This is a genomic window from Candidatus Accumulibacter meliphilus, assembly GCF_036625345.1.
GTDB classification, from domain to species: domain Bacteria; phylum Pseudomonadota; class Gammaproteobacteria; order Burkholderiales; family Rhodocyclaceae; genus Accumulibacter; species Accumulibacter meliphilus.
This window is the reverse complement of the sequence record NZ_JAZKTZ010000004.1, coordinates 225,838-283,508: the sequence shown is the minus strand read 5'-3', so window position 1 is coordinate 283,508 and position 57,671 is coordinate 225,838. Positions and strand designations below refer to the sequence as shown.

Annotated in this window: 46 protein-coding genes and 1 tRNA gene (2 of these 47 only partly in view); 25 read left to right on the top strand and 22 right to left on the bottom strand. The window is 62.9% G+C overall.

All coding sequences use genetic code 11. The annotated features are described in order from the left end of the window. On the top strand, window positions 1-1,401 hold the 3' portion of the coding sequence (locus V5B40_RS10205; RefSeq protein ID WP_332354551.1) for an LTA synthase family protein. The gene continues 588 nt to the left of window position 1, outside the view; only the last 1,401 of its 1,989 coding nucleotides appear in the window; the start codon falls outside the window, past its left edge; its stop codon occupies window positions 1,399-1,401. A 137-nt stretch (window positions 1,402-1,538) separates the two neighbouring features. Here V5B40_RS10205 and V5B40_RS10200 read toward each other — a convergent pair whose 3' ends face one another. Continuing rightward, window positions 1,539-3,068, bottom strand: a complete 1,530-nt coding sequence (locus V5B40_RS10200; protein WP_332354400.1) for a class I adenylate-forming enzyme family protein — start codon at window positions 3,066-3,068, stop codon at window positions 1,539-1,541. A gap of 702 nt (window positions 3,069-3,770) precedes the next feature. On the opposite strand from V5B40_RS10200, the gene V5B40_RS10195 reads away from it, so the two are divergent. Both V5B40_RS10195 and V5B40_RS10190 read left to right on the top strand, forming a co-directional pair. After that, complete coding sequence (locus V5B40_RS10195) at window positions 3,771-5,237, top strand: metal transporter (protein ID WP_332354399.1); 1,467 nt, start codon at window positions 3,771-3,773, stop codon at window positions 5,235-5,237. 288 nt (window positions 5,238-5,525) lie between these two features. Next, window positions 5,526-6,302, top strand: coding sequence for an enoyl-CoA hydratase (locus V5B40_RS10190; protein WP_332354398.1), 777 nt, complete (start codon window positions 5,526-5,528; stop codon window positions 6,300-6,302). Between the two features lie 54 nt (window positions 6,303-6,356). On the opposite strand, the gene V5B40_RS10185 is transcribed toward V5B40_RS10190, so the two are convergent. Together V5B40_RS10185 and V5B40_RS10180 are read right to left on the bottom strand one after the other, a co-directional pair. After that, entirely contained in the window at window positions 6,357-6,737 is a 381-nt protein-coding gene (locus tag V5B40_RS10185; protein WP_332354397.1) for a hypothetical protein, read from the bottom strand. 384 nt (window positions 6,738-7,121) lie between these two features. Further along, window positions 7,122-8,987 (bottom strand): extracellular catalytic domain type 1 short-chain-length polyhydroxyalkanoate depolymerase, encoded by a 1,866-nt coding sequence (locus tag V5B40_RS10180; RefSeq protein WP_332354396.1) that lies wholly within the window; start codon window positions 8,985-8,987, stop codon window positions 7,122-7,124. A gap of 213 nt (window positions 8,988-9,200) precedes the next feature. Between V5B40_RS10180 and fumC the strand changes: the two genes are divergently transcribed. Beyond that, the gene (gene fumC / locus V5B40_RS10175; RefSeq protein WP_332354395.1) at window positions 9,201-10,589 is read left to right on the top strand and encodes a class II fumarate hydratase; all 1,389 of its coding nucleotides are present in this window, start codon (window positions 9,201-9,203) and stop codon (window positions 10,587-10,589) included. Between the two features lie 5 nt (window positions 10,590-10,594). On the opposite strand, the gene V5B40_RS10170 is transcribed toward fumC, so the two are convergent. Further along, window positions 10,595-12,001, bottom strand: a complete 1,407-nt coding sequence (locus V5B40_RS10170) for a sensor histidine kinase (RefSeq protein ID WP_332354394.1) — start codon at window positions 11,999-12,001, stop codon at window positions 10,595-10,597. Between the two features lie 314 nt (window positions 12,002-12,315). On the opposite strand from V5B40_RS10170, the gene V5B40_RS10165 reads away from it, so the two are divergent. From V5B40_RS10165 to V5B40_RS10125, 9 genes are all read left to right on the top strand, one after another. Further along, window positions 12,316-13,488 (top strand): hydrogenase small subunit, encoded by a 1,173-nt coding sequence (locus V5B40_RS10165; RefSeq protein WP_332354393.1) that lies wholly within the window; start codon window positions 12,316-12,318, stop codon window positions 13,486-13,488. A gap of 1 nt (window position 13,489) precedes the next feature. After that, window positions 13,490-14,548 (top strand): hydrogenase 2 operon protein HybA, encoded by a 1,059-nt coding sequence (hybA, locus tag V5B40_RS10160; RefSeq protein ID WP_332354392.1) that lies wholly within the window; start codon window positions 13,490-13,492, stop codon window positions 14,546-14,548. Continuing rightward, a complete protein-coding gene (gene hybB / locus V5B40_RS10155; protein WP_332354391.1) occupies window positions 14,545-15,714 on the top strand; it encodes a Ni/Fe-hydrogenase cytochrome b subunit in 1,170 nt (389 codons plus the stop codon). The genes hybA and hybB overlap by 4 nt, the downstream gene beginning before the upstream one ends. A gap of 23 nt (window positions 15,715-15,737) precedes the next feature. Next, window positions 15,738-17,441, top strand: a complete 1,704-nt coding sequence (locus V5B40_RS10150; protein ID WP_332354390.1) for a nickel-dependent hydrogenase large subunit — start codon at window positions 15,738-15,740, stop codon at window positions 17,439-17,441. Window positions 17,442-17,487: 46 nt separating this feature from the next. Next, entirely contained in the window at window positions 17,488-17,979 is a 492-nt protein-coding gene (locus V5B40_RS10145) for a HyaD/HybD family hydrogenase maturation endopeptidase (RefSeq protein ID WP_332354389.1), read from the top strand. Further along, entirely contained in the window at window positions 17,979-18,290 is a 312-nt protein-coding gene (locus tag V5B40_RS10140) for a HypC/HybG/HupF family hydrogenase formation chaperone (RefSeq protein WP_332354388.1), read from the top strand. The genes V5B40_RS10145 and V5B40_RS10140 overlap by 1 nt, the downstream gene beginning before the upstream one ends. Further along, window positions 18,287-18,961, top strand: a complete 675-nt coding sequence (hybE, locus tag V5B40_RS10135; protein ID WP_332354387.1) for a [NiFe]-hydrogenase assembly chaperone HybE — start codon at window positions 18,287-18,289, stop codon at window positions 18,959-18,961. Before V5B40_RS10140 ends, hybE begins: the two co-directional genes overlap by 4 nt. A gap of 178 nt (window positions 18,962-19,139) precedes the next feature. Beyond that, window positions 19,140-19,973 (top strand): alpha/beta fold hydrolase, encoded by an 834-nt coding sequence (locus tag V5B40_RS10130; RefSeq protein WP_332354386.1) that lies wholly within the window; start codon window positions 19,140-19,142, stop codon window positions 19,971-19,973. Window positions 19,974-20,039: 66 nt separating this feature from the next. Continuing rightward, window positions 20,040-20,771: a 2-phosphosulfolactate phosphatase gene (locus V5B40_RS10125; protein WP_332354385.1), complete on the top strand. Its 732-nt coding sequence runs from the start codon at window positions 20,040-20,042 to the stop codon at window positions 20,769-20,771. A gap of 84 nt (window positions 20,772-20,855) precedes the next feature. Here the strand turns inward: V5B40_RS10125 and V5B40_RS10120 are convergent, their stop codons facing one another. Further along, window positions 20,856-21,443 carry a TlpA family protein disulfide reductase gene (locus V5B40_RS10120; RefSeq protein ID WP_332354384.1) on the bottom strand — a complete coding sequence of 196 codons (588 nt, stop codon included), beginning with the start codon at window positions 21,441-21,443 and terminating at the stop codon, window positions 20,856-20,858. Beyond that, window positions 21,440-22,822, bottom strand: a complete 1,383-nt coding sequence (locus V5B40_RS10115; RefSeq protein WP_332354383.1) for a cytochrome C oxidase subunit I — start codon at window positions 22,820-22,822, stop codon at window positions 21,440-21,442. The genes V5B40_RS10120 and V5B40_RS10115 overlap by 4 nt, the downstream gene beginning before the upstream one ends. A 234-nt stretch (window positions 22,823-23,056) precedes the next feature. Between V5B40_RS10115 and V5B40_RS10110 the strand changes: the two genes are divergently transcribed. From V5B40_RS10110 to dacB, 3 genes are read left to right on the top strand one after another with little or no spacing between them, the layout of a single operon-like run. Next, window positions 23,057-23,749 carry a Crp/Fnr family transcriptional regulator gene (locus tag V5B40_RS10110; protein ID WP_332354382.1) on the top strand — a complete coding sequence of 231 codons (693 nt, stop codon included), beginning with the start codon at window positions 23,057-23,059 and terminating at the stop codon, window positions 23,747-23,749. 42 nt (window positions 23,750-23,791) lie between these two features. Next, a complete protein-coding gene (locus V5B40_RS10105; RefSeq protein WP_332354381.1) occupies window positions 23,792-25,279 on the top strand; it encodes a CHAD domain-containing protein in 1,488 nt (495 codons plus the stop codon). A 46-nt stretch (window positions 25,280-25,325) separates the two neighbouring features. Further along, entirely contained in the window at window positions 25,326-26,750 is a 1,425-nt protein-coding gene (dacB, locus tag V5B40_RS10100) for a D-alanyl-D-alanine carboxypeptidase/D-alanyl-D-alanine endopeptidase (RefSeq protein ID WP_332354380.1), read from the top strand. 7 nt (window positions 26,751-26,757) lie between these two features. On the opposite strand, the gene V5B40_RS10095 is transcribed toward dacB, so the two are convergent. Next, window positions 26,758-27,159 carry a DUF4870 family protein gene (locus V5B40_RS10095; protein WP_332354379.1) on the bottom strand — a complete coding sequence of 134 codons (402 nt, stop codon included), beginning with the start codon at window positions 27,157-27,159 and terminating at the stop codon, window positions 26,758-26,760. A gap of 98 nt (window positions 27,160-27,257) precedes the next feature. Next, window positions 27,258-28,721 (bottom strand): 4-hydroxy-3-polyprenylbenzoate decarboxylase, encoded by a 1,464-nt coding sequence (gene ubiD / locus V5B40_RS10090; protein WP_332354378.1) that lies wholly within the window; start codon window positions 28,719-28,721, stop codon window positions 27,258-27,260. 268 nt (window positions 28,722-28,989) lie between these two features. Here ubiD and V5B40_RS10085 point away from each other — a divergent pair, with 268 nt between their 5' ends. Together V5B40_RS10085 and V5B40_RS10080 are read left to right on the top strand one after the other, a co-directional pair. Next, window positions 28,990-31,416, top strand: a complete 2,427-nt coding sequence (locus tag V5B40_RS10085; protein ID WP_332354377.1) for an SUMF1/EgtB/PvdO family nonheme iron enzyme — start codon at window positions 28,990-28,992, stop codon at window positions 31,414-31,416. Between the two features lie 74 nt (window positions 31,417-31,490). Next, on the top strand, window positions 31,491-32,156 hold the full coding sequence (locus V5B40_RS10080; RefSeq protein WP_332354376.1) for a DUF4399 domain-containing protein: 666 nt from the start codon (window positions 31,491-31,493) through the stop codon (window positions 32,154-32,156). A 43-nt stretch (window positions 32,157-32,199) separates the two neighbouring features. Here the strand turns inward: V5B40_RS10080 and V5B40_RS10075 are convergent, their stop codons facing one another. The 7 genes from V5B40_RS10075 to rnr all read right to left on the bottom strand — a co-directional run bounded on the left by V5B40_RS10075 (window position 32,200) and on the right by rnr (window position 43,190). Continuing rightward, window positions 32,200-35,850, bottom strand: a complete 3,651-nt coding sequence (locus tag V5B40_RS10075) for a hypothetical protein (protein WP_332354375.1) — start codon at window positions 35,848-35,850, stop codon at window positions 32,200-32,202. A 4-nt stretch (window positions 35,851-35,854) separates the two neighbouring features. Continuing rightward, window positions 35,855-36,916, bottom strand: coding sequence for a toll/interleukin-1 receptor domain-containing protein (locus V5B40_RS10070; RefSeq protein ID WP_332354374.1), 1,062 nt, complete (start codon window positions 36,914-36,916; stop codon window positions 35,855-35,857). A gap of 264 nt (window positions 36,917-37,180) precedes the next feature. Further along, a complete protein-coding gene (locus tag V5B40_RS10065; RefSeq protein ID WP_332354373.1) occupies window positions 37,181-37,381 on the bottom strand; it encodes a hypothetical protein in 201 nt (66 codons plus the stop codon). Window positions 37,382-37,524: 143 nt separating this feature from the next. Continuing rightward, complete coding sequence (locus tag V5B40_RS10060) at window positions 37,525-37,959, bottom strand: cytochrome C (RefSeq protein WP_332354372.1); 435 nt, start codon at window positions 37,957-37,959, stop codon at window positions 37,525-37,527. Continuing rightward, window positions 37,956-38,861: a 4-hydroxybenzoate octaprenyltransferase gene (gene ubiA, locus V5B40_RS10055; RefSeq protein WP_332354371.1), complete on the bottom strand. Its 906-nt coding sequence runs from the start codon at window positions 38,859-38,861 to the stop codon at window positions 37,956-37,958. Before ubiA ends, V5B40_RS10060 begins: the two co-directional genes overlap by 4 nt. A gap of 146 nt (window positions 38,862-39,007) precedes the next feature. After that, a complete protein-coding gene (locus tag V5B40_RS10050; RefSeq protein ID WP_332354370.1) occupies window positions 39,008-40,891 on the bottom strand; it encodes an MFS transporter in 1,884 nt (627 codons plus the stop codon). A gap of 130 nt (window positions 40,892-41,021) precedes the next feature. Next, complete coding sequence (gene rnr / locus V5B40_RS10045; protein WP_332354369.1) at window positions 41,022-43,190, bottom strand: ribonuclease R; 2,169 nt, start codon at window positions 43,188-43,190, stop codon at window positions 41,022-41,024. Between the two features lie 38 nt (window positions 43,191-43,228). Between rnr and V5B40_RS10040 the strand changes: the two genes are divergently transcribed. From V5B40_RS10040 to V5B40_RS10020, 5 genes are all read left to right on the top strand, one after another. Next, a tRNA-Leu gene (locus V5B40_RS10040) sits at window positions 43,229-43,315 on the top strand. 418 nt (window positions 43,316-43,733) lie between these two features. Further along, window positions 43,734-45,287, top strand: coding sequence for an acyl-CoA carboxylase subunit beta (locus tag V5B40_RS10035; RefSeq protein WP_332354368.1), 1,554 nt, complete (start codon window positions 43,734-43,736; stop codon window positions 45,285-45,287). 22 nt (window positions 45,288-45,309) lie between these two features. Next, window positions 45,310-45,645 carry a hypothetical protein gene (locus V5B40_RS10030; RefSeq protein WP_332354367.1) on the top strand — a complete coding sequence of 112 codons (336 nt, stop codon included), beginning with the start codon at window positions 45,310-45,312 and terminating at the stop codon, window positions 45,643-45,645. Between the two features lie 12 nt (window positions 45,646-45,657). Next, the gene (locus V5B40_RS10025; protein WP_332354366.1) at window positions 45,658-46,059 is read left to right on the top strand and encodes a biotin/lipoyl-containing protein; all 402 of its coding nucleotides are present in this window, start codon (window positions 45,658-45,660) and stop codon (window positions 46,057-46,059) included. Window positions 46,060-46,163: 104 nt separating this feature from the next. Beyond that, a complete protein-coding gene (locus V5B40_RS10020; RefSeq protein ID WP_332354365.1) occupies window positions 46,164-47,369 on the top strand; it encodes a sodium ion-translocating decarboxylase subunit beta in 1,206 nt (401 codons plus the stop codon). Window positions 47,370-47,488: 119 nt separating this feature from the next. Here the strand turns inward: V5B40_RS10020 and phaR are convergent, their stop codons facing one another. Together phaR and phbB are read right to left on the bottom strand one after the other, a co-directional pair. Then, the gene (gene phaR / locus V5B40_RS10015; RefSeq protein ID WP_332354364.1) at window positions 47,489-48,067 is read right to left on the bottom strand and encodes a polyhydroxyalkanoate synthesis repressor PhaR; all 579 of its coding nucleotides are present in this window, start codon (window positions 48,065-48,067) and stop codon (window positions 47,489-47,491) included. 155 nt (window positions 48,068-48,222) lie between these two features. After that, complete coding sequence (gene phbB, locus V5B40_RS10010) at window positions 48,223-48,966, bottom strand: acetoacetyl-CoA reductase (RefSeq protein ID WP_332354363.1); 744 nt, start codon at window positions 48,964-48,966, stop codon at window positions 48,223-48,225. 542 nt (window positions 48,967-49,508) lie between these two features. Between phbB and V5B40_RS10005 the strand changes: the two genes are divergently transcribed. Further along, window positions 49,509-49,751, top strand: coding sequence for a hypothetical protein (locus V5B40_RS10005; RefSeq protein ID WP_332354362.1), 243 nt, complete (start codon window positions 49,509-49,511; stop codon window positions 49,749-49,751). 10 nt (window positions 49,752-49,761) lie between these two features. On the opposite strand, the gene pgeF is transcribed toward V5B40_RS10005, so the two are convergent. Together pgeF and rluD are read right to left on the bottom strand one after the other, a co-directional pair. Then, the gene (gene pgeF / locus V5B40_RS10000; RefSeq protein ID WP_332354361.1) at window positions 49,762-50,526 is read right to left on the bottom strand and encodes a peptidoglycan editing factor PgeF; all 765 of its coding nucleotides are present in this window, start codon (window positions 50,524-50,526) and stop codon (window positions 49,762-49,764) included. Beyond that, on the bottom strand, window positions 50,504-51,673 hold the full coding sequence (gene rluD, locus V5B40_RS09995) for a 23S rRNA pseudouridine(1911/1915/1917) synthase RluD (protein WP_332354550.1): 1,170 nt from the start codon (window positions 51,671-51,673) through the stop codon (window positions 50,504-50,506). Before rluD ends, pgeF begins: the two co-directional genes overlap by 23 nt. Window position 51,674: 1 nt before the next feature. Between rluD and V5B40_RS09990 the strand changes: the two genes are divergently transcribed. After that, window positions 51,675-52,469 (top strand): outer membrane protein assembly factor BamD, encoded by a 795-nt coding sequence (locus V5B40_RS09990; protein ID WP_332354360.1) that lies wholly within the window; start codon window positions 51,675-51,677, stop codon window positions 52,467-52,469. A gap of 133 nt (window positions 52,470-52,602) precedes the next feature. Here V5B40_RS09990 and V5B40_RS09985 read toward each other — a convergent pair whose 3' ends face one another. The 3 genes in view from V5B40_RS09985 to V5B40_RS09975 are tightly spaced (at most 54 nt apart) and all read right to left on the bottom strand, a layout consistent with a single transcriptional unit that may run on beyond the window. Further along, window positions 52,603-53,058: a DUF3293 domain-containing protein gene (locus V5B40_RS09985; protein WP_332354549.1), complete on the bottom strand. Its 456-nt coding sequence runs from the start codon at window positions 53,056-53,058 to the stop codon at window positions 52,603-52,605. A 17-nt stretch (window positions 53,059-53,075) separates the two neighbouring features. Then, window positions 53,076-54,422, bottom strand: a complete 1,347-nt coding sequence (gene rmuC / locus V5B40_RS09980) for a DNA recombination protein RmuC (protein ID WP_332354359.1) — start codon at window positions 54,420-54,422, stop codon at window positions 53,076-53,078. Window positions 54,423-54,476: 54 nt separating this feature from the next. Further along, a protein-coding gene (locus tag V5B40_RS09975) for a DUF748 domain-containing protein (protein ID WP_332354358.1) crosses the window boundary here: on the bottom strand, window positions 54,477-57,671 show its 3' portion. It continues 186 nt past the right edge of the window; the window shows 3,195 of its 3,381 coding nt (coding positions 187-3,381); its start codon lies off the right edge, out of view; its stop codon occupies window positions 54,477-54,479.

The window sequence follows — 57,671 nt, the reverse complement described above, 5'->3', positions numbered from 1 at the left end:
GCTTATACCACCAATTCGATGTTCGCCAATCAGCTGGGCCTGAACGGTTCGCTGACGCTGCTTTCCGCAGCCGAGGCCAGCATGTCCTCGCAGCGTAGCAATACCTGGCAAGCGACCATGCCCGACGAACAGGCGCTGCAGACCGTACGCCAACTGCTGCTCACGCCGCACGACCAGTTGGTCGACGCCGACAGCGCGGCGATCCGCCGTGACTTCACTCCACCCGCCGAGCGTACGCTGCCGATTCGCAACGTGGTGGTGATTCTGATGGAAAGCTTCGCCGGACGTTTCGTCGGCGCGCTGGGCGGCACGGGCGACATCACCCCGCACTTCGACGCTTTGGCCAAAGAAGGCCTGCTCTTCGACCGCTTCTTCTCCAATGGTACGCACACCCACCAGGGCATGTTCGCCACCATGGCCTGTTTTCCGAACCTGCCCGGCTTCGAGTACCTGATGCGCACCCCGGAAGGCGCGCACAGGTTCTCCGGTCTGCCGCAGCTGCTCAGCGCGCGCGGCTACGACAACCTGTACGTGTACAACGGCAACTTCCAGTGGGACAACCAGTCCGGCTTCTTCAGCAACCAGGGCATGACCCGCTTCATCGGTCGTGAAGATTTCGTCAACCCGGTGTATATGGACCCGACCTGGGGCGTTTCGGATCAGGACATGTTCGACCGCGCCGCCGCCGAGCTCGACAAGCTGCCTGCCGACAAGCCTTTCTATGCGCTGGTGCAGACTCTTTCCAACCACACTCCCTACGCGCTGCCGAAAGATCTGCCGGTCAGGCCGGTGACCGATCGCGGCACTTTCAGCGAACACCTGACCGCCATGCGCTATGCCGACTGGGCGCTCGGCGAGTTCTTCGCGAAAGCCCGCAAGTCGGCGTATTACAAGCACACCCTGTTCGTCGTGGTCGGCGACCATGGCTTCGGCAGCGACCAGCAACTGACCGAAATGGATCTCTTCCGCTTCAATGTGCCGCTGCTGCTGATCGCTCCGGGAATTCAGGACAAATTCGGCAGCCACAATCACCACGTCGGCACGCAGGTCGACGTGGTGCCGACGATCATGGGCCGCCTTGGCGGCACGGTACGCCATCAGTGCTGGGGACGCGACCTGCTCAATCTGCCGGAAGGCGACCTCGGCATCGGCGTGATCAAGCCCTCGGGCGGCGATCAGACCGTCGCCCTGGTCACCCCGCAGCGCATCCTGATCGAGCCCAAGGGTTTCGAGCCGCGCCTCTACAGCTACCAGCTGGGTGCCGATCCGAAAGCCGAACGCATCCCGCTCGACCTCGCCCCGGAGCTGAAAGGCAGGCTCGAAGCCTTCCTGCAAATTGCCACCCGGAGTCTGCTGGACAATACCGCCGGAGTGGAAGCGGCGAAGGGCCAGCAGCCCTGAGCCAAGAGTTCTTCTTGCTCGCCATGGGGCCCCGCCAGCGCACGGCGATTGTCTGTTGACTCCGCGCGCAATGACGACCCCGAAGACGTAGCCCGCGCCGGTGATCAGCGCGGCGTGAGCCAAGCACTTCAGCCGGCCTAGCCTGCTGCCGCCTGATAAGCGTCGCGCATTTCGCGCTTCAGCGTCTTGCCGGCGGCGTTGCGCGGGAAGTCGTCCATGATCTGCAGGGCGTGCAGGCGTTGGTAGCGGGCGCCGACGCGTTCGTTGATCCAGTCGCGCAGTTCGGCGGCGGTGATCGAGGCGCCGCTATTCAGGACGACGGCAGCGACCGGTGTTTCGCCCCATTTTTCGTGCGCCACGCCGAAGACGGCGACTTCCCTGACCGCCGGGTGGCGGGCGGCGACTTCCTCGACATCCTTCGGGTAGACCTTGACGCCGCCGCTGTCGATCATGTCCTTCTTGCGATCGACGAGGTAGAGATAGCCCTCGCCGTCGCGATAGCCGAGGTCGCCGGAAAATAGCCAACCGTCGCGAATCGCCTGTTCGGTCAAGTCGGGGCGACCGTAATAGCCGCCCATCAGGGAAGGTCCGCGGCCGACGATCTCGCCGACTTCGCCGGCCGGTGCGTCGCTGCCGTCCTCACGAACGATGCGCATCTCGTAGAACGCGGGCGGCCGGCCCACCGAACCCGATTTGCGCAGCGATTGCGTCTTGTCGAGGATGGTCCAGAAACCTTCGGTGAGGCCGTAAAGTTCGTAGAAGCGGTCGGGCAAGAGGCGATTGAGCAGGTCCTTGTACTCCTGGTACAGCGGCGCACCGAGCGAGAGAATCATTTCCAGCGAGGCCAGCTTCTCGGGCGAGAAATTCGGTGCATTGAGCACGGCGATGATCTGCGCCGGCACCATCATGGTGTGGGTAACGCGCTCGCGGGCGATGATTTCGATCGCTTCTTCAGCATCGAACTGGCGCTGCAGAAGGTAGCGCGCGCCGAGATAAAAGCACGGCATCAGGGTCACGAAGGCGCCGTTGAAGACGATCGCACCGGTGTGCAGCACCACCGACTCCGAAGTCATCCGCCAGGCAGACGCGAACAAGGTGCCGTACATCGAGCGGACGAAATGGCTGTGGATGATTCCTTTCGGCAGTCCGGTCGTGCCGCTGGTATACATGATGTTGAAAATATCGTCGGCGCCGACCCGCACGAGCTCGCTGCCGCCTTCCGGACAGGTCTTGAGCAGCGACGTGTAGTCGGGGTAATCGGCTGTCGGACCGTCAACCATCAACACGTGATCGGCAGCCAGGTCGGGCAGCTCGGCACGCACCTGATCGAGCATCGACGCCACCGAGCGCTGCGTGATAAGGCAATTGGCACCCGAGTCACGCAGCAGACTGGCGAGACCGGAGGGCATCAGCAAGGGGCTGAGCGGCACCAGGACGGCGCCGATCGACGGCACGGCCCAGTACACCTCGAGCAATTCGCGGCAGTTCGACAAGACGGTCGCCACGCGGTCGCCCTTGCGCACGCCAAGCCAGGTCAGCAGACGAGCGCATTGGCTGACGCGCCCCTCGAACTCGCGCCAGGTGAGACGATCCTGCTCGAAGACGACAGCGACCTGATCCGGCCGAAACTGCGCGTGGTGTTTGATGAGCGTCGCTAATTGCAGCATTTTCTCCTCCCTGTGACGAAACCCGGGGGCACATACCGAAGCGCAGCAGCCCCTCAATTTGAACTGACTCCCCGGCACATCCGCGGCGAGCGCAACTCGCTGCACGCGCCAGGCCGGCCTGACCTGCCGCCGGGAGATATGCCTAGGCGCGGCATTGCCGCACTGCAGCAGCGCGGCCCATCAACCCGGGCTGCGCCAGCAAGCAGCTCGATTGAAAGCCGCGCCGCGAGCACCGGCATCGCAGCGCAACATACCAATACTATATAACGCCATCACGGGCAACAGCGAAAAGCCACGCATGGCCACTTTCGCTGCCGACTCGACCCGTGGCAAGCCCTCTGCCGCGCAGGTATAAGTGCTGGAACGTTGCTGCTGTGGTCTTTTTTGCCATCTATCGGATAATATTAGCCATTAGTGTCGGGGGGGTGAACAAATCCGGCCCAGAGGAGTAGAATGAATTGTGCGGTGCGGGATGGCGCTCGTTTTAGTGGTCGTTTCAGCCCCATTCCACAGCGGCTGAGACCGACCGACGCTGGCGAGACAGGCCGTGCGCGTTCGCAGCTTGGCAACAAGGACCAACAGGATCGCTTTCCGCGCTCAGTCCACCACTACGATCAGGACTGCCGGCGGGATCAGGGTACGCGTGGGCCGCCCCGCTTGGGCTGGCTCGTTTTGATTCATTTTATTGCTGGAGGTAAGGATATGTATTCACTGCTACGGGAAATGCCGGATTTCACCACGAGTTGGTGGAGATACATGCTGGCGATGACGCGCGCTTCCAACCGCGAAGTCGGCGAGTTCAATGACAATATGTTCATTGCCGCGCACATCGCCATGACCGCCGCACGCGACAACCCGATGAGCATGCTGGAAAGCTTCGAGGTCATGGAACATAGTGTCGGCCTGGCCCGCAAGGGATCTGCCGGCATGCAGGAGAAGATGGCCGACTACGCTTTCGACCAGATTGAAGAAGGCACCCGTGCCTATCTGAACACGATCCTGAATTCCGACGGTGAGAAGCTCGGCGGCTACATGCGCCGCGAAGCCGAAATCATGGAAGCGGTTGCCAACTTCAACGAACAGATCGAGGCCATTGGCGACGAGTTCGGCTTCCACTTCGATACTCCCAACTACAAGCTGGTTCACGAAACAGACAGCTTTGATCTCTACCAGGTGCTGCCGCTGAAAGAAGGCGTCGAGGTCCGCAAGGATCTGAAGCCGGTCATGCTCGTTCCGCCGTACATGCTCGGCGTACATATCCTGGCCTTCCTGCCTTTCGAGAACAAGAGCTACAGCCACTCCTTTGCCAACGAGGGTATTCCGACCTACGTCCGCGTCGTCAAGGACATCATGACCACCGAGAAGGTGCAGACGATGACCCCGGAGGAGGACTGCGAGCAGACACGCGAGCTCTGCGCCAAGATCATGGAGCTCAACGACGGCAAGAAAGTCACCTTGAACGGTACTTGCCAGGGCGGCTACATCTGCATGATGAACATCCTCTCGGGCAAGCTGCAGGATGTCTGCGACGCCCTGATCACCAACGTGACGCCGGTTGACGGCACCTACAGCGAGGCCATCAGCGGCATGCCGCAGATGCACCACGACTTTGTCACCACCACCCTGCCGAGCGGCAACAAGGTCGCCAACGGCTACCTGCTCAGCCTGGGCATGCGCTTTGTGGCCATCGACCGCGAAACGCCGCTGGTCAAGGTGCTCGATCAGGCCTCGCTGCAGCGCGCCACCGGCATGAACCCGGGCAAGACGCCCGCCGCCCTGTTCCGCTGGCTGCTCAAGGAACGTGTGCACCTGCCACTAGCCATCGCCAACATGAGTTCGCATACCTTCCAGGACGCTATTGCCGACGATGGCAGCTTGCCGGTGAAACTCTTCGACCAGCCGCTGAACATCAAGAGCCTGATCGACCTGAAAGTGCCGTGGTACCAGAACTACGCGATCAAGGACGACCTGGTCACGCCGGCTTGCGCCACCGCCGGCAACAAGTTCCTGGAAGGCTGGGACGGTCTCGAGTCGGTCGCTTTCTATGGTGGTCACGTCGCCATTCTGACCAGCCCGTACGGCAAGAAGGCTCCGGTGACCGGCGAGTTCACCGACGCCAATGGCAAGGCGGCGCGCGGCCCGGTGAAGTTCCAGATGGACATTTCCTGAGCAGTCGGAGTATCCCGGGGAATGACCGCGCCGTGCACCTGACGATCGCCTTCTGACCCGCTGTAGATCACGCGGCCGGCCCGACGAGAATCGTCCAGGTCGGCCGCGTCGCTTCTGGTCAGGCTTCGCGTACAGCGAAAGAATGACGGCAGAGCAAGCGACGGCGGCACAAGGCGTTCATGATCGCGGTCGCGGCAAGCAGCACAACCAAGTCAAGCGCAGCAACAGGAGTGCCCACCTTGTCGTGGATACTCAATATCACCCATTTTGAATCTGGAGATTTCCTTTATGAGTTACGTCAACATCATCGCCGAAGTCCGTGGAAAAGTCGGCCTGATCACCCTCAATCGCCCGAAGCAGCTGAACGCCCTCAACGATGAGCTGATGGACGAACTGGGCAACGCGCTGGCCGCCTACGAGGCCGACGAGAATATCGGTGCGATCGTCATCACCGGCTCGGACAAGGCCTTCGCGGCCGGCGCCGACATCACGGTGATGCAGTCGCTGACGTACATGGAAGCCTACAAAGGCGATTTCATCAGCCGTAACTGGGAAGGCGTCAAGAATTGCCGCAAACCGGTGATTGCGGCAGTCGCCGGCTACGCCCTCGGCGGTGGCTGCGAACTGGCGATGATGTGCGACATCATCCTGGCCGCCGACACGGCTCAGTTTGGCCAGCCTGAAGTGCGTCTGGGCATCCTGCCCGGCGCCGGGGGCACGCAACGTCTGCCACGCGCCATCTCCAAAGCCAAGGCGATGGAAATGTGCCTCGCCTCGCGCAATATCGACGCCGAGGAAGCCGAACGCTCAGGCCTGGTTTCGCGCGTCGTGCCGGCCGACAAGCTGCTCGACGAGGCGATGTCGACCGCTACCCGCATCGCCGGTTTCTCGCTACCGGTGGTGATGATGATCAAGGAGTGCATCAATCGTTCTTACGAGAGCTCGCTCAACGAAGGCCTGCTCTTCGAACGACGCGCTTTCCACTCCGCTTTCGCCCTCGACGATCAGAAAGAAGGCATGACCGCCTTCGTCGAAAAACGTAAAGCGGCTTTCACCAACCGCTGAACGTAAAAACCGCGCGGAGCCTTGCAGCCCCGCGCGGCGTATTGCCCACCAGCATCAGCAATGCGCCGCAACATCGACCGTATTGCTGATCGTCACCTGATCCACCCAGGCCTTGGCATACACCGTGCTGTAGATGTTCGAATAGGCCGCCACCTCGAGCGTCAGTGTCACCTCACGGTTGGCAAAACGCGCCAGATCGAGCGCTGACTGACGCAGCCATTCGTTCTCCTGGTGGACCATGCCGATCGCCGTAACTTCATCGACGACGATGCCATCGACCAGAACCCTGAAGCTGGCGCTGGTGTAGTCATTGACCGCAGCGTTCAGGTCCAGCCGCCGCACATAGCTCAGCTCCGGCCGCGGACCGAGCGTGAGAGCGCCGCGAAATCGATTGCGCGCGCGCGCCGACGGCCCCGGAATCGCCTGACGAAGCATGCCCGTAGAGCATCGACCCACCGCGAAAAGCACGCGCATCATCGTGCAGCAGATCCCAGCCGGCGCCTTCCCAGCCAGCGCTGCGCAAGGTTTCCGGGCTAAACGGGCTGAACGGACCTGAGCGCTGCGCACCGCCCTTGAGCACTCCCGCCGCTTCCAGCGCGGTGGAAATGATTCCCGGAACGTCGATGCCCAGTGGCGCCGAACTGCGTGGCCGGCTGCCCGGCTTGAGCAGTCCCGCCGCCTGCAGCGATGCCGAAATGATGCCATGCACATCGAGACCCAGGGCGCGATGTGCAGTCCCCGACGGCTCTTCAGCGCGCCCCGCATGTGCCTTTCCGGCGCCTGCAGAGGGCTCCTCGCGAATCAAGGGCTCAGCGGTATCTACAGGCGGGCACGACTGGCGCTCGCCGGAGCAGGCTCCGCTGCCGTTTCCGCTGCCGACGCCGCCGCCTTCGCTGCCCGCGCCCCGGCGGCGCTGGCGGCGGCCGCACGGGCGCCTTCGACGACTCCGGGTGCCTGCGCACTTGCCGGGCGCTCGGCAAGCAGGCCCCAGAAATCGGCAATGCGGTGGGTCGACGAAATCCCGACGGCGTTGAAGAACGGCGCCGCGGTGCCGCACTGATGCGGCTCGGGTCCGGGATCGAGCGCCGCGCCGTGCGACATACCGGTAATCGTGTAGGACTCGATCAACTCCTCGCCGTCCGCGCCCTGCCAGACCCGGCGCGGATAGCCGTCCACACGCATCTCGATGCTTGGCCTGGCGTCGAGTCCGTGCACGTCGGCCCACTGTTTGATGAGCTCTTCGGCATTGACCGGCTTCACCGCGGTGTCGGCATCGCCGTGCCACACCGACAGCGTCGGCCACGGCCCCTGGTGTGCAGACGCGGCGCGCACCAGCGCCCCCCATTCCTGGCCAGAACGTACTCGCCCCTGGAAAATGCTCTCCAGCCCTTCCTGCAAGCCCTTGGCCGTGCGGTAGGGCACCCCGGCGATGACCGCACCACCGGCAAAGACTTCCGGATAGCTGGCCAGCATCACCGCCGTCATGGCGCCACCGGACGAGGTGCCGGTGACATAGACCCGGCGACCATCGAGGCCGTGCTCGGCGACCATCTTGTCGACCATCTGTACGATCGACTGCGCCTCGCCGCGTTCGCGTTCGTTGTCTTCGGGGCGGAACCAGTTGAAGCAGCACAGCGGATTGTTGTTCCATTGCTGCTGCGGAAAGAGCAGCGCGAAACCATGCCGATCGGCGACCGTCGACCAGCCACTGCCCTTGTTGTAGGAGGCGGCGCTCTGCGTACAGCCATGCAGGACGACGACCAGCGGGGCGTTCGCCGGCAGCCCTTCGGGGAGATGGGTGTACATCTTCAATTCACCGGGATTACTGCCGAAGGCGCTGACTTCGCGCAAGCGGCTTTCCTGCGCGTCGACCTGGTCGGACCAGGCTTTTACCGAGGCCAGCGTCGAGAGAAGCTTCTCCCAGCGACTTCCGTGCGGCGTCTTGGCAGCGAGTTTTGCCATATTCGCAATGGCGGCCATTTTGTTGCCCAGTTTGTTCAGCATTGGACTACTCCTGTCATCGGACAAGGTGGTAAGCGAACCGATCTCGATCAATTTGCGGACCGGCAGGAAAACGGTGTGGAACAGCCCTGGATCGACCAATCCACCACGCTGGGGGTCAAGCCAGGCCGGCGGGGCAGCGCCCGGGGCCAGGCCATAGGTGTGACTGAAGACGGCGCGGCGGCCCTGCCACCAGGCGCTGAATTGCAGTGAGGCAACCGGACAACCGCGGTTGATCCAGACGCCAAAAAGTTCGCCGGCAACGATTGCGCGCGTCTCCTCGGCACAGGCCAGTTCCAGAAGCTGAGCCAGCGCTTCGCCAAAACGCATGCCGTCCAGGCCAATCGCCGCCGCCGGTTGCTCCTCGGCGTCGGCCATTGCGACTGCCGGACCGAAGAGGACACGCGGTGTATTCCCCCCCGGCGCGACCACCGCCGGCCGCAAATCCTCATAGCAGCGGATGGCTTCGATGGTCTGCGCCTGCTGCGGTGCCGCCATCGCGCCGATCAACAACTGCGCCGCGTACTGCGGCGTCGCCGGCGGCGAACCACGACCGCGCGGGCCGGGAGCCACCAGCCCGCCGGTGACCATCAGGGTGACCCGAAAGCGCAGGTCGCGCCGCGACTCGCCGAGCAAGTCGGCGAGTCGTTCGCTGAATTCGTAACGTGCCAGTCGATTAACCATGGAGTAACCATAGCACGCGCCCGGTCGAGATGCACCTATTTTTTTAGTAAGTGACAACTAAACATTTATTTTGCGACGAATCGGCCGAAGCCCGTGGCTGGCCCTTACTAGCCGTGGCCACGCCTGGAAGCTATGATTCGCGCTTCCATCAGTCAGGAGAAAAGCAATGCGCCGATTCCCGCACACCAATCCCCACCCGCGGCGCTACCGGCAATGAGCACGACGCGCCGGGAACAGGACTCGTTCGGCAGCATCGAGGTCGCCAACGATCGCCTCTGGGGAGCGCAGACGCAGCGCTCACTCGAACACTTCGACATCTCCAGCGAGCGCCTGCCCGAAGAGCTGGTGCTCGCCCTCGCCACCGTCAAGTCGGCCTGCGCGCGCGTGAACTGCGAGCTCGGGCTGTTGGCGGAGAGCAAGGCAACGGCGATCGCTGCCGCCGCCGAGGAAGTCCTGCTCGGCCGCCATCGCCAGGAGTTTCCGCTCTCGGTCTGGCAGACCGGCTCGGGTACACAGAGCAACATGAACATCAACGAGGTCCTCGCCAACCGTGCCTCGGAACTGCTCGGTGGCGAACGCGGCGACAAGCGCTGCGTGCACGCCAATGACGACGTCAATCGCGGCCAGTCCTCGAACGACGTCTTCCCGACGGCCATGCATGTGGCCGCAGTACTCGGCATTACGCGCGCACTGCTGCCGGCACTGGCCCGGCTGCGCACAACGCTGGCAGCCAAATCGGCAGCTTTTGCGGACATCGTCAAGATCGGCCGCACCCATCTCCAGGACGCGACGCCGCTGACCCTGGGTCAGGAGTTTTCCGGCTACGTCGCCCAACTTGAGCATGCCGAAGCGGTAATCGAAGACGCCCTGGCCTCGCTGTACCCGCTGGCCATCGGCGGCACCGCCGTCGGCACCGGCCTCAACACGGCCCCGGACTTCGGCGCGCGCGTGAGCGCGGAACTCGCCCGCGAAAGCGGCCTGCCCTTTGTCGAGGAAAGCAACAAGTTCGCGGCACTGGCGGCGCACGATGGCCTGGTCGCCGCACACGGCGCGCTCAGGACGCTGGCCGTCGCGCTGATGAAGATCGCCAACGACATCCGCTGGCTGGCATCGGGACCACGCTGCGGCCTTGGCGAGATCAGCATTCCCGAAAACGAACCAGGCAGTTCAATCATGCCCGGCAAGGTCAACCCGACGCAGTGCGAGGCGCTGACCATGCTCTGCTGCCAGGTGATGGGCAACGACGTCGCAATCGGCATCGGCGGCGCTTCCGGCAACTTCGAACTGAATGTTTTCAAGCCGCTGATCGCCCACAATTTTCTGCAAAGTGTGCGCTTGCTGGCCGACGGCATGAGCAGCTTCGAGGCGCACTGCGCTGGCGGCATCGAGGCCAGACGCGAACGCATCGGCGAGTTGCTGGAGCGCTCGCTGATGCTGGTCACCGCGCTGGCGCCGCACATCGGCTACGATCGCGCCGCCGAGATCGCCAAGCGCGCACACCAGGCCGGCAGCACGCTACGCGAAGCAGCGCTGGAGCTGGGGTACGTCAGTGGCGAGGACTTCGACCACTGGGTTAATGCGCGTGAGATGACCGGCGGCTAAGCAGCTTAGCGCGGCGCCAGAGGCAGACTCAGGGTGAACAGGGCACCGCCCTGCGGCCGGTTCGCTGCTTCCAGGCGGCCGCCGTGGCCTTCGACGATGCCGTAGCTGATCGACAGCCCGAGACCCGTCCCCTGCCCGACCGGCTTGGTAGTGAAAAAGGGATCGAAGAGACGCGCCAGGTTGGCCTCGGTGATTCCCGGGCCATTGTCGGCAAAGCGCAGGATGATCACGGCGTCGCACTGTTCGGCGCTGATTTCGAGCCTCGGCGCAGCGCAGCCAGCGGTCGCGTCGCAGGCGTTCTGGACGATATTCATCAGCACCTGCTGCATTTGCCCGGAAGAGCCGATGACCGGCAACTCGCTCGGCAGATCGACCTCGACGGAAAAATCGCGCCTGCCCGAGCGCGCCACCCAACGCACCGCGCGCCCGACCACGGCGGCCAGATTGAAGGCCTGGTCGGCGCGGCGATCAATGGCCGAGAAACGCTTCAGGCCATCGACGATGTCGCGGGTCCGCTCGGCACCTTCGGTCATTCCGTCGAGCAGCGGATTGATGTCCTGCAGAATGCGATCGATGCGCAATTCCTGACGCAGATCTTCCAGTTCCGGCGTTCGCTCGCCAGGCGCGCTGTGCACCGCTTCGAGATAGGTCTGCAGGCGCGCCGTGTGACGGCGGATGGCCAGCACATTACCGAGAACAAAACTGATCGGGTTATTGAGTTCGTGCGCGACACCGGCGACCAGACGACCGAGTGACGCCATTTTCTCGGCCTGCAGAAGCTGCTGCTGGGTACGCTTGAGGTCTTCGTGCGCCTGCCGCAGCGCATGGTAGGCGCGGCGCAGTTCGCCGACCGGGCGGCCGGTAAGCACCATGCCGACCAGCTTGCCGGTTCCCGAAAGGCGCGGCGTGCAGTTCAGGGAGACCGGTAACGGGCTGCCATCTCGCCCCATGATGCGTAGCTCGCAGTCCTGAACCGTTGCCGGGCGCGCTGCCGAAAAGAAATCGCGGGCGCGCTGCCGCGACGCCTCGTCGGCAAAAAGCTCGCACACCGGCCGGCCGCGCAACTCGCCTTCATCCTGGCCGATGAAGCGGCGCAGCGAGTCGTTGACCTCGTCGATCGCGCCATGGCGATTACAGACGATCAGAATGTCCGACATCGACGCCAGAACGCTCTCGATAAACTGCTGCGAGTCCTCGAGCGCGGCGTTCTTCTCCTCGAGCACCACCTCGTATTGCAGAAGGTCGTTGTACACCTCGTCCATCTTGTGGATCACCTCGATCCACACCGCCTCGTCGACACCTGCGAACGCCGACCCTCCTGCTTCCGGCAGGCAGCCGGGGGCGCTCACCGCGCCCGGCAGCGGTCGCTTGTCCGGGATGCTGGCACTGTGGGCGGCGAGTGATCGTTTCATGCGCCGATCCTAGGGCGAATCCAAACGCGGTGCAACGCTCGCACGCAGAGCAGGAGGGCTGCTCGGCCGACGCGGGGCGGCTAGTGAAGTGGAAACAAGGTTTCCATTTATCAACCCATGCGCAAACCTGCCTTCCCCTCCCATGGCCGGCAAAGGCACACATGCCTCTGCTTTATTGGCTGATTTCTAGCTGGCACGCTTCTTGTAAGCATCTTCGCTTGAATGCTTTGAATGTTTTCTGGTGTGCCGCTGTGAATTTCCCCGACCACCAGTCGGGCGAAGAGAAGCAGATAGCGAGATAAGGGGGCAGGAACATGGCAAACACCCGTCTGCTGCAGTTGGAAGCCGAGACGACGATCGTCGATGCGAGCAAGCGACTCGGCATGCCGCGGCGCGATTTCCTGCAGTTCTGCGCCACCCTCGCCGCCGGCCTGGGCTTGCCGCCCGGCGCCGAGGCAGCGGTCGCCGAAGCGGTGGCTAGCAAGAAGCGGCCTTCGGTGATCTGGCTGCACTTCCAGGAATGTACGGGCTGTACCGAATCGCTGCTGCGCGCCGAACATCCGACCCTGGAAAGGCTGATCCTCGACGTCATCTCGCTCGACTACCATGAAACCCTGTTTGCCGCCGCCGGCCATCAGGTCGAACAGGCACGCAAGACGGCCATGGCCGCGAACAAGGGCGCCTACCTGCTGGTCGTCGAAGGGGCCATTCCGACCCGCGACGGCGGCATCTACTGCAAGATCGGCGGCCAGACGGCGATTGAACTGACCAGGGAGTGCGCCGCCGATGCAGCAGCGGTGATCGCCATTGGCTCCTGCGCCAGCTGGGGCGGCATGCCATCGACCGCTCCCAACCCGACGGGTTCTTCCGGCGTCGCCGATGTCCTTGGCAAACCGGTAGTGACGATTCCCGGTTGCCCGCCGAACCCCTACAACTTCCTGGCCACGGTGGTGCACTTCCTCACCTTTGCTGCGCTGCCACCGCTCGATGAACTGGGACGACCGAAATTCGCCTACTCGCGCCTGATCCATGAAAACTGCGAACGACGCGCGCACTTCGATGCCGGCCGTTTCGCCATGCAGTTTGGCGATGAAGGGCACCGCAAAGGCTATTGCCTCTACAAGCTCGGCTGCAAGGGCCCGGAAACCTACGCCAACTGCCCGACCGCGCTGTTCGGTGACGCCGGCGCGGGCACCTGGCCGGTCGGCTGCGGCCATCCCTGCATCGGCTGCACCGAACAGGGCGTTGGTTTCAGCAAGCCGATCCACATGCTCTCGAAAGTGAAGAACGCCGAGCCGCCGCAGCAATATCCGCGCATCGTCGAAGAGCAGGGCGTCGGCGCGACGCTTGGCTCGGCGTCGCTGCTGGCAGCCGTCGCTGGCGCCGCCGCCGGCGCCGGGGCAATGGTCGCGCGCAATCTGGGCCTTTCCCACCAGGCCGCGGAAGCAGCAAGAGCCAGGGCTGCGAGCGAGAAAACGGAGGTCTGAGATGCGTATCGAGATGTGTGCACCGAGCAGCGACGAAAACACCCGCCGCAAGTTCCTGAAAGGATGCCTCAGCGCCGCCGGCACGGCCGTCGCCAGCGGCACCCTGAGCACGCTCAGCACGCCGGCGGCGGCGCGCGACACCTATCAGCGCCCGCCCGAGGCGCTCGGCCTGCTCTACGACGCGACCCTGTGCATTGGCTGCAAGGCCTGCGTGGCTGCCTGCAAGCAGGCCAACGACAATCCGCCCGAATTCTCGACCGCGGACAAGTTGTGGGACACACCGCTCGATACCAGCGGCCACACCTTCAACATCATCAAGATGTACCGCCACGGCACAATGAGCACCAAGGACGCCGAGATCAACGGTTACGCGTTCATGAAGACTTCGTGCATGCACTGCGCCGATCCCTCCTGCGTTTCGGCCTGCCCGGTGACGGCAATGACCAAGGATCCGGTCACCGGCGTCGTCGCCTACGATCCCGACGCCTGCGTCGGTTGCCGCTACTGCGTCGTCGCCTGCCCCTTCGGTATTCCCAAGTACCAGTACGACTCGCCAACCGGGAAGATCGGCAAGTGCGAACTGTGTCGGCATCGCGTCGCCGACGGCCACTACTCGGCATGCGCAGAAGTCTGCCCGACCGGCGCGACCCTGCACGGTCGCACCCGCGATCTTTTGAGCGAAGCCAAGCGCCGCCTGGCTCTCCCGGCCGGCAGCGTCACCCGCTACCCGCGCGGCAGCATCGACGGCGGCCCGGAGCAAAGTTACGAAGGCTATGTCGGCCACTACCAGCAGCACGTTTACGGAGAAACCGAATACGGCGGTACGCAGGTGCTCAAGCTCTCGGCAGTAGCTTTCGAAAAAGTCGGCATGCCGAATCTGCCGCCCAAGTCGTCGGCAGCAACTTCCGAGACCATCCAGCACACGCTTTACGGCGGCCTGCTGATGCCCTTTGCCGTTCTCGGTGCAATGACCTACGTCGCCAAGCGCAACGTTCATCACGGAGAGGATGATGAGGGTGCTCAGGCCGCGGCGACCAAGGCAGGGAAGGAGGGATCATGAGCACTCAACAACACGCCGGACCGGCACCGGTTGGCGGCAGCCTGCTCAACGCCACGACGCTGGTCTGCGGCGTTCTCATCGCGGTCATGGCGACGATCATTCTGGTGCGCCTGATCTTCGGCCTCGGCGCCACCACCAACCTCAACGATGGCTATTCCTGGGGCGCCTGGGTGGTGGTCGACGTGTTCATCGGCTCGGCGCTGGCCTGCGGCGGCTTCTCGGTGGCCTTGCTGGTCTACATCTTCAACAAGGGTCAGTACCATCCACTGGTGCGCCCGGCACTGCTCGGCAGCCTCTTCGGCTACACCCTGGCCGGTGCGGCGATCACTTTCGACCTCGGTCGCTGGTGGAATTTCTGGCACATCTTCTGGCCGGGCTACTTCAACGTCAATTCGGTGATGTTCGAAGTCGCCGCCTGCATCATGCTGTACATCATCGTCATGTGGATCGAATTCTCGCCGGTGTTCCTGGAAAAGCTGGGCCTGCACGACGCGCACCGCAAACTGAGCAAGCTGCTGTTCTTCTTCATTGCCCTCGGCATCGTCCTGCCGATGATGCACCAGGCGTCGCTGGGGACGATGCTGGTGGTCATGGGCGGCCAGGTCAACCCGCTCTGGCAAACACCGATGCAGCCGCTGATCTACCTGCTCTCGGCGATCATCCTCGGTTACGGCGTCGTGCTCTTCGAGTCCTGCGTCGCGGCCTCGGCCTATCGCCGCCAGGTCGAGGTATCGATGCTCAATCCGATGGCCAGAGTGATGCTCGGCATCATGGGCTTCTACCTGCTCGTCCGTTTTGCCGACCTCATCGCGCGCGGCGTGCTGGGGCAGGCTTTCCAGCCCACCTTCATCGCCCTGAGCTTCTGGATCGAGAACGCCTGCTTCATCGCCCCCTTCCTGCTCATCCGCAGCGTCGAGGCGCGACGCAATCCGGCGCGCCTCTTCCTGGCCGGCGTCGCGGTCATGCTTGGCGGCATCCTGCTGCGCCTGAACGGCTTCCTGATCGCCTTCGATACCGGACCTGGCTGGACCTATTTCCCGTCGGTCCCGGAACTGCTGGTGACCATCGGCATTTTCGCCGCCGAAGTCCTCGGCTACATCGTCATCACCCGCCGCTTCCCGGTTCTACCGCGTGAAGAAGCGTATGCACAGCCCGCCCACAGCTAAGGCTCTTTTCGGGAGACAAGAAAATGTCGCAACGAGTCACGATTGATCCGGTCACGCGAATCGAAGGTCACCTGCGGGTCGATGTCGAGGTCGACGGCGGCGAGGTCAAGAAAGCGTGGGCTTCCGGCCAGATGTGGCGCGGCGTCGAAACCATCCTCGTCGGTCGCGATCCGCGTGACGCCTGGGCCATCACCCAGCGTATCTGCGGCGTGTGCACCACGGTCCATGCCATCGCCTCGGTGCGCGCCGTCGAGAACGCGCTGCAGATGGAAATCCCGCTCAATGCCCAGTACATCCGCAACATGATCATTCTGGCGCACGCGGTCCACGATCACATCGTGCATTTCTACCATCTCTCGGCACTCGACTGGGTCGATGTCACCAGCGCCCTGCAGGCCGACCCCGGCAAGGCGGCAGCCCTGGCCGAAAGCCTGTCCAGCTGGCCGGGCAACAGCAAGGCCGAATTCACCCGCGTCAAGGAACGCCTGACGGGCTTTGTCGGCACCGGACAACTGGGAATTTTCACCAACGGTTACTGGGGCCACCCGGCGATGAAGCTGCCGCCGGAAGTGAATCTGATCGCCGTCGCCCACTATCTGCAGGCGCTGGAAGTGCAGCGCTACGCCAACAAGATCGTCAGCATCCTCGGCGCCAAGACCCCGCATATTCAGAACGTCGCCGTGGGCGGCGTGGCCAACGCGCTGTCCATCGATGCGCAGTCGGTGCTGACCGTCGAACGCCTGCTGGCGGTGAAAGGCTGGATCGACCAGCTCAGTGATTTCGTGAAGAACGTGTACCTGATCGACGTCGCCGTGATCGGTGGCTTCTACCCGGAGTGGACGACCATCGGACGCGGCATCGTGGACTACGTTTCGGTACCGGATATCCCGCTCGACGGCAAGAACACCCGCTTCGCCCTGCCCGGCGGACACATTGCCGCTGGCGACCTGAGCAGCTTCAAGGAGATCAAGACCCACGACGACGCCTATTTCAGGGACGGCGTCGCCGAATCGGTGAAGCACTCCTGGTACGAAGGTGGCAAGGGCCCGCTGCATCCATACAAAGGCGAAACCAGACCCCAGTACACCGACTTCGAGGACAACGGCAAGTACTCGTGGCTGAAATCGCCAACCTTCTACGGCCAGCCGATGCAGGTCGGTCCGCTGCCCCGCGTTCTGGCGATGGTCGCCGCCCAACACCAGCCGACCATCACCTACGCCACGCAGGCGCTGGATCTGGTGTCCGCGGTCGCCAGGAGCAAAGTCGGTCTCGACGCCCTGCACTCGACGATTGGCCGCCATGCGGCGCGCGCCGTCGCTTGCGCGGTGCAGGTCGACGAACTGGCGCTGCAATGGGATCTGCTGCTGGCCAACATGGCCAAGGGGGATCTGACGACTTTCAACAAACCGGTCTTTCCGAAGGATGAAATCGCCGGAGTCGGCATCCACGAAGCACCGCGCGGCGTCCTTTCGCATTGGGTGGTCATTGACGACGGCAAGATCAAGAACTACCAGTGTGTGGTTCCGACCACCTGGAATGCCGCACCGCGCAACGAAGCGGATGCGCCCGGCGCCTACGAGGCCTGCCTGGCAGGCACGCCGGTGGCCATCCCGGATCAGCCGCTCGAAGTGCTGCGCACCGTGCATTCCTTCGATCCCTGCCTGGCCTGCGCGGTCCATGTGGTCGACACCGAGAAGCGCCAGGTCGTCAAGGTCAAAGCGGCGTGATGGCGACTGGCAAAGCTCCGATCGTACTCACGGGATGGGGCTGAACATGCGCGTCGTCATACTGGGTGTCGGCAACATTCTGCTCAGCGATGAAGGGCTCGGCGTGCACGCCATCGAACGCCTGCCGCTGGCTTACTCGCTGCCCGCCGCGGTCGAAATCATCGACGGCGGTACCTGCGGCATGGAAATGCTCGAAGCGCTTGAGGATCTCGACGCCTTGATCATGGTCGACGCGATTCGTGGTGGTCAGCCACCCGGCACGCCCATCCGGCTGCTTGGCGACGCCGTGCCGGTGTTCTTCAAGACCAGGTTGTCACCACACCAGATCGGCCTTTGCGATGTGCTGGCGACCCTGGAACTGCTCGGCAAAGCTCCGAAATACACTGCCATTCTCGGCGCTCAGCCACGTTCGCTGGCGCTGGGAATGGAGCTTAGCCCGGAAGTCGAAAACGTCATCCCGACCGTGCTGCGCATGGTGGTCGATGAACTGGCGACGCTGGGAATCCGCGTCCCGCAGTTGACTGCCGTGGCTGCCTGATGTGCCTGTCGATCCCGCTGCAGTTGGTCGCCCTGGCGAACGAAAACGGTGACTTCGCTATCGCCGAGCGACGGCAGGGAAGCGCACTGCGGCGCGAGCGCGTCAACCTGATGTTGATCGGCCCACAACCGGTCGGAACGTGGATTCTGGCCTCACTCGGTCTCGCCAGGGAGGTCCTTGACGACCGCGAGCTGGCCTTGATCGAAGACGCGCTTGCCGCGCTTGCAGCCTCGCGCGCCGGCGACTACGACGCCGCGAAGCATTTTTCCGATCTCAACACCCCGAGGCAAACACGGAGCCCGCTTCCATGACCACCGGCATTCGCAAGGCAGCTTTCCAGGCTCCTCAGCCCCCTCCCGCGAAAGCGATCACCAATAACCCGGCCGAACGCCTCGAAGCGATGTACCGCCGCATCTGGCTGGCCAGCATGCGCGACCTGCCCTTCGTCAACCTCGCCCTGTCCGTCGAAGCCGTCGGTTTCCGTCGCTGGCTGGCGGCGGCGAGTGCCAGCAGGCTGGAGCGGGAGGTGGAGCTGGAGCTGGAGCTGGAGTTGGACTGCGACACCTCAGTACGCTCTGCGGACAGTGGCGAACACAGCCGCGACGGCATGCTTGGTGATTGGGTAGGGGCAGTGATCACGCCCTGGTTCATCAATCTTTTCATCTTGCCCGGCGGCGGCGATCTGTGGTCAGACCGGCCGTCCGGTGAGCGTTGTCACATTGTTTTCCCGATCGGCCCGCTGGAGTTCATTGCCGACGATGATGCGAGTGCCGAAGTTCCTGCCTACCAGTATTGCCCACTGTTTGCGCCACCAGGTCAGTTCGGCTCGCAGGCGGCCGCTCGTGCCGGGGCGATGGCGGCGCTGAATGCGATGTTTGCTACGCCAGAGGACCAGCGCTCAACGGCGACTGCGGCGACGGCTGCACCCGAACTATTGCCGCCCGCGCGACGCCGCTTCTTTCGACGCGTTACCGGGCGCTGAGCGAGCGCCCACCCAGACGTCGAGTCCCTGGGCGTTCAGTTCCAGGTCGGTGGCGAAAATTTCGAGGATTTCCTCACTCGGCAATTGACAGCCAAACCTCTTTTGCGAGATGGCAATTATTGTTGCCGTTGTCACCTGCTTGTGACACCCTGGCATTTTTTCCTGCTGATCCCTTTCCATGACGCATTTCTTTGCCGACGATGGCGAAAAAATCCACGTACAGGTTGCCGGCGATGGCTCGCCAATCCTCATGCTGCACGGCTGGACCGCCAGCCACCGCGAATGGCAGCCCTTCCTCGAAGCACTGACCGCCCACCACCGCGTATTCCGATGGGATGCCCGTGGCCATGGTGGCCATCGCCTGACGCAGGCCACGGTGCCTACCGTGCAGCGCATGGCGCAAGACCTGAACAACCTGATCGAGAACTATGCACTCGACGAACTGGTGGTCGTCGGCCACTCGATGGGCGCCCTGACTCTCTGGCAGTACATCGGCGAACACGGGTGCCGAAATCTGCACAAGCTGGTCTTCATCGACCAATCGCCAAAACTGCTGACCGATGACAGCTGGTCCAACGGCATCTACGGCAACTTCGACCGTGCGCAGTCGCAAGCCTTCCTGAAGCATCTGGAGGACGACTTCGCCGAGTCGGTTCTCCGGCTTGGCGGCATGGGACTCAATGTCCCCGCCAGGCAGAAGTATCACGAAAACTCGCCCGCTCTGGAGAAAGCGCGGAAGTGGCTGAGCGCGCAGGATCCGGCGCCCCTGATCGCCTGCTGGGAAAGCCTGACCGAAGCCGATTACCGGTCCGCTCTCGAACGCATCGACATCCCGGCGCTACTGGTCTACGGCGGCGACAGCAATTACTACCGCAGCGAGACGGCACACTACGTCAAGAACCGCATCGCCGGTGCCATCCTGCATGTCTACGCAGGCACTGACCACTCGCCGCACCAGTGGGAGCGCGATCGCTTCGTCCGCGATCTGCGCGCGTTCATTGATTCGCCTTGAGGCCTGAATCGTCGCTTTCGTCGCTTTCGTCGTTGTCGTCTTTTTGAACAGGGGTTTGAAGCAAGCATGCACACCCGCCGCCTCTTCCTGAACCGCCTCGATCCCGGACAACACGAGCCCGAGGATGCCGTGGTGGTGATTGACGTGCTGCGTTCTTTCTCGACGGCCGCCTACGCTCTCGCTGCTGGCGCCAGTACCATTTACCCGGTGGAAACGATCTCCGCAGCCTTCCAGCTGCAACGCGCCCTGCCCGACGCTCTGACCACTGGCGCGGTAGGCGGTGGCGACCCGATACCCGGCTTCGACTTCGGCAATTCGCCTTCAGCCTTGCAGGGCGCCAAGCTGGCCGGTCGACCGCTCATTCAGACAACCGCCGCGGGAGTTCGCGGGCTGCTGCGATTCAGCTCGTGCCGCGCCTTGTTCGCCGGCAGCCTGGTCCTCGGGCGGGCGACCGCACAGGTGCTGCTCGCCTTGCAGCCTGCCGAGGTGTGTTTCGTGATCACCGGCGAATGGGTCGACCGCGATGGTGACGAGGACATCGCCTGCGCAGACTACATGGAAGCGCTGCTCCGCGGCGAAGACCCCGATCCGGAAGTGTACGCCGCCCGCGTGCGCAACTCCGATTTCGGGCGGCGCTTTCAGGCCGACAGCAACGCCAACCTGCCGGCCAGCGATCTCAGCCTCTGCGCGCACGCCGATCGCTTCGACTTTGCTCTGCGCGCCACGCGTTCGGACGGCCAGTTGCAACTTCACCGCGCTCAGGTCAACGCAGACCGCTCGCACCCCGGCCGTAGCTAGCCGGCGTGTCCGATGCTCGCCGCCGCGATCGGTCAGCAGCGACCGCCAGCTAACCAGCTAACCAGCTAAACCAGCTTAGCCCGCTTACTTTCCGATCAGCTCCTTCAGCATCGGCTCGAGTGTCGCCTCATCCAGCCGCCCCAGGCGACTGCTCGCGAAGCGCCCATCGCGCCCGATGACCACCGTATACGGCAGCGCCTTGACCTGCAGGCCCGGCGTCTCGCTGGCATTCTTGCCGCCCAACAGCAGCGGATAGGAAACCGGCGTTGCCTTGACGAAGCGGCGCAGCTTGTCGACTTCGTCGATGCCAATGCCGACAAACTGCACGCCCTGCGCGGCGTAGCGGCTGTACAGGCGGGAAAAAACCGGCATTTCTTCGACGCAAGGTTTGCACCAACTGGCCCAGTAATTGACCACCAGGACCTTGCCCTGCCACTGCGCCATGGCCTGCGGGCGGCCATCGAGATCGTCGAGAGTCAGCGTCATGATCGCGTCAACTTCGGCCTGCGCTGCTTCCGGCGAGAGTTGTGGGGGCAAGCGCAGGCTGTCGGGAATGGTGTCGCCGGGCGGCAATCCGCCGAGAACCAGGACGCGGTAGGCGAGCAGCGCGACGGTGGCCACGGTCAATACGCCAGCGACTACCGCCACCCACAGCGCACGCCGCTGATTCATGGCCGCCGCTCCTTTTCCACCTTTTCTGCGGCCTGCGCGCGCCGCCATGACATCGCTTTTAGACACACCAGAACGAACATCAGGCCGCCGATAACGGCAATCAGGCCGCCGAGACCCATCATCCCCATGCCTATCTTCTGCGGCAGCGTGGTCAGCATCTGCTCGGCACCGGCGACCTTGCGCTGCACGCCGTAGCCTCCCGACCAGGCCAGGCCGAGGACATGAATCAGTTGCCCGCCGCCATAGACATAGGGCTGCCATAGCGCCATCCGTCCCGCTGGCGCGCCGAAGCCGAGGCGTGGCAGGAGCACGTAGGCCAGGCCCATGAAGGCCAGCGTCACGCCGACCGTCGAACCGTGATAGTGCGCCGGAATGACAACATTGACGCCGTGGATCATGTAGCCGAGGACACCACCAAGCGCAAACAGCGTGAAGGAAGCGACGAACGCCGACTTGGCCGGTGCCGCGGGCAAGGAGCGCACGCCCCACAGGGACAGGGCGCCGAGCAGGATCAGCGGTCCCATATAGGGATGGCCCCACTCCATCAGCTTGGCGAATAGCTCGACATGCGGCAGCTCGCCGACCGGCAACAGCAGATAGATGGCCGGCACCGCCAGCAGCGGCAGCGCGGCGACCAGGAAAAGCACCGACACCGCACGCGGCGATGCCGCCGACGGGCGGCCGAGCGCTGCGGCGATCCACAGCCAGGCGACAACCATCAGCAGCGCGTGCTGAAATTGCAGGGTGTGACCACCGCCCCAGAACATCACTTCGTAATAGATCGTTCCCTCGACCTCCGGCACCAGCAACCACGACCAGTAGAATGCGGCCAGCGCCAGGAAAGCGGCGACCGCACCCAGGAAAGCGCCAAGGCGTAGCGGCTCACCGAGAAAGCGTTGCGGCCAGGTGGTGATCAACGCGCGCATTACCGTCAGGGTGATGCCGACGGCAAAGATCCACAGCGAGGTAAAAAACAGCGGCTGCTTCAACACCGGGATGTAGTTGTTGAGTACCGGCTCGGCACCCGGGAAGAACGGTGAAACGGTCATCAACGCGGTAGCCAAGGCCGCCAGGGCGAAACCGCTCCAGCCCAGCCACGCCAGACCGGCAGCACCGACGGCACACCAGATGACCGCGGCAAAGGCCATGAACCACACCGCCACCGACAGGTCGACGTGCACCACCAGCGCAGCACGGAACAGATCCTTGAGCGGGAACACATCCTGAATGCCCGGCGTTCGTGACAGGACCAGCAGCACCGCCAACAAGCCAGAGCCGATCAGCGCCATTACCCCCAACCACAACCAGGCACGCGCCAAGCTGGCGGGCGTGCCCGCAGCGATTTCCGACACCAGAGGTGCTTCCGAAGCAAGCGTCACCGTGTGCGAATCCACAATTGCCTCACGCAAAAAATCGGCCGAGTATACGGCCAGGCGGCGCAATATGCCAAACGAGCTGCGCCGCCCGGCGTTCATCACGGGCAATCCAGATGTCATTCCCTGGCAGCGGTTGAGGTGCTGCCGCAGAGAGCAGCTTGCTCCCGGCGAGTACACATGCGAATATTGCTGCCCGCAGTGACTTCTGCTTCTGGCTGACCGTTTCGGAAACTGCTTATGCATTCGCCCCAACCCGGCATCAATATTGAAGCGCTACTGGCGCACGTACCACTGTTCAACGAGTTGGAGAAAGCGGAAATTGCGCGCCTTGCCCGCGGCACACGCGAAATAAAAGCCACGCGTGGCGACATCCTGTTCCACAAGGGCGACACACCAACGGGCTTTTACCTGATCGTCTATGGCCAGGTGAAGCTGGCATTCACTTCGCCGCAAGGCGGCGAAAAAGTCGTCGACATCCTGCCGCAGGGGCAAACTTTCGGCGAGGCAGTCATGTTCACCGACAAGCCGTTCATGGTCTATGCACAGGCGCTCGCCGACTCGCTGCTACTGCACATCGCCAAGGCGGCGATCAACGAAGAACTGGATGCCGACCCCAAGCTCGGCCGCAAGATGATCGCCGGGCTGGCCATGCGCCTGCACCAACTGATGAACGATGTCGAGTCCTATTCGCTGCATTCGGGTCGCCGACGAATCATTGGCTACCTGTTGCGCGAGGAAGGTGAAAAGGGTGACAAGGTGATTACCGTCACGCTGCCGACCAACAAGGGCGTCATCGCCTCGCGTCTCAATCTGACGCAGGAACATTTCTCGCGCATCCTGCACGAACTTTCGGAAAAAAACCTGATCGCCGTCGACGGTCGAAAAATCCACATCGCCGATGTCGATGAACTGCGCAACTATGATCTCTGAAATCTGCCGTACCCATGACAATTTAACGAGGAGACCCCATTAATGCCATTGGAAACCGAGATCAAGCTGAGCATTCCTGCCAGCGCGGCGCGAAGGCTGCCGACACACCCGGTCCTCGCGGATACCCCGTCGCACCGACAGAAACTGATCAATACCTACTACGACACGCCCGACCGACGACTTGAAGCCAAGCGCATCGCCGTGCGCTATCGCAAGAAAGGCACGGAGTGGCTGCTGACCGTCAAGAGCCAAGCGCCATCACCCGGAGGCCTGGCACAGCGCAACGAGTGGGAGGTCCCCAGCCAGCCGGGCGACTTCGATTTTTCGCACGTTGACACGCCGAAGCTGCGCAGCTTTCTGGAAGCAGCGACGAGCGAACTGGTGCCGGTGTTTACCACCGACTTCACGCGCCTCAGCTGGCTTCTGGCGCCAAATGAGGGGACCCGCATCGAGGTCGCACTGGACCGCGGAAAAATCGACGCCGACGGACGTCAGGAGACGATCTGCGAAGTCGAGCTCGAACTGCTCGAAGGCAGCGTTGCCGACCTGTTCGCAGTGGCCATCGCCCTGCAGAAAGATCTGCCGCTGCACCCGGAAACCCCCAGCAAAGCCGAGCGTGGCTACCGCCTCGCCGCCAACCCGGCGAACACAGCGAACACGCCGGTAAGAGCCGCCGAGGCGAAGCTGCAATTGGGCATGTCGAGCATCGCTGTCTTCTGTAGCACCGCCTTCGCCTGCCTGGTACAGTTGCAGGGCAACGAACGCGGCGTACGTGAAAGCAACGATCCAGGCTTCGTCCATCAGGCACGCGTTTCGATCCGTCGTCTGCGTTCGGCGATTCGACTCTGGAAACCCTTGCTACCGGTAGAGTACGTCAGTGAATTCGATCCGCGCTGGAGTGCGCTCGCCGGGCAACTCGGCGATACCCGCAATTGGGACGTCTTTCTCACCGAGGTCCTGCCACCGATCAGCAAGGCTTTTCCCGATCACAGCGATGTCCACGCGGTAGCGAAACAAGCGGCCATTCAGCTGGCAGCCTGCCGCAAGGCGGCGCAGGCGGCGATCGCCTCACCCGACTACTCGCAGTTGCTGCTCGAGTTCACCGCGGCAACAATAGCCTTACCGGAAAAGAAGAAGCCTGCGTTGACCGTGTTTGCCCCACGCTCACTGAACAAACGTGCCAAGAAGGTCGCCGAACTCGCCACCAGGACGAAGGACTCTGATCCGGAAGCTCGCCACGACTTGCGCAAGGCGCTGAAACGACTGCGTTACGCGATCGAGTTCTTTGCCCCGCTGTTCCCGGCCCGCCGCCTGCAGCGTTATCAGCAGAGTGCGACCGGACTGCTCGACCTGCTCGGCCGCATGAATGACTTCACCGTCGCCGAACACCTGGTGGCCGAAGCCCTTCCGGGACATCACAGTGACCTGGTGCGTGCCTGGCTGGCAGGACGAAACGACCTCCTCTTCGGCCAGCTCGACGCTATGCTGAGCGAATTTCTCAGCCATCCGGCGCCCTGGGACCGGGGCTGAGCGAGGGAACTTTCTCGACAGCTCGCGTCTGGCAGCTGCGCAGCGGATGACCCACTCTTTCCTCGTTCCGGGCGCCGTTAGAGCGCTCGCCCTGGCCTTGCTTGCCGTGCTGCTCGGCGGCCTGCCGCTGGCCCGGGCGGCCGACTTGCCGAGCGCCGTCAGCGAAGCCCTGCAGCAGGCCGGGATCCCGGCAAACGCCATTGGCATGGTCGTGCAGGCCGTCGACGGCGGGCCGCCACTGCTCAGCCATAACGCCCAGCAGGCAATGAACCCGGCCTCGGCGATGAAGCTGGTAACGACCTACGCCGCCCTCGATATGCTCGGCCCGGCGTATACCTGGCGTAGCGAGCTGCTCGCCGACGCCAGCCCGCGCGATGGCCGGCTCAACGGCAATCTCTACCTGCGTGGCAGCGGTGACCCAAAGCTGGCGCTGGAACAGTTCTGGCTGTTGCTGCGCCAGTTGCGCCAGCGCGGAGTGAAGGAAATCAACGGCGACCTGATTCTCGATCGCAGCGCTTTTGCGCTGTCGGCACACGATCCCGGAGAGTTTGACCAGCAGCCGCTGCGGCCCTACAACGCCGGTCCCGATGCCTTGCTGGTGAATTTCAAGAGCCTGCGCCTGCTCCTGCAGGCCAACACGGCTGGAAACGCCGTGCGCGTCATCGCCGAGACGCCGAGCGAGGGTCTCAGCATCGACAATCGCCTTAGCCTCGGGCGTGGCGCCTGCGGCGACTGGCGTGAACAGCTCACGCCGGTGGTCAAAGGCTTGCGCATCGAACTCAGCGGCAGCTTTCCGGCGGCTTGTGGCGAGCGCAGCCTGAATCTCGCCCCGTGGGCCGCCGATAGGCAGGTCGAAAGCCTGTTTCGTGCGCTGTGGCAAGAACTTGGTGGTAGCTTCAAGGGCCGTGTGTTGGAAGGCCGTACGCCGGCTGCTGCCACGATACTGCTCTCCCAGGAGTCGCCGACGCTCGGTGAGATCGTCCGCGACATCAACAAGTACAGCAACAACGTCATGGCCCGCCAGCTGTTCCTGACCCTGGACAGCGAACGTCCAGCAACGATCGAGGGTGCGCGTCGGCAAATCGCCGGCTGGCTGCTGGCCAACGATCTGCAACTGCCCGAATTGTTCATCGACAATGGCTCCGGCCTGTCACGCCAGGCGCGCATCTCGGCCGCTGGCCTGGCGCAACTCCTGGGCGCCGCCTGGCGAGGCCCGGTGATGGCCGAACTGATCGCCTCGTTGCCGATCGCCGGCGTCGACGGCACTTTGCGCAAGCGCTTGAAAAATGGCTCGGCGGCTGGCCGAGCGCACCTGAAGACCGGCTATCTCGAAGGCGTGCGAGCAATTGCCGGATTTGTGCTGGACAACAGCGGCAAGCGCTGGATCGTCGTTGGCCTGATCAACGACCCGAATGCCCGCCTCGGCAAAGCCGCCCTGGATGCCCTGCTATTGTGGGTCGCTGATCGTTAGGCGGCGCTCAGAGGTCGTCGATCGCTCTTCGTCCGGACAGCGCCAGCCAGCCGCGGATGACGCGATAGCTGACCCACAGGCCAAGGACGACGATCAACAACCAGGCCATCGGAATGAAAATGATGGTGATGATCAGCAGGCCGTAGACCAGCAGCCACAGCGCCGTAAACCAGAAGGTCCGGATCTGCCAGCGATAATGACTATCGAGCCAGGTGCCGCGGACATCGCCGCGCTTGACGTAGTTGAGAATGACGGCAATCAGAGAGGGCACGCCAAAGACGAAGGCGCCGGCGACACTCGCTGCACCGGCGACGCCGATCACCACGGCCACCGCGTGCAGCGCGTAGATGACGTGGCACCAGGCGCGTTCGCCTTCGAGGTAGGAATCAGGGGTCAAGTCATCACGCATTTTGTTCTCCAGTCACGCAGCGCCCTTGCCGCGCCACGCGGGACATCATTAGTCGTCACGCGAAAAATCACGCGGGCCACCGCTCAAACCATCGGCTGTCATAGTCCGAGATCGCTCCATAGCGCATCGACCCGCACCTTGACGGCAGCGTCCATGACGATCGGCGTTCCCCACTCGCGACTGGTTTCGCCCGGCCATTTGTTGGTCGCATCGAGACCCATCTTGCTGCCCAGGCCGGCGACCGGACTGGCGAAATCGAGATAGTCGATCGGAGTATTCTCGGCGATCAGTGTATCGCGCGCCGCATCGACGCGGGTGGTCAGCGCCCAGATCACTTCCTTCCACTCGCGGATATCGACGTCGTCGTCGACGACGATGATGAACTTGGTGTACATGAACTGGCGCAGGAAACTCCAGATGCCGAACATCACCCGTTTGGCGTGCCCCGGGTACTGCTTTCTGATGCTCACCGTCGCCAGGCGATACGAGCAGCCTTCAGGCGGCAGATAGAAATCGACGATCTCGGGAAACTGCTTCTGCAGCAGCGGCACGAAGACCTCGTTGAGCGCCACGCCAAGCATCGCCGGTTCGTCGGGCGGCTTGCCGGTGTAGGTGCTGTGGTAGATCGGCTCGCGGCGCATGCTGATACGCTCGATGGTGAACACCGGGAACAGGGACTTTTCGTTGTAGTAGCCGGTGTGGTCGCCATACGGCCCTTCGAGTGCGGTCTCCGCGGGGTCGATGTGACCTTCGAGGACGATCTCGGCCGAAGCCGGCACCTGCAGGTCGGAACCGAGGCATTTCACCAGTTCGGTCTTGGCGCCACGCAGCAGACCGGCAAACTGATATTCGGAGAGACTGTCCGGCACCGGCGTCACCGCCGCGAGAATCGTCGCCGGATCGGCGCCCAGCGCCACCGCCACCGGAAACGGCTGGCCGGGGTACTGCAGGCAGTGCTCGCGAAAATCGAGGGCGCCGCCCCGATGTGCCAGCCAGCGCATGATCACCTTGTTCGGACCGAGCACCTGCTGGCGATAGATGCCAAGGTTCTGGCGCATTTTGTGCGGCCCGCGGGTAACCGTCAGCCCCCAGGTGATCAGCGGCGCAGCGTCGCCCGGCCAGCAGAGCTGGATCGGCAGGCGCGACAAATCGACGTCCTTGCCTTCCCAGAGCACTTCCTGGCACGGCGCCGACGAGCGCACGCGCGGTGCCATGTTGAGCACCTGCTTGAGGACCGGCAGCTTGTCCCAGGCGTCCCTTAGCCCTTTCGGCGGCTCGGGCTCCTTGAGATAGGCCAGCAGTTTGCCCACTTCGCGCAGCGCCAGCACCGACTCCTGCCCCATTCCCAGCGCGACGCGCCGCGGCGTACCGAAGAGATTGGCCAACACCGGTATGCGGTGCCCCGTCGGCTTCTCGAAGAGCAGCGCCGGCCCGCCGGCACGCAGCACGCGATCGCAAATTTCGGTCATTTCGAGGCGCGGATCCACCTCGACACCAATGCGCTTGAGTTCGCCGAGGCCTTCCAGTTGCGCGACGAAGTCGCGCAGGTCGTGATATTTCATCAGCAGCTTTCCGGCCGGGAGCCTCCCGGCGACAAGGTCGCAACGTCAAACGGGCATCCCGCCCTGCGTCGACCGGCCGGGCTTGCCGAGGCGCCGCCTGCCGGGCGCCCGGGCGTCCAGCGGTCGATTATAGCCACCTTCGACCACGTTCAGCCTTGCCGACAGGAACAGCACACGCGGGCAAGGCAACACTGCAATGAACAAAGCCCCATAGGCGTTGTCGACTTTATCGTGTTAGATCGGGGGTGAAACCGTTTCATCCCCGGCGATGGAGTCGAAACTGCGTTTTCACTCCGGATCAGCAGGATCGCTGTTTTCAGGAGAAGCGCTGTTTTTCTGTCGCGGGAAGGGGTCGGCAGACGACAGATTCCCAGGAGGTGGCTCGGCTGGTCAACAGTGGCCCCTCCTGGAGGGCAGGTGTGCTTGCCGATACGAAACGGCTTTCTCAACGAATGCCCTCAAGGATGGTGACGACATGCCTTTTGATCGCTCTTCATTTTGCGTATTTTCAGTCGCCGCGCTTGTCGCCGTCGCCAGCACCTGGTCGACGGCGCCTCTCGCCGAGCCGGTGAAACCCGCTGCTGCCAAAGATGACGTCTCGTTCCGGGCCGAGCTCGTGTTCTGGGAAAGCGTCAGGGACACGCAAAACGCAAGCGAACTCCAGGCCTATCTCAGTGCATATCCCACGGGCCGTTTTTCGGCGCTCGCGCGATTGCGGATAAAGGCGCTGGACGATCAGGCAAAGGCTGGCGAAGGAAGGGAAGCCGGCGGCGCCATGCGGACCACCGCGCCCACATCTGGCGCGGCAGGCGCGAAGGAGCGTGCTACGACGGCGACGACCACGAGCGACCGCCGGCAAGCCGGAGACAGCTTCCGCGACTGCGAGCTCTGTCCCGAAATGGTGGTTGTCCCACCCGGCAGTTTCGCGATGGGGTCTGATCGCGACCGGCCCGAAGAGAAGCCGTCTCACCAAGTGACGGTCGCCGGCGCTTTTGCCATCGGCGCGCACGAGATCACGGTTGCGCAATGGGATGCCTGCCTCAAGGAGGGCGGATGCAGGCACAGTCCGGAGCCGGGGCGGGATGGCAGGCTGCCGATGGCGAATGTCAGCTGGAACGACGCCCAGGATTACCTGAAGTGGCTGCGAGAAAAGACGGCGCAGGATTACCGCCTGCCGAGCGAGGCGGAGTGGGAATACGCGGCGCGCGCCGGCAGCAAGTCGAACTACTGGTGGGGAAATGAGAAAGGCGCCCGACAAGCGAATTGCCGCGATTGCGACAGTCCCTTCGACGGCAAGGATGCTTCGCCGGCAGGCTCTTTCGCCGCCAACGCCTTCGGACTGTACGATGTGCACGGCAACGTCTGGGAGTGGACAGAGGACTGCTGGAATCCCTCCTATCGCGGCGCGCCGGCGGATGGCAAACCATGGCTGCGCGGAGACTGCCTGTCGCGCGTCCTGCGAGGCGGAAGCTGGGCCCTGGATCACGAGTACATGCGCTCCTCCCGCCGCAGCCGCTACGACCGTGATGTGCGTTACTACCTCAACGGCTTTCGCGTCGTCAGGCCTGTCGACGCACCAACGGCAACGGCGAGCGGCGACCCAGCATTCGAGTCGGCGGTCACGAAGGCCGTGAACACGGTATTCTCCAACGCCCCGAAATCAGCGTCTGGAGCACAGGCATTCATCGTGGACCCGCTGATCGATGGCCTGTCCGGGGCGGAATCTGCTGCGACACGACGCATGGAAGCGGTGATCGTCGAAGCGGTCCGGGGCAAGCACCCTTCCTTCTCTGTCGAGAGATTCAATCCGCCCAACGCCGCCACGGCACAATTCGCGGTCGTTGGCACGTTTACCGGCGTCAACAAGCAGCGGGAAACCAGCGGCACGAGAGAAGCGTTCCGCGTCTGCCTGGTTCTGCTCGACCTGAAGGCGGGGAAGGTCGCCGCCAATGCCAAGGAGTTCGCACGGCCTTCGGGAGTGGACATCACGCCGACGAAGTTCTTCCAGGACAACCCCGTGTGGATCGCCGATCCGGCCACCCAGGCCTACATTCGAACCTGCCAGACGACCAAACCGGGTGATCCGATAGATCCCGTGTACCTGCAGCAGGTCAAGGCCGCGGCACTGATCAACGAAGCGCTCGACGCCTACGAGAAAGGGCACTACGAAGACGCCCGGAATCTCTTCGCGAGCGCTTCGCAAACCGCGGGAGGCGACCAGCTACGCACATACGTCGGGCTCTACCTGAGCAGTTGGAAGCTGGGAGAGAAGGAGCAAACGGTGGCCGCCATCGCCAAGGTCGTCGATTTCGGGCTGAACAGTTCACGCCTGGCAATCAAGTTTCCCTTCAAACCGGGATCGACAGCTCTCCAGAGCGACTCGAAAGATGCAGCGCCCCATGAGCTGTGGCTGGCACAGATCGCCAGGGAAACCACGCGCCGCGGCGTTTGCCTGGAGATCACGGGACACACGCACGTCATGGGGCCCAAGGCACTCAATCAGAGGCTGACCGTACGACGGGCCGAGTACATCAAACAACGCCTGGAGGGGCTGGCGCCCGATCTCGCCAGGAGAACCATCGCGGCAGGCAAAGGCGCGGACGAAAATCTCGTTGGCAGCGTGAGCGAAGACGCAAGGGACGAACTCGACCGGCGGATAGAATTCGCTGTCTTCCCGTGCAAGGCTACCCCCTAGGCCGTTCCTATCGCCTTTGCGGCCGCCCGGCACGACCGGAACAGCTTTTGCAGCACCACATGAGGAGAAGCCGAATGATCAGATACTCAAGCATCGCGATTTCGTCATTTCTGCTTGGCGCGTTCAGCGGGCTTGCACAAGGAGAACCCGGCGACTACACGGCGCTCAGCAACTCGAACATCAGGGCGGCGCCGACGACCAACTCGCACAGGATTGGTTACCTGAACAAAGGCCAGCGGATACGTGTCGTCGGCAGCGCGGCCGGTGGCAACTGGCATCAGGTGCGACTGGACAGCGGCCAGATGGGGTTCGTATACAGCGACCTGCTGGCGGCGGACGCTTCGCAGGCGTCTCCGGCCGACAGGACAACACCGACCGGCGGTCCCACCCCCGCTCCGGAAGGCGCCTTCTCGTATATCGTCTGGCCGACCAATGGCGAAGTCATCCCGGGCGGCGATTTCGTGGTGGTCTTCGGCCTGCATGGCATGGGTGTGGCACCGGCCAGCGTGGACAAGGAATACACGGGGCACCACCACCTGTTGATCGACACCGACCTGCCGCCGCTCGCTGCGCAGATTCCCAACGATGACAACCACGTGCACTTCGGACGTGGCCAAACCGAGTACCAGCTGACCCTGCCCAGCGGAACGCACACGCTGCAGTTGCTCCTGGGCGATGCCAATCACTTCCCCCACACGCCGCCGGTGATGTCGGAGAAGATCACGATAAAGGTCCCTTGATTCGTCGACGGCAAGGGCTGCGCGCTTGCACGCGCATGCCTGGTCAACGATCCTGCCGGCCGAAGCTGCCGAAATCGTAGAGCGCCAGCTTTCCACGCGTCAGCGGTACCGCAAGCCAGCAGCCCGTCGGCGTGCAGCGCAGGTCGAAATCCCAGAGCGGGGTCGGCAGGCCCTGGTTGGTCGGGAGACGCAGCGCGAACAGCTCGCTGTTCGTCTGCAGATCCCAGAAACGCACCGTGGCATCGACGCTGACGGTGGCGAGCGGCCCGTTGCCGGGCAGGAACCTCGCCTTGAAGACGGCATTCTCGTGCCGCGGCAGGATGTTCTGCACGTGGCCGTCGCCGGTAGCGAGAATGGCCACGGTGTAGTCCCTGCCGACCGCGGCGATCTCACTGCCCGCCTGATTCAGCTCGGCCCACAGCAGCAGATCCCGGGAAACCGAAATCTCCCGCAGCAGCGCCGGCGGCTGCGCTGCGATATCCCATTCCCGGATGCTGCCGTCGTCGCGATCAGCGCTGTAGATGCGCCTGCCTGACGGATCGAAGGAGATCGACAATACCTGCCCACGGGTGGACTGAATGAATCTGCCCGCGCCACTTCCGGTATCGAACAGACCGATGCGTCCGTCGTAACCGGCGGTCGCCAGGAGACGGCCGTCCGGTGAGAAAGTGACCGCGTGTATCGCATCGGCATGCCCACGCAGGGTCTGCGCGAGTTGCAGCCCCCCTCCCGGAACGACTCGCCAGATCCGCGCGATGCCGTCGAAGCCGCCACTCGCCAGCAGCGACCCGTCGCTGGAGAACGCCAATCGCTGCACGTCCTCGCCGTGCGCTTTCGCCTCCGTGTGCAGCAGGGACAGGTCGGGCAGCGAATAGAGGTGCAGGCCACCGTCGGCAAAACCCATGGCCACCATACGGCCATCCGGTGCGATGGCGACCGATGCCGGCTCTCCGCCGACATCGAGCAGCCGCTGGCCCGGCAGCGAAAGATCCCAGCGGCGGACGGTGCCATCGCTGCTCGCACTGTAGAGCCGGCCATTGCGAATCTCGATGCCATTGACCGCGGCGGTATGTCCCTGCAGCAGACGCACGGTCGCACCGCTGTCGGTATCCCACACCCGCAAGGTCCGGTCGAAGCCGCCGGCAATCAGCAGGGGCGCGGCATTCGGCTCATCCGACCGCTGCGTAAAGGCGAGGCCATAGATCATGTTGCCGTGCCCGGAAAAGACCCGCAGCGCCGCTCGCCGCTCGATGTCCCACAGGATCACCCGCTTGTCGTCGCCGCCGGTCGCCAGTAGTCGGCTGTCGCCGCTGAAAGCGACGCTCTTCACTGCCGCCCGGTGTGCCTCGAACCTGGCGATCTCCTTGCCGCTTGCCAGATCCCACAGACGGGCAGTGCCATCATGACTCGCGCTGGCCAGCAGCTTGCCATCCGGAGAAAAAGCCAGCCCGGTGACCTCGGATATGCGGTCGCCATGCCCCTCGAAGATGCGCAGCGGCTTACCGCTGCGCGGATCCCAGAGCGTGACCGCCTTGTCGACCCCGCCGCTGGCAAGCAGGCGCCCGTCCGGGCTGACAGCCAGCGCCATTACCTCGCCGGGTGCCTGCCACTGCCGTTCGAGCAGCGGCCTCTTCGCTTCCCCCGCGAGCGACCAGAGCATGATTCGACCGCCGTCACCGGCGCTGGCTAGCCAGTCGCCGCCGGGGTGAAACACACAGTCGCGCAGTTGATAGCGGGGATCGTGACCCTCGATTCGGTAAACCATTTCGCCGCTTGCGGCAGCGAACAGCACCAGGGTCCCACGCTCGCCACAGGCTGCAACCAGGCGGCCGTCCGGACTGACGACGGCCTGCGACAAGGGAGCCCCCGGCCCCTCATAGCTTTGTTGTGGCGCGCTGCCGAGGATCTCGGTGTAGGCACGCAGCAGGTCACGCGCCATGCGCCGCGATTGCGAAATCTGCCGATCCAGAGCGAAGGTCGTTGCCAGGATCTGCTTTGCCGCCGCGTAGTCTTCGATGCGCGACAGCAGTGCCGAGTGGGTCAGCCCGGAATCAAAAAGGTCCACCGTGCGCCGCTGCTCGGTCGCCAGGGCATGCTGGCGTTCCAGCCAGCCCCATGCGGCTATCCCGGCAACGATCACCAGCCCGAGCGAGGCAAGCAGCGCGGTAATCCTTGCCCGACGCAGCGCCCGGATCCGTTGGGCCGCGAGCTCCTGGCGTCGTCCCTCGCGCTGCTCGTGACTGGCATCGAGAAAGGCCATGGTAAGCTCGAAGGCGGCACCATAGCGAGCGGCCCAATGGCGATTCGGCTGCGTGCGATCCCGCCACTGCAGTGCATACTCCAGATCGGGATCGATCCAGACGGCGCCCTGCCCCTGCTGCCAACGAGCCGCAGCCGCCGCCAGGCGCTGGTACAGCTCGGCGCGTTCACCCTCGTCGGCGGTCCAGTCGCGCAGCCGGTGCCACTGGCGAATCAGGGCTTCGTGGGCGATGTCGATCACCGCCAGTCGATCGAGGGGTGTTCCTGCCGGCGGCATCAGAAAACTGCGCCCGGGCTTGCGGAACACCTCGACGATCGCGGCGACCTCGGTGCACTCGACCTCGGCAAGATCCGCCACCTCGCCCACGGACACCGGGCGACGGCTGTCCTGTTCCGCGGCGCCACGCTCGGTGAGCGAGCGGAACAGGATCTCCGCGATACGCCGCTGTTGCGCGTCCAGCTCCGAAAACGCTTCCTCGACGTGATCCTCGAGGGCCTGCCGCAGGCCGCCGAGTTCCCGCAGGCGTGCCAAGGTGAGGAGCCGATCATCCGGGTCCATATCCCAGAGCCGCGTCAGCGCGTGTTGCAGTAGCGGCAATTGATCCCGCTCCCCTTTCGCTTCCTGCAGCAGGTGGCGAACCAGGTCCGCCTCGACCTCGCCGCCCAACAAGCGCGCTGGCAGCTGAATCGCATCGGCGGTCTGCTCCGGGCTGAGTGCCGGAGTGAGGAAGATGCCGCGATTGATGGCTTCCGGCAGCTCCGGATAAAGAGCACAGTCGCCCAGGAACTCCGAACGCATGGTGATCACCACGTAGACGCTCGGATGACCAGCCGCCCCCAGCAGCAGGGAGACGAAGGCCGCAGCTTCGGCATTCGCGGTCCGGTGGTAGCGGAATAGTTCCTCGAACTGGTCCACCAGCAGCAGCAGCCGGGTGCCGTCTGGCAACGGACAGACGCCGAGCTGCCAATTGAGCGCCAGGCTTCCCCGGCGCAGCGCCCGTTCCAGCACGACGATCGCCTGATCGACAGCTACCGGCTCGCTCGCCGCACGCGCGTGCGGCGTAGTGAGCGTAGCGCGGCTGTCTGCTTGCCGACGCGAGTCGCCATCCACGACCGGCGCCACAGCAGGAACGTTCTGCCACTCGGTAGTCATGATCAATGACGTCGCCAGGCGATGGAAGGGGCGATCTCCGGGGCGTAGCTCGGCCACGCTCCAGCGCGCCCCGGCACCGGCCATGAAACCGCCGTGTAGTGCTGCCAGCAAGCCCGCGCGCACCAGCGATGACTTGCCCGACCCGGACATTCCGAGCACGGCGATGAAGTGGTTCTCTCCCAGTTGGTCGAGCAGCTGATCGACCTGCTCCTCACGACCGAAGAAGATCGAACTCTCGTCGCGGGCGAATGGACGCAGTCCCGGGTATGGGCTACCGATCACCGAGCTATCTCACCAGGAACTGCCTGACGCAGTCGTCGGCCGATGTCTTGCCAACCACGTGGATGCGCATGCCCAGCGGGTGCAAACCCAGCGCCAGACGATCCTCCTGCGTCTGACAGAGATCGATGGACGGGGCTGGATGACCCTTTCTTGCCTTGGTCCCTGCCTTCAGGCACTCGATCAGACACTGGCTGACCTGGTCGAGCGGACCACTGCGATAAACGATCAGTACCGAGTCACAAAGACTCAGTTTGGTGCGCAGATCGCGGGTCAGCGCCGAGCTCTTGATCGCGGACTGATCAGTCATCGCAGAAAGAGGAATGGCGACCCCGAGTTCGTTTTCCTCCAGGCGTCTGGCGGTCTGGTAAATCAGGTCGCGGTCATTGTCACCGCCGCTGACCAGGACAAAGTGATTGCTGACCGGCACGGGCGCCGGCGGTGGCGGTGGCGCTACAACTACACGCGTTTCCTCTGGCGCCACGGCCGCGCGGGTGAGAGCCGCCGGCGGCGGCCGGGCTGCCTCCCGGTCCCCGGTTGCAAGCAGCTCGCGCAGCTTGTCGGCAAGATCCCGGGCAAGCCGCTGCTGCTCGAACGAGTACTCCCTGTCGGTGGGGTCGATATGCGGGAACCAGCGGGTACTTGGTCGGTGTTTGTCGTCCAGATACCAAAAGCGGTATTTCACCAGGTCACTAATCGCCTCAGGCTCCTGCTCCACCGGGGACATCTGTACGACAAAGACGCGATCTGAGCCCTTGCCGACCTTCTCCAGAAATGCCGCCAACTCCTGTTGGCACCACTCTGATGCCAGATAGCCGGTGGATAAAATAAGCAGCAAGGTTCGCGAGGACTGGAGTGTCGCCTGAATGGTCGGGGTAACGCTATCGTTACCCCGCATCTGCTCATAGTCGAGCCATATGCGTTCCGCTTCGTCCCTGCGGCCCAATTCGTGAGCAAGGTGCTTGCGCAAGCAGTCGACGAAGGTGCTGACCCAACCTTTTTCAGCGCCTGGATAGACCTCGTTGTCCACCCAAGCGTAGCTGATGAAGATGTTGTGCTCCATTGGCATGGTCCCGCACAGCCTCCTTTTTGGGAACGCGCAAGGCGACGACTCAACATATCCCCTCTGCCGATCAGACTATCACATCCGAATTTCTCCGGCAGAATCGCGTGGCTCACTCAAGATGTACCGCAAAGATTCGACAACGATTCCTTCAGTTCGAGCTACATGCAGGCGCTGGCAGCACCGCCCTGCCAAAGGGACGGCGACTGCAAGGCCTTTGTGTGACGTCCAGTGCTGCTGAGCTCAGCTTCAATGAAACCGCGCTGACAATCATTCGGGCAGCGTTTCACCCGGCGCCGATCGTCTGCGCAGCGGCTCACCGGTGGCCTCTGTGCGCCGGGGAAGCAGCGTCCCGGGAAAACCCGGTATGCGCCCGCCCAGTCCCGTGAACGCCAGCACGCGCTCCTCGACATAGGGAAAAAAGGGGTTCCAGCGCAGGCGCAGCATGTCCGCCGCCGGGATCTGCAGCACACCGCGTTCACCGCGTAGCGCGAGCTTGCCAAGATGGATGACGCGAGCTTCGCTCGGCGCTTTCCCGCCGTAGATCGGATCGTCAGGAGGGAACGGCAGGGCGACGTGCGCCAGCGAGTAGATGCCCGGCGGCCAGGCAAGAACTAGCGAAGGCGATAAACGTAGTGACAGGCGACGCAGCCGCTAGTCAGCGACGGCAACGCGGCGATGGTCTTGTCGCGGTCGCCGCTGGCGGCGATACGGGCAAACTCGCTCGCCGCGCGATGCCCGTCCATGGCGATAGCGTGCATCGCCGGCGGCATGTGCGGTCCGGGACGGGCCTCAAAGGGGAGGTCGCGATGCTTGCCCATTGCCGAGAGGCCAAGCTCCTGCTCCGCGATCTGGCCCGCCTCCTTGAACTTCCCGCTGGCGACCAGGCCAAGGATCTCGTTCAAGGCCAGGAGGTTGGCGCGCATCTCGGCACGTAGCGTGGATTCCGCTGCCGGTGGCAAGGACGCCAACTGCCGGGTGTCGTCGCCATCGGCAGCGTGCGCCGTCGCCACCAGCAGCGCCAGCGAACAAAACAGGGGAGCTTTCATCCGGAAATCCCTTTCGAAGCCAGAAAATCGATGGCGATGCCGGCAAAAATACTGGCTCCGAACCAGTTGTTATGCAGAAAAGCCTTGAAGCAAGGCGCCGGCTTGCGCGCCCGGATCAGGGTGTAATGGTAGCCGGAAATTGCCGCTGCCACCACCAGACCGGCGTAGAAAAACACCCCCAGGCCGAGCCCGTAGCCGAGCGCAGCGATCAAGGCCAGGGTCAGCACATAGCACAGCATCACCGCCGCCACGTCGAAGCGACCGAAGGTAATCGCTGACGTACGAATGCCGATCTTGAGGTCATCGGCACGATCGACCATGGCGTATTCGGTATCGTAGGCAATCGCCCAGAAGACGTTGGCCAGCAACAACCACCAGGCTTCTGCGGGCACCGTTCCGAGCTGCGCCGCGTAGGCCATCGGAATGCCGAAGCCGAAGGCAAGACCAAGGTAGGCCTGTGGAATGGCCAGGAAGCGTTTGGTGAAGGGATAGCTGGCGGCGAGAAACAGCGCCGCGACGCACAGAGAGGCGAGTAGCCAGCTACGCAGCGGCAGGACGACGAGGACGGCACAGCCAACCAGCGCGGCAAAAAGCAGCAATGCCTCCCTGACCGACACCTGGCCAGCAGCCAGCGGCCGCTGACGGGTACGCGCGACCTGCGGGTCGAAGTTGCGGTCGGCCAGGTCGTTGATCACGCAGCCGGCCGACCGCATCAACACCGTCCCCAGGACAAAAATCCAGAGCACCCGCCAGTCCGGCCTGCCTAGCGCCGACAGCCACAACCCCCACAGCGTCGGCCAGAGCAGCAGCAGAATGCCGATCGGCTTGTCGAGGCGCATCAGGCGTTCGTAAAGATCGAGTCGCTCACGCAGTTGTTGGCCGGAAAATCGCATGGCGCTCATTCTAACCGTCATCACCTGTCGACATACCCCCCAGATCATCAGAGTCGCGACCGCCCTCCTCCACCTGCAGGCAGACTACTGATCCCCCTCGCGGTTTGGCCGCGACGCGAAATAGCCGGCCGCCGGTGCCGGCAGCGTGCCGGTGCTTACTGCCAGTCACCGCGCAGGCCGGCGACAATCTCGTGCAAATACTCGGGCGTCGCTGCCGCGGGCTCGACCGCCCCGCCAACGTTCAGCGTTATCCTGGAAAATAGCCCCAGCAGACGCCGCGGCTTGCTCATTGCCGGCCCCCCCTTGCGACTGAAGAAACTGCCCCACAAGCCTTGCAAGGCCATCGGAATCACGCTCACCGGTGTGCGTCCGACGATCCGCAGCACGCCCGGTCGGAAGGGGTTGAGGTCGCCGCTGTCGGTAATCCGCCCTTCCGGGAAGATGGCCACCAGCTCACCCTCTTCGAGGGCCCGCGCGACTTCCTCGAAAGCGGCCTCCATCATCACTCGATCTTCGCGCGCGGGAGCAATCGGGATGGTGTTCATGTGGCGAAAGATGAAGTTGATCACGGGCAGGCGGTAGATACGATAATCCATCACGAAGCGGATCGGCCGCCGGCTGGCAGCGGCAATGACGATCGGATCGACGAAGCTGACGTGGTTGCAGACCAGCACCGCCGGCCCTTCTTGCGGAATGTTTTCCAGCCCTTTCTGCTGCATGCGGTACACCGAGTGGATCAACAGCCAGGCGATGAAACGCAGCATGAACTCGGGCACCAGACTATAGATGTAGACCGCCACCGCCGCATTGCACAGCGCGGCGATAGCGAACAACGTCGGAATCGAGATACCGTTGCCAAGCAGTCCGGCAGCAGCCAGCGCGCCGCAGACCATGAACAGCGCGTTGAGGATATTGTTGGCGGCGATGATTCGCGCCCGCTGTTCCGGGGCGCTGCGCAACTGGATCAGCGCATACAGCGGCACGATGAAAAAGCCACCGAAGACGCCGAGCGCGAAAAGGTCGAAAAGCACGCGCCAGGTCTCGTGCATGGCGAGCACTCCGGCGAGCGCCAGTGGCGCGCCCGTGGGCAGCACAGCGGGCGACGCAAAAGCCAGGTCGAGACCGAAAATGGTCAGGCCGATGGAACCGAAAGGCACCAGGCCGATCTCGACGTGCCCCGCCGAGAGCCGATCGCAGAGCAGCGAGCCCAGGCCGATACCGACGGTGAACACTGACAACAACAGGGTCACGGTCGTCTCGTCACCGCCGAGAACGCTTTTCGAATACACCGGGAACTGCGCCAGGAACAGCGCACCATATAGCCAGAACCAGGAGATGCCGAGAATCGACAGAAAGACCGTGCGGTTTTCGCGCGCGAAGCCGATGCTGCGCCAGGTCTCGACAAACAGATTGAGGCCGACGACCAGATCCGGAACTGGCGCCGCAGCCGGCGGGATGCCGCGGCTGCACAGATAGCCGGCAACCGCGACCAGCAAGCCGGCGAAAGCGACCCAGGTCGGATGGCCAGCCGCACCGGCGAGAACGCCGCCGGCCAGGGTGCCCATCAGGATGGCGACGAAAGTCCCTGACTCGACCAGCGCATTGCCGCCGACCAGTTCGTTCTCGTGCAGGTGCTGCGGCAGGATGGCGTACTTGACCGGCCCGAACAGCGTTGACTGCAAACCGAGCAGGAACAGGGCCAGGAGCAGCACTTCGAGACTGTGCATCATGAAGCCTGACAGGGCGACACCCATGATGACGATTTCGAGCAGCTTGGTCAGCCGCGCCAGGCGAGCCTTGTCGTACTTGTCGGCCAACTGCCCGGCAGTTGCCGAGAAGAGGAAGAAGGGCAGGATGAAGAGACCTGCGGCGAGGTTGGTGAGAACCTCGGGAGTCAGCGTCGTCCAGCTCGCGGCCTGAAAAGTGAGCAATACGACCAGCGCATTCTTGTACAGGTTGTCGTTGAAGGCGCCGAGAAACTGCGTACCGAAGAAAGGCGCGAAGCGACGGGCCTTGAGCAGACCAAACTGGGAACTCATGCAATCTTCCTTTCAAAGAAGGCGCGCGTCTCGAAGAGTGTGATGCAGCAAAGCAGTGCGTAGCCGCCGATCGACGGTCACCGCAGCGACGACGTTTTTGCAGCGGCAAGCCTGCAAAAACGCCAAACACCTAGCCGTCGGCCAGCACGAAGTCGATGCGCCCGGTTTCGAGATCGGCCTTGACCAGTTTTACCTGCAAGCGGTCACCGAGGCGATAGCGTTTTGCAGTGCGCTCGCCAAGCATCTGATGCCGGGTGCTGTCGTACTGAAAGTAATCCTCGCCGAGCTCCGAAACATGCACCAGCCCCTCGACATAGACCTCATCGAGGGCAACAAAGACGCCGAAAGGTACCACCGCCGCAATCGTTCCGGCAAAAGTTTCGCCGATTCGGTCACGCATGTAGTAACACTTCAGCCAGTTGCTGACGTCGCGCGTCGCCTCGTCGGCACGGCGCTCGGTCTGCGAGCAGTGCATGCCGATCTCGGCCCATTTGCCCGGCAGGTAGCTCGTGCCGGCGAGTGCCGCCTTGATCGAGCGATGTACCAGGAGGTCCGGATAGCGCCGGATGGGTGAAGTAAAGTGCGTGTAATGCTCGTAGGAAAGGCCGAAATGGCCGACATTGTCGGGGTTGTACTGAGCTTGACGCAGAGAACGGAGCATCACCGTCTGCAGCAACTGCGCGTCCGGACGCTCCTGGATGCTGGCCAGCAAGTCAGCATAATCGCTGGCGGTCGGATCGTCGCCACCACCGAGGCCAAGGGCAAATTCCTTGAGGAAATTGCGCAAGGCGGTGAGTTTCTCCGGGGTCGGCCCTTCGTGAATGCGGTACAGGCAAGGATGCCGGTTGGCCTGCAGAAATCCCGAAGCGCAGACATTCGCTGCCAGCATGCACTCCTCGATCACGCGGTGCGCGTCATTGCGGTGCACCGGAACGATGTTGTCGATCTTGCCCTGCTCATTGAACAGCATCATCGTCTCGATGGTTTCGAAATCGATGGCGCCGCGTTTGCCACGCGCTTCGCTCAACACTTTGAACAAGGCGTAGAGCGCCTGCAGCTGTGGCTGCAGACGGCGATGAACGTCGCTCTCAGGCTGCGCCGTGCCGGCCAGCCAGTTCCAGACCTGGTCATAGGTCAAACGTGCCTGCGAGCGAAAAATGGCTGCATAGAATTCGTAATCGGTGATCACGCCGCTGGCGTCGATGGACATGTCGCAGACCATCGCCAGGCGATCGACGTCGGGGTTCAGCGAACACAGGCCATTCGAAAGTTTTTCCGGCAGCATCGGAATCACCCGGCGCGGAAAATAGACCGAATTGCCGCGCTCGCTCGCCTCACGATCAAGCGCCGTCCCCGGCCGCACATAGTGGCTGACGTCGGCGATCGCCACCACCAGGCGCCAGCCAGCGCCCTGGCGCTCGGCAAAAACCGCGTCGTCGAAGTCTCTTGCCGTCTCGCCATCAATGGTTACCAGAGGCAGCGCGCGCAGATCTTTTCTTCCTTCGCTGTCTGAAGGCCTGAGCCGCTCCGGAAGCTGCGCCGCCTCTGCGAGAGCTCCATTCGAGAACTCGAAGGGCAGCTCGTGCTTGCGCAAGGCGATTTCTATCTCCATGCCCGGATCGGCGTAGTTGCCGAGCACTTCGACGATGCGTCCGATCGGCTTCGAATGACGACCGGGTTGTTCGATGATTTCGACGGTGACCACCTCACCCGAGCGCACGCTGCTCCGGCTGTCCGGCGTCACCAGAATGTCCTGGTTGATGCGCCGATTCTCGGGAACAACCAGCGTGATGCCGTGTTCGACCAGCACCCGGCCGACGACGCGGCTGTTCGCCCGCTCGATGACTTCGACGATGACGCCTTCGCGGCGCCCTCGGCGATCGACGCCGACGACACGCACCAGGGCACGGTCACCGTGCAATGCCTTGGACATCTGCCTGGCTTCGAGAAACAGGTCCTCGCCGGCATCGTCGGGAACCAGAAAGCCGTAGCCATCCGGGTGCCCCTCGATTCGCCCGGCAATCAGACTGGCGCGCTCGGGGAGAATGAACGAGCCTTTGCGGTTACGCAGCAGTTGCGCTTCACGCTCCATTGCCCGCAAGCGGCGCTGCAGAAGTTCCAGTTCGTGCTTGCGGATGTCGAGCAAAACGCACAGCGCGTCGAAGCTCACCGGCTTGCCCTGCTCCTCAAGGATCTGCAGGATGTACTCGCGCGACGGCAAGGGCTGTTCATAGGTCTTCAACTCACGCTCAAGAAAGGGGTCTGCACGGCGTACCGTCGACAGTTTGCTTATTGACATTTTCTTTTGTTCCTATAGAATTCGGCCTCTCTGGAAATGCCCAGGTGGCGAAATTGGTAGACGCGCTAGGTTCAGGTCCTAGTGGTGGCAACACCGTGGAGGTTCGATTCCTCTCTTGGGCACCAGTCTTAAACAGCAGAAGCTCTGATCATTCAGGGCTTTTTTTGCGTCTTAGCAGCGCAATACGTTTGCCCGTCCAACCCCGCCCGGCAAGGCCAGAGCCGGCCACGGCGAATTGTACGCCGACTACGCTTACGATGCCCCCGCTTCCCCCGCGCGACGCGCCAACCTCCAGTTCTCGGTTTTTGTCCTGTCAGCACAGGCACGACCTCGCCGATCGGCACTTTCGGCCGGGCCAGCGACGGCCTGCTGCAGTCAGCGCGAGCGGCTCCCGGGAGGCAATCTTTCCGGTGAGGGCTCTGTGCGAATGATTTTCACAACCACTAGCCAGCACCTACAAAAGTGTGGATACTACGCTGCCGGAAAGTCGCCAGCCCCGCTGCTGCGAGTTAGTTCAAACTTTGCCACCCGTTAGGATTCCAGATGACGATAAGACCGGAATTAATAGACAAGCTGCGCAGCAAGCGCACACAGCTGGCGGAAAACGTCAGCCCAGAGAAGTTGGAAGCGCTGCACGCCAAGGGTTTGCTGTCGGCTCGCGAACGCCTTGGAACCCTCTTTGTCGAGGGAACCTTTCAGGAACTCGGCCTGCATGCCTCGCACAGTGCCACCAACTTCGGCATGGCGGAGAAAACGCTACCCGCCGACGGCGTAGTCTGCGGAACCGGCTACGTTGGTGACATGCAGGTCGCCGCTTTCAGCCAGGATTTCAGTGTCGTCGCTGGAACGCTTGGCAAGATGCAGGCCAGAAAAATCAACCGTACCATGCGCCACGCCCTCAAAAACGGCGTACCGGTGGTGGCCTTCAAGGATTCAGGCGGCGCGCGTATTCAGGAAGGTGTCGATGCACTTTCCGGCTACGGCGACGTCTTCTACTCGAACGTCCTGCTCTCCGGCGTCGTGCCGCAGATCGCGGTGATCTGTGGTCCCTGTGCGGGTGGCGCGGCGTACTCGCCGGCGCTGATGGATTTCGTGATCATGACTCGCGAAAACGCGCACATGTTCCTGACCGGTCCGCAGGTCATCAAAGCAGTGACCGGACGCGCGACGACGATGGCCGAAGTCGGCGGTGCCGAGATGCACGCCACGATCAGTGGCAATGCCCACTTCATTGCCGACGATGACCAGCACGCCATCGGCGTGGTCAAGCAACTGCTCTCCTACCTGCCGTCCAACAATACCGAGGACCCGCCGCACGACCTGTCGGTGCCGATCGAGGAGATGGAAGACCCGGGTATCAACGACTGCATCCCGGATAGCCCGTCGGAACCGCTCGACATGTACGCCGTCATTCGCCGTCTGGTGGACAGTGGCGAGCTGCTCGAAGTCCATGCGGGCTTTGCCCGCAACATCATTGTCGGCTTCGCGCGCATCAGCGGCGTCGTCGTCGGCCTGGTCGCCAACCAGCCAATGGTCATGGCCGGGGCCCTCGACCTCAATGCCGCCGACAAGGTGGCGCGCTTCGTTCGCACCTGCAACGTTTTCAACGTGCCGGTCGTGACCCTGGTCGATGTTCCCGGTTTCCTGCCCGGCGTCGAACAGGAGCGTGGCGGCATCATTCGCCATGGCGCGAAAATGCTGTTTGCTTACGGCTCCTGCACCACCCCGAAAATCACGATCATCCTGCGCAAGGCTTACGGGGGCTCGTATCTCGCCATGTGCAGTCAGGAAATGGGCGCGGACATGGTCTTCGCCTGGCCAACGGCCGAGATTGCCGTCATGGGGGCCGAAGCGGCGGTCAAAATTCTCTATCGCAAGGAAATCGCGGCGGCAGACGATCAATCGGCTAAAGCCGCGGAAATGGCACAGGAATACCGCGAAAAGTTCGCCTCGCCGTACGTGTCGGCCAGCAACTTCTACATTACCGACGTGATCGAGCCACAGGATACCCGCTGGATGGTTGCCCTGGCGCTGCGCAAAGTGCTCGACAAGCATGAACTCAGGCCGACCAAGAAACACGGCAACATCCCCATGTAACTGGCGACGGAAGGAGACTCCCATGCTGACAGCAGCCATCATCACATCGCTACAGGTCTACGGCATCGCCATTGTGGTGTCGGTGATCGTCGCGGTATTGATCAAGGTGCTCGTGGTAGTGACCGCCCGGATGGAAAAACGCCCAGAGGTCGAAGTCCCGACCGGAAGCGTTTGCCCAGTGCTCCTCGGCGTTCCGGACGAAGATGTCGCCGCCTTGTCGGCGGCGATCTTCGCGGCCATCGGCCCGCACCGCATTTTGCGCATTTCACAACCCACTCACGGCTGGGCAGTCGGCGGTCGCGCCGCCCAACATTCATCTCATACGCCGGGACACTCGCCCGGCCGAAGCCACCGCTAACAGGAGCAAAAAATGCCCAGACAATTCAAGGTCACGGTCAACGGACGCGAATACGACGTCAGCGTACTGGAACTCACCGCCGGTCAACCGGCGCCATCAGCAGCGCCCGCGGCCGTGGCCGCCGCGCCACAGGCAGGGGGGAGCGCGCCAGCAGCCGCGGCAGCAGCCGCGCCGTCCGCCGCAGCTGGTGCTCCCGCTGGCGACGGCGATATCCTCGCCGGCATGGGTGGTACCGTCGTCGAAGTCCTCGTCAAGGTAGGTCAGACGGTGGCCGCGGGTGACCGACTGATGGTCCTCGAAGCCATGAAAATGAAGACCCCGGTGATGGCGACTCGTGCCGGCCAGGTCACCCGGGTTCTGGTCGCCGCCGGAGATCCCATTGAGGGCGGACAGCCCCTGTTGACAATCGCGTGAGCGGATAGCAGCCGAAACCCGACACCCAAGATAGTCCGCGAGTCGGTTTTCACGCCGATGCGCGGCGCATTGGGTGCTGCGGCTAGGCGCGAGGACTGAAGCGCATGGAAAGCATAAATTTTGTCGATCTGTTCCAGGGTATAGCCACTCTGGTCGCCGCCGAGCCGCAGATCATGATGGGTCGTATCTTCCTGATGTTGCTGGGCTTCCTGCTCATTTATCTGGGTTCGCGGAACGTCCTGGAACCTCTGCTGATGATTCCGATGGGCATGGGCATGTCCTCGGTCAATGCGGCGGTGATGTTCCTCGAAGGCGGCAAGCCGGGAACGCTCTTCGTCGATCCCTTGATCACCGACCCGGTGCAGCTGGTCAACATCCTGCAAATCGACTGGTTGCAACCGATATATACCTTCACCTTCAGCAACGGCCTGATCGCCTGTCTGGTGTTCATGGGTATCGGCGTGCTTCTCGACGTCGGTTACGTCATGGCACGCCCGTTCCAGAGCATGTTCATCGCCCTGTTCGCCGAGCTCGGCACCTTCGTGGTCTTCCCGTTCGCCATTGCCCTCGGCCTCACGGCACCCGAAGCCGCGTCGGTGGCCACCATCGGCGGTGCCGACGGGCCGATGGTGCTGTTCACTTCACTGGTTCTCGCCAAGCATCTGTTCGTGTCGATCACCGTCGTTGGCTACCTTTACCTCGGCCTGACCTACGGCGTTTACCCGTACATGATCAAGTGGCTGGTGCCGGCGCACATCCGCGGCATCAGTATGGCTGCCGATCAGGGACCAAGAATCAGCCGTTCGCAGAAGCTGATCTTCGCGGTCATCGCCTGCACGCTGCTGTGTCTGCTCTTTCCGGTGGCGGCGCCCTTGTTCTTCTCGCTGTTCGTCGGCGTTGCGGTACGTGAAAGCGGCCTCGAAAACTTCGCCAAGTTGCTCGGCGAAACTTTCCTCTACGGGGCCACTTTCTTCCTCGGCCTGACCCTGGGCGTTCTCTGTGAAGCCAACACCCTGCTCGACCCAACGGTCCTGAAGCTGCTGCTTCTGGGCATGCTGGCTCTGGGAGTTTCGGCACTTGGCGGCCTGGCGGGGGGTTACATTCTGTACTTCTGGAGCGGCGGCAAGTTCAACCCGATCGTCGGAATCGCGGGCGTGAGTTGCGTACCGACCACCGCCAAGATCGTCCAGAAAGTGGCGACGGCCGCCAACCCGGGGGCCATCATCATGCCGCATGCACTGGGAGCCAGCATCAGTGGGGTGATCACTTCGGCGATCATCGCCGCGACCTTCATCTCGCTCTTGCGCTAAGCGGCAAGCAGCGCGGCACCACGAAACAGCGCCTGGCTACGCAAGTGGTCAGGCGCTGTTTGCCGTTAATCAGCGACAATGCCTTGCAGCAAGGCCCTGCAGCGATCACAAGGACGCCCTTATTTTTGTTCGGAGTCGTGCGGCTGTTTGGTGGAATCGGCGGGAAACCCGGACAGCGGTATACCGTTGAAGAGCGTGCGAGTCTGCGTTTTGAGCTGGTCCTGCATCTGATGAAGCATCTTCCGGCTCTGCTCCATATAGGTGGTCATCATCGTCTGCATCGCCGGTCCCTGGAAATTCATGAACTGCGACCACATGTCGTTCTGCATCTGGCTGTTGCTTTCCCCGTAGAGGGACTGCGACTGCTCCTGCAACTTCTTCTGGAAATCGACAAAGGACTTGACGCTCGTCTCCAGGTACTTGCCGAGCATCCCCTGCATCGCATGACCGTAGAAGCGGATCATTTGCGCCAGAAGGTCGGCCGTAAACAGCGGCGCGCCCGACGCTTCCTCCTCAAGAATGATCTGCAGCAGAATCGAGCGCGTAATGTCTTCGCTGGTCTTGGCATCCAGAACACTGAAAGCCTCACGGGAGAGGACAAGGTCCTTTACATCGGTCAGCGTGATGTAGGCGCTGGTCTTGGTATCGTAAAGGCGACGATTCGGGTACTTCTTGATCAGTCGCAGCTGCTCGGGCATGACGACACTTCCTCCATCTGCAGGTAATTCGACGAGCGCGGCCTCGCGCTTCATGGTGCGGTGCAGCACAATTATACCTTAGCAAAAAACCCTAGCAAAAAAAAAAACAGGCCCCTCGCGGGGCCTGTCTTGAGCAAGGGGCAACAAAAAACTACTTACTGGTAGTAGAGACCACCGCAAATGTTCATCGTCGAACCGGTCATGAAGCCGGCAATGTCCGAAGCCAGATAGGCACATGCGCCACCGATCTCTTCCGGCTTGGCCAGGCGCTTCATCGGCACGGTGTCGATGATGCTCTGCAGGATCTCCGGTTTGATGGCCAGAACCATCTGCGTCGCCACGTAGCCCGGGCAGATGGCATTGACCGTAACGTTCTTGGCGGCGAGTTCGGCGGCGAGCGCCTTGCTGAAGCCAATCACGCCGGCTTTGGCCGCCGAGTAGTTGGTCTGACCGGCCTGGCCGCGCAGCCCATTGACCGAGGAGATGTTGATGATCCGTCCCCAGCCACGCTCGGCCATCTTCGCCGAAACCTGCTTGGTCATGTTGAAAAGGCTCGACAGATTCGTCGCGATCACCGCATTCCACTGCGCCTCCTCCATCCTCCCGAACATCTTGTCGCGCGTAATTCCGGCGTTGTTGACCAGAATGTCGACCGGACCTGCCTTGGCTTCAGCCTCGGCGACCATGGCCACGCAGGACTCGAAGTTGGCGACGTCGCCGGCAACACAGATGAAATCATTGAAGCCGGCCTCGGCCATGGCTTTGTTCCACTCGTCCGGCTTGTCGAACTCCGGATGGTAGGCAGCAACCACCTTGTGACCGGCTTTCGCCAATTCCTGGCAGATAGCAGTACCAAGCCCACCCATGGCACCTGTAACCAAAGCAACACGTTGCGTCATAACTCTTCCTTTCCTGTTGACGAATGAAACGATTGGCGGCAATCCACCACCACGATTACAACACCTGCTGACCGAGCCAGGCGGGCACCTCACCTCGGTTCGGCATAGCTCGTCGATCCTGCACGGCTAGCAGACAAGCCCCGACGATTTCCCCGGGTTCTCGCGAACCGCCTGCGAAAAAGGCCAACCGGCATTCTCCCACGACGATCGGCTGTTGACGAGGCCCTGAGCGTCGAAGTTGGCCAATCCGCGCTCAACACAGAACGGGAACGTCGAGGTAAGGCTCAGGAAGCGCACAGCGACTGACGCCGAACACCTGGTTCTCTGACGACAGCGGCTGCTCCACACAGGTATCGAACTGACAGCTGCGAGGCAAACGACAAGGCCCCAAGCGTTGCCGATTCTGCATCGCAGCATCCAGGCTGTCAATGCTCGACAATTGGCCATCCTCGCTCCCACGGCGACGCGATCCTGCCGAGCAAGCGCCCCCGCCGACCACCGGGCATGGCCCTCAAGGCGCCCTGCCGCTCTATAATGCCGGCATGTATATCATCGTGATCGGCTGGCTGTACGTCACCGTGCTGATGGCGCTGACCGAAAGCAGCGTCATCGCCGGGATACTTAGCCTGACCTTCTACGGCTTGCTCCCGACGGCGCTGTTGGTCTGGCTTTTCGGCGGCCCGACGCGTCGTCGCGCGGCAAGAATGGCGCGCCAGGCCAATGAAACCAATGCGGCCAATGAAGCCAATGGCTTCGGCGAAACCAAGCAGCCACACGATCGCTGACGATCGCTGACTAAACGTCCGCCAACCAGATCAGTGCTGCCATCCGCCCGGTGACACCGTCTCGCCGATAGGAAAAGAAGCGCTGTGCTTCCCGCAGCGTACAGCTGCCACCACCGTAGATGGCGTCGACCCCCGCGCGGCGCAAACTTTGCCGAGCCAACAGATAGATGTCGGCCAGCCATTTGTGTGCAGGCCGCTGCGGCGCCGGCAGGAACGCCGCTACGGCCTCCTGATGTGCAGCGAGGAATGCGTTACGCACCTCGTCACCAACCTCGAAGGCCTGCGGGCCGATGGCTGGACCCAGGTAGGCCAGCAACCGCACAGCGGGCACAGCCAGCGCTTCCACCGCCCGTTCCAGGATGCCGGCCTGCAAACCGCGCCAACCCGCATGCACCGCAGCAACCACGCTGCCCGCTTGGTCGCAGAGCAAGACCGGCAGACAGTCGGCCGTCATCACGGCACAGACGACCCCGGGAGCACGCGCAAATGCGCCATCGGCCACCGGCACCTCGGCCACGCCAAGCCCGGCAGCGTCCACCAGGGTCGTGCCGTGCACCTGCTCCAACCAGCAGGGCGATGCCGGCAGATGATCGACAAGACGGCGACGATTCTCGGCAACGGCGAGCGGATCATCACCGACGTGGGCGCCAAGGTTGAGGCTGGCGTACGGCGCAAGGCTCACGCCACCGTCGCGGCTGGTGATCAGGCTGCGCACCCGCGTCGGCACCGGCCAGTCGGGAAGCAAGCAGCCCTTACTGTTCACCCAGGTCCTCATCGTCGTCTTCGGAGTCACCATCGCCATCGTCGCCGTTGACGATCATTAATTCCGGGCCATCATCGTCATCGTCATCGTCATCGCCCCAATCGTCATTGTCCCAATCATCTGCCAGTTCTTCGTCGCTGACGCACTCGCCAGCGCGCGCAGTGACCGCCTCCAATCGCACGCTGTCGATCAGGGCCGCCATATCGTCTGGCAAGCCCGAGCGCCAGAGCATGGCCTTGCCAGTCCCCGGATGCAGCAACGACAAACGACAGGCATGCAGTGCCTGGCGCGGAAATTCTACCAGGCGGGGCACACGGCTGGCACCGCTGCCGTAGGTCGGGTCGCCGACCAGCGGATGCCCGATCGAAGTCATGTGCACGCGAATCTGGTGTGTCCGTCCGGTTTCAAGCGCGCATTCAATCAGCGTGCAGGCGAGAAACGGCTCCAGAACACGGTAGTGCGTACGTGCCGGTTTGCCGGTGCGCACCACGGCCATGCTGGTGCGCAAAGTCGGATGCCGGCCGATGGGAGCGTCAACGCTGCCCGCACGCTCGACGATGCCTCGCACCAAGGCCTGATAGCAGCGCTTCACGGAGCGTGCCTGCAACTGTCTGACCAAATCGGTCTGCGCCTCGAGCGTTTTGGCAACCACCATCAGCCCACTGGTATCCTTGTCCAGCCGATGCACGATACCCGCCCGCGGCACTTTGTCGAGTTGCGGCGCGTAGTGCAACAGAGCGTTAAGCAAAGTCCCGCTCCAGTTGCCGTTACCCGGATGAACCACCAAACCGACTGGCTTGTTGAGGACGATCAGGCAGTCGTCCTCATACACCACCTGCAGGGGGATATCTTCGGGCGCCGAGGATTCGGCTCGCTCATCCGGCGCTTCGGCCACTTCGATGCTTTCGCCAGCCCATAGTTTCTGCCGCGGCTCGACGACGCACTCACCGCTTACCGTCACGCGGCCCTCGCGTATCCAGTTCTGCAGACGGCTGCGCGAGTGCTGCGAGAGCAAGCGCGCAAGAACCTGGTCGAGCCGTTGACCGCTGCAATCGCCAGGTACGCTCAGGGCAATTCGGGGGTTTGCGCTATAATCCGCAAGCTCGCTGTTCCGCGTTGCCTCCTCCGCCAGTGCTTCTTTCTTCTGTGGGTTTTTCATCATGCGTAGTTTAGCGGTTATCGCAGCCCTTTTCCTCGCCTTGCTGATCACTGGCTGTGGGCTTCTTCCCGACACCAAGGATGAGACCGTCGGCTGGTCGGCCAACAAACTCTATGCCGAAGCGAAGGATGCGCTCAACGACGGCTCCTACACCAAGGCCATCGGCTACTTCGAGAAGCTCGAGTCGCGCTACCCCTACGGTCGCTATGCCCAACAAGCGCAGATCGAGATTGCCTACGCCTATTGGAAGGATCAGGAGCCGGCCTCGGCGATCGCCGCCTGTGACCGCTTCATCAAGCTGCATCCGAACCATCCGAATGTCGACTACGTGTATTACCTGCGCGGTCTGATCAACTTCAACGAAGATCTCGGTCTTCTCGGTTCGATCAGCAATCAGGACATGACTGAACGCGACCCCAAGGGGGCCCGTGAATCCTTCGATTCCTTCAAGGAACTGGTCACCCGCTTTCCGAACAGCAAGTACACCCCCGACGCGCTACTGCGCATGAAGTACCTGGTCGACGCCTTGGCGCGCCTCGAACTGCACGTGGCGCGCTACTACATGAAGCGCGGCGCCTATCTGGCCGCCGCCAATCGCGCCCAGTACGCGATGATCAACTATCCCGACACGCCGTCCAGCGAAGAAGCGCTGTTCATCATGGTCAAGGCGTACGATTCCATCGGCCTGCACGATCTGCGCGACGACGCCGAACGCGTCATGCGCAAGAACTACCCCAACAGCGAATACTATCTGCGCGGCCTCGATCGTCAGGAACCCTGGTGGAAGCTCTGGTAGTGAGCCCGCGACACGGTGCTGATGCTGCCGCCACCGGCACTGGCGTTTCTGGCGTCGGATCGACGACGCTCCAGGTGCCTCGACCCAGCTCACGAATCAGCTCGAAACCTCACAGCCGCCACGCAACGTCCCCTCACAGCCACAGCAAGCGCGGCGCCAAACCCCTTTCTCCATAGACGACCGCGAGCTGGCCGAATGCACGACCGAGGGCGGCGACCTGCTGCTCATCGACAGGGAAGACGAGGTAGCTCGGTTCCACCGGCCAGCTCGCATGGTGATCCTCGCCGCCATCGGCGATGTTGCTGGCCGGGAAGAAAGCGCAAGCCGAAGCGGCGATTCGCTCGCGCAAGCGGCGCTGGCGAGACTCGTTCTGGTCATCCGCGAGCCGCTCGCCGGGATTGTAGGCGGTCACGATTCCCCAGCCGATCGCTTGGCTCGCGGACGCTGCAGGGGCGGCCAGCGGCGCAAGCAAAGCCTCCTGATGGCGCAGGAATGCATCGAACTCGGTACTGAAGAGGCCGATACGCAAGTCGAACACGCGCTCGGGAGTCTCCACGCGATAGGTCGTCGCCAGGAATGCAGCCTCCATTGCAGCCACGGCCCTGCTCATGGCTCATTGCCCGGCGCGCCAAGATCTTCCAGATCACCCAGCCGCGAACGCACCTCGCTCGCCGGCAGAGCTTCCACGCCACGCAACTTGCGCTCGATCTGCCGCGTCCGCACGCCTGCTGCTTCGATACTGCGGCTGGCCTGTTCGAGCTTCCTGTGCGTTGCCTCGAGCACCTCGCCGAACTTGCCGAACTCGGTCTTGATGGCGCCGAGAACCGCCCACACTTCCGATGATCGGCGCTCGATGGCCAGGGTTCGAAAACCCATCTGCAGGCTGTTGAGCAGCGCCGCCAGCGTCGTCGGCCCGGCGATACAGATGCGCAGATCGCGCTGCAGGCTGTCCACCAGGCCCGGTCGCCGCAAGGCTTCGGCATAGAGGCCTTCGGTCGGCAGATAAAGGATGGCGAAGTCGGTCGTGTATGGCGGTTCGACGTACTTGTCGTGAATCTTTCGCGCTTCGTCACGCAGGCGAACTTCCAGCGCCTTGATAGCCGCGGCCGAGGCCAGCGGATCGGCCCGTTCCTGCGCCTCGAGCAAGCGCTGATAATCCTCGAGCGGAAATTTCGCATCGATCGGCAGCCACACCGGCCGTTGCTCCTCGTCGCCGATCGCCCGGCCGGGCAAACGAATGGCGAACTCGACGCGCTCCGAGGACTCCGGCCGCGTGGCCACGTTCTTGCCGTATTGCTCGCCAGTCAGCAACTGATCGAGGAGGGTCGCCAGCTGCACTTCCCCCCAGCTGCCACGGGTCTTGACGTTGGTCAGCACTTTTTTCAGATCGCCGACGCCGGCAGCCAGGGTCTGCATTTCGCCGAGTCCTTTATGGACCTGCTCGAGGCGATCGCTGACCAGCTTGAACGATTCACCAAGGCGTTGCTCCAGGGTCGCGTGCAGTTTTTCATCGACCGTGCGGCGCATCTCTTCGAGCTTGCTGGCGTTGTCGGCCTGCATCGCGCCAAGGCGGGCCTCCACTGCCCGGCGGAGTTGCTCGAAACGCTGCTCGTTACTGTTCGTCAGGCGCGCCAGTTGCTGCGCGAAGGATTCGAGCTGCTGCGCCTGCAAGCGCCCCAACTGGGCCAACTGCGAGGCAAGCGTCTGTGAGACGCGGTTCAGCGTCTGCGACTGCTCCTCGCGATCACCACGCGCGGTACTTGCCGCCTCCTGCCGGCCCAGCGACAACTCCTGTCGTAAATCACGCTCCAGCCGCTCCAGGCCCCCTTGCAGATCGCGCAAACGGACCGCCAGCACCTCGCGCGTCGTCCCAGCGCGCAACAGCAGTGCGAGCTGCAGAACGATCAGCACAAGCGCCAGCGCACTCACCGCATACAACCAGGCCGGGCTCATTGGCTTACCTCGGACAGAGCGGCCGCAAGCTCAGGAAATGAAGCGCGAAAGCCTCTACTGCAGGGAGAATGCAACCCGGTTTCCCTTGTCTTGCCCGGACGACTCTGCCTTCTCGTCCGCGCTGTCATCCGCCTTGACGATCTCGGCCGGGCGCAGGAACAGGCGCTCTGCCGGAACTTTCTCGACGAGCAGCCAGTCGCGGACGGCTTTGGCTCGCCGATCGGCCAGATCGCGCAGATCCTGCTCATCAAGCACCGTGTTGGCGAAAATCAGCGCCTCCATTTCCTCCACCGGCAGATTCTTCGCTATCCCGAGCACGTTGCGCGGCTTCTCGAAGTCCTCGTCACGGTAGACACGTTCCAGCAGCTCCCGATACTCCTCGCTGTCCATGTCTATCGTCTCCACCGCGGCATCAGCGTCGCCTTGCGTGGCGCCCTCGCTCTGCAGCGCCCGCAGCTTGCTGTCGAGTCGAGCGCGCTGCAAGCCCTCGGGGTCGCTTTCCGAATCGGCCTGTCCGGTAATCTCGAGCTTGAGAGCGGGCCGCTCAAGCAAGGCCTTGGCCAGTGCTTCAAGGCGCGGCTTCGCCGACGCGGCAAGCGACGCTCGACCGGGGTCGAACTCGACATTCGACAGCTCTTCGCCTCCGCCGAACACCGAACCCAGCAAAGCAAAAGGTGAGGTAACGACTTTGACCAGGAGATTGCCGATCAACTCGCCAAGCACCCCGCCAATGCTGAATTCCGGGTCATCGAGCGAACCCGCAACCGGCAGATTGATGTCGATTTCCCCCTTGCTGTTCTTGAGCAGGGCAACGGCGAGGGTCACCGGCAACCGGGTGGCCTCCGGGCTATCGACCGCTTCTCCAAAAGTCAGCTGATCGAGAAAAATCCGATTCTCGGCGGTCAGTTGCTTCTTCTCGATTTTGTACTTGACGAACAGCGACAACTTGCCTTTGTCGATGGCATAGCCCGCGTACTTGCTGGAGTACGGCGAAAGCGCCGTCAATTCGATACCCTTGACGTCTGCCTTGAGGTCAAGAAAGGGATCAGCGATCAGCGGGTTGAGCTGACCGGCGATCGTCAGCGGTGCAATGTTATCGTAGCTCCCACGTAAATCCAGGGTTGCAAGGCTGCCATTTGCCGAAGAGAGGCCACTGATCGTGCCGCCGATCTTCTTCAGATCGGCCGAGTAGTTCGGCTTGATGAAATTGTCACTGAACTTGATGTCGCCGCCGCGCAAGTTGATCTTGCCGACCCTTATCGGCAGCTGCGGCTGGTCTGCGCTAGCAACCGGTGCAACTGCCTTACCTTCGCCAGCGATCACGGCAGTCGCCTGCCTGGCGTTATCGGACGCCCCGGCTTCGCGCACGATCTGCGAGAGATTGAGCTTGCCCTGCGGGTCGATGACCACGCGCGCAAAGAACTGCGCCAGCCCCACCTCACCGATCGACAGCGAGTTCGGATTCAGGCGCGCGTCAATGTTGGCAAACGACAAGGATTTCCACTTCAGGAAATCGGAGGAATCGAGCTTGTCGACCGCCGCGAAGTTGGCTACCGCCACTTCCCCGGTGAAACTTCCCGCCAGCTTGCCGGCATCGGCAGCACCTGCCGCGGGCCCCTGCCGCATGCGCACATCGCCACTCAAACTCACCTGGCCACCCGAAAGGACGACGTTCAACTGCTCCGTAAAATACGGTTGCAGCGGTATCAGTTCCAGCGTCTTGACGGCAAGCTTGAGCTCGGTAAGGAGTGGAAAAAACTTGACGGTGCCGCCGACCTCGACCTCGCCCTTCGTGTTGACTCTGAAACGCGTCGCGATCCTGGCGGTCGTGCCGGGCTCGGTAGACAGGTTCTCGGCATCCACCTTCATCGCTTCGATGCTGTGCACCACCACTGGCGACATGACGGCATCTTCAAAGCGCAAGCCGAAGTTTTCACCACGGTACTTGGCGAGCGTCAACTTCCACGGCTTCGACGAATCTTCCTGTGAGGCTTCGACCGCGCGCAAGGACGGCGGCTCGACAAACAGAATGCTGCCGTCTGCGCTACGCCGGATCAGCAGCATCGCGTCGCGCACCGCAACCTCGGCAATGCGCACCTCGCGCTTGGCGAGATCGAAACGGCCGCCCTGCACCGAGAAAGCCTTGAGCTTGACCCATGGCTCGGCATCCAGACTGAACGCCAGATCGAACTCGCTCGCTGAGCTGCTCTTGCTATCGACATTCCTCAGCTTGGCGGCAAGCCCGTCAATGCGGGCATCGAACGGCTCCCCATGCGACTCGTCGCGCCAGCGCAAGGCCCCACCAGTGATCACCGCTTCGCCCAGCGACCACTCGAGCGGCGCCGTCTTCGCCGACACTTCGTCTGCAGATGCCGGCCGCCGCGGGGAGGCCTGTTTCGCGCTGAAAAAGTCGACCCAGTCGATGCTTCCCTGCGGGCTGACCCGTGCGTGTATCTCTGGCTCTTCGAGCGACAGCCGGTCGATCGCAAACTTGCCATTCAGGGGATCCAGGCTGCCAACCGCCACATCCAGACGACGCAAAGAAAGGAGCGGGGCACCGGCGTCATTCTTCACGACCAGATCCTTGACCGCGACGCCACCCGCAATCGCCAGTGTCGAACGCCCTTCTTCCCGATGCTGGAAAGCCAGCTTCAGATCGCTGTCAAGGGCGCCGGAAACGACCTCGATCGGCAAACCATGCGGCAGGTAATCGATATACTTGCCCAGTTGCACATCGCGCAGCTCGAATGCCACTTCGCTTTCCATCGACGCGTCAAAAAGCTTGCTCTTGCCCTGCGCAAGCAGCGGCGAGCCATCGATCGACGCCGAAAAAGTCGGCTCGACGAATACCGCGGTCGCCTGCGGCAAGCTGGAGATAAACGGCAAGCCGATATTCAGCTCGCTGAGCTGGTGCTTTTCACCAAGCATCTGATCGTCGAAATCGATCTTCCCGCCCGAGATCTGGATGTTGTTGAGCGAAAACAGGGGTGTCTGGGCGTCCGACGCCGGCTGGGCAGCGAACTCGTCAATCAAGTCGGAGAAGTTGAAGCGCCCGTCGGCCAGACGCACGACTCGGAAGGTCGGTGCGACCAGGCTCAGCTCACTGATCACCGGCCCGCCACGCCATAGCGAACTCCACTCGGCGTCCACCTGCAGACTGTCGAAACCCGCCACAGCCTCGCCACCGCCCTTCTCCTGAATCGCAAATCCGGCGACTTGCACCGACAAGGTGTAGGGGTTTATCCGCAC

Coding starts and splice junctions, on each gene's coding strand:
- V5B40_RS10185 (WP_332354397.1), bottom strand. CDS start 6,737: ATGCTTCGTCAGGCGATTCCGGGGCCGTCGGCGCGCGCGCGCAATCGA.
- ubiA (WP_332354371.1), bottom strand. CDS start 38,861: ATGAGCGCCATGCGATTTTCCGGCCAACAACTGCGTGAGCGACTCGAT.
- V5B40_RS10030 (WP_332354367.1), top strand. CDS start 45,310: ATGCTGACAGCAGCCATCATCACATCGCTACAGGTCTACGGCATCGCC.
- V5B40_RS10025 (WP_332354366.1), top strand. CDS start 45,658: ATGCCCAGACAATTCAAGGTCACGGTCAACGGACGCGAATACGACGTC.
- pgeF (WP_332354361.1), bottom strand. CDS start 50,526: ATGAGGACCTGGGTGAACAGTAAGGGCTGCTTGCTTCCCGACTGGCCG.
- V5B40_RS10150 (WP_332354390.1), top strand. CDS start 15,738: ATGTCGCAACGAGTCACGATTGATCCGGTCACGCGAATCGAAGGTCAC.
- V5B40_RS10005 (WP_332354362.1), top strand. CDS start 49,509: ATGTATATCATCGTGATCGGCTGGCTGTACGTCACCGTGCTGATGGCG.
- V5B40_RS10080 (WP_332354376.1), top strand. CDS start 31,491: ATGATCAGATACTCAAGCATCGCGATTTCGTCATTTCTGCTTGGCGCG.
- V5B40_RS10120 (WP_332354384.1), bottom strand. CDS start 21,443: ATGAATCAGCGGCGTGCGCTGTGGGTGGCGGTAGTCGCTGGCGTATTG.
- V5B40_RS10020 (WP_332354365.1), top strand. CDS start 46,164: ATGGAAAGCATAAATTTTGTCGATCTGTTCCAGGGTATAGCCACTCTG.
- V5B40_RS10125 (WP_332354385.1), top strand. CDS start 20,040: ATGCACACCCGCCGCCTCTTCCTGAACCGCCTCGATCCCGGACAACAC.
- V5B40_RS10035 (WP_332354368.1), top strand. CDS start 43,734: ATGACGATAAGACCGGAATTAATAGACAAGCTGCGCAGCAAGCGCACA.
- V5B40_RS10130 (WP_332354386.1), top strand. CDS start 19,140: ATGACGCATTTCTTTGCCGACGATGGCGAAAAAATCCACGTACAGGTT.
- hybA (WP_332354392.1), top strand. CDS start 13,490: ATGCGTATCGAGATGTGTGCACCGAGCAGCGACGAAAACACCCGCCGC.
- fumC (WP_332354395.1), top strand. CDS start 9,201: ATGAGCACGACGCGCCGGGAACAGGACTCGTTCGGCAGCATCGAGGTC.
- V5B40_RS10060 (WP_332354372.1), bottom strand. CDS start 37,959: ATGAAAGCTCCCCTGTTTTGTTCGCTGGCGCTGCTGGTGGCGACGGCG.
- V5B40_RS10165 (WP_332354393.1), top strand. CDS start 12,316: ATGGCAAACACCCGTCTGCTGCAGTTGGAAGCCGAGACGACGATCGTC.
- V5B40_RS09990 (WP_332354360.1), top strand. CDS start 51,675: ATGCGTAGTTTAGCGGTTATCGCAGCCCTTTTCCTCGCCTTGCTGATC.
- rnr (WP_332354369.1), bottom strand. CDS start 43,190: ATGTCAATAAGCAAACTGTCGACGGTACGCCGTGCAGACCCCTTTCTT.
- hybB (WP_332354391.1), top strand. CDS start 14,545: ATGAGCACTCAACAACACGCCGGACCGGCACCGGTTGGCGGCAGCCTG.
- V5B40_RS10180 (WP_332354396.1), bottom strand. CDS start 8,987: ATGGTTAATCGACTGGCACGTTACGAATTCAGCGAACGACTCGCCGAC.
- phbB (WP_332354363.1), bottom strand. CDS start 48,966: ATGACGCAACGTGTTGCTTTGGTTACAGGTGCCATGGGTGGGCTTGGT.
- V5B40_RS10070 (WP_332354374.1), bottom strand. CDS start 36,916: ATGCCAATGGAGCACAACATCTTCATCAGCTACGCTTGGGTGGACAAC.
- V5B40_RS10105 (WP_332354381.1), top strand. CDS start 23,792: ATGCCATTGGAAACCGAGATCAAGCTGAGCATTCCTGCCAGCGCGGCG.
- V5B40_RS10195 (WP_332354399.1), top strand. CDS start 3,771: ATGTATTCACTGCTACGGGAAATGCCGGATTTCACCACGAGTTGGTGG.
- V5B40_RS10140 (WP_332354388.1), top strand. CDS start 17,979: ATGTGCCTGTCGATCCCGCTGCAGTTGGTCGCCCTGGCGAACGAAAAC.
- dacB (WP_332354380.1), top strand. CDS start 25,326: ATGACCCACTCTTTCCTCGTTCCGGGCGCCGTTAGAGCGCTCGCCCTG.
- V5B40_RS10170 (WP_332354394.1), bottom strand. CDS start 12,001: ATGAAACGATCACTCGCCGCCCACAGTGCCAGCATCCCGGACAAGCGA.
- V5B40_RS10110 (WP_332354382.1), top strand. CDS start 23,057: ATGCATTCGCCCCAACCCGGCATCAATATTGAAGCGCTACTGGCGCAC.
- rluD (WP_332354550.1), bottom strand. CDS start 51,673: ATGAAAAACCCACAGAAGAAAGAAGCACTGGCGGAGGAGGCAACGCGG.
- V5B40_RS10095 (WP_332354379.1), bottom strand. CDS start 27,159: ATGCGTGATGACTTGACCCCTGATTCCTACCTCGAAGGCGAACGCGCC.
- hybE (WP_332354387.1), top strand. CDS start 18,287: ATGACCACCGGCATTCGCAAGGCAGCTTTCCAGGCTCCTCAGCCCCCT.
- V5B40_RS10145 (WP_332354389.1), top strand. CDS start 17,488: ATGCGCGTCGTCATACTGGGTGTCGGCAACATTCTGCTCAGCGATGAA.
- V5B40_RS10085 (WP_332354377.1), top strand. CDS start 28,990: ATGGAGTCGAAACTGCGTTTTCACTCCGGATCAGCAGGATCGCTGTTT.
- phaR (WP_332354364.1), bottom strand. CDS start 48,067: ATGCCCGAGCAGCTGCGACTGATCAAGAAGTACCCGAATCGTCGCCTT.
- V5B40_RS10050 (WP_332354370.1), bottom strand. CDS start 40,891: ATGAGTTCCCAGTTTGGTCTGCTCAAGGCCCGTCGCTTCGCGCCTTTC.
- rmuC (WP_332354359.1), bottom strand. CDS start 54,422: ATGAGCCCGGCCTGGTTGTATGCGGTGAGTGCGCTGGCGCTTGTGCTG.
- V5B40_RS10190 (WP_332354398.1), top strand. CDS start 5,526: ATGAGTTACGTCAACATCATCGCCGAAGTCCGTGGAAAAGTCGGCCTG.
- V5B40_RS10200 (WP_332354400.1), bottom strand. CDS start 3,068: ATGCTGCAATTAGCGACGCTCATCAAACACCACGCGCAGTTTCGGCCG.
- V5B40_RS09985 (WP_332354549.1), bottom strand. CDS start 53,058: ATGGAGGCTGCATTCCTGGCGACGACCTATCGCGTGGAGACTCCCGAG.
- ubiD (WP_332354378.1), bottom strand. CDS start 28,721: ATGAAATATCACGACCTGCGCGACTTCGTCGCGCAACTGGAAGGCCTC.